The 47,071-nt window shown below is 32.2% G+C and carries 41 protein-coding genes and 1 pseudogene; 22 read left to right on the top strand and 20 right to left on the bottom strand.

The window, feature by feature from the left end:
- The 5 genes from K1X44_02755 to K1X44_02735 form a co-directional block, all read left to right on the top strand.
- The coding region (locus K1X44_02755) for a hypothetical protein (protein ID MBX7146211.1) at positions 1-612 on the top strand (612 nt) is incomplete at its 5' end.
- Between the two features lie 355 nt (positions 613-967).
- Positions 968-1,435 carry a hypothetical protein gene (locus tag K1X44_02750; protein MBX7146210.1) on the top strand — a complete coding sequence of 156 codons (468 nt, stop codon included), beginning with the start codon at positions 968-970 and terminating at the stop codon, positions 1,433-1,435.
- Positions 1,436-1,608: 173 nt separating this feature from the next.
- Positions 1,609-2,337: a hypothetical protein gene (locus K1X44_02745; protein ID MBX7146209.1), complete on the top strand. Its 729-nt coding sequence runs from the start codon at positions 1,609-1,611 to the stop codon at positions 2,335-2,337.
- 172 nt (positions 2,338-2,509) lie between these two features.
- Positions 2,510-2,788, top strand: a complete 279-nt coding sequence (locus K1X44_02740) for a hypothetical protein (protein MBX7146208.1) — start codon at positions 2,510-2,512, stop codon at positions 2,786-2,788.
- Positions 2,789-3,375: 587 nt separating this feature from the next.
- Positions 3,376-4,674 (top strand): hypothetical protein, encoded by a 1,299-nt coding sequence (locus K1X44_02735; GenBank protein ID MBX7146207.1) that lies wholly within the window; start codon positions 3,376-3,378, stop codon positions 4,672-4,674.
- Positions 4,675-4,744: 70 nt separating this feature from the next.
- On the opposite strand, the gene K1X44_02730 is transcribed toward K1X44_02735, so the two are convergent.
- The 3 genes from K1X44_02730 to def all read right to left on the bottom strand — a co-directional run bounded on the left by K1X44_02730 (position 4,745) and on the right by def (position 7,740).
- Positions 4,745-6,388 carry a 5'-nucleotidase/apyrase family protein gene (locus K1X44_02730; protein MBX7146206.1) on the bottom strand — a complete coding sequence of 548 codons (1,644 nt, stop codon included), beginning with the start codon at positions 6,386-6,388 and terminating at the stop codon, positions 4,745-4,747.
- 172 nt (positions 6,389-6,560) lie between these two features.
- Positions 6,561-7,208 (bottom strand): COQ9 family protein, encoded by a 648-nt coding sequence (locus tag K1X44_02725; GenBank protein ID MBX7146205.1) that lies wholly within the window; start codon positions 7,206-7,208, stop codon positions 6,561-6,563.
- Positions 7,201-7,740: a peptide deformylase gene (def, locus tag K1X44_02720; GenBank protein MBX7146204.1), complete on the bottom strand. Its 540-nt coding sequence runs from the start codon at positions 7,738-7,740 to the stop codon at positions 7,201-7,203. The genes K1X44_02725 and def overlap by 8 nt, the downstream gene beginning before the upstream one ends.
- A gap of 170 nt (positions 7,741-7,910) precedes the next feature.
- On the opposite strand from def, the gene rpsU reads away from it, so the two are divergent.
- On the top strand, positions 7,911-8,114 hold the full coding sequence (rpsU, locus tag K1X44_02715) for a 30S ribosomal protein S21 (protein ID MBX7146203.1): 204 nt from the start codon (positions 7,911-7,913) through the stop codon (positions 8,112-8,114).
- A 41-nt stretch (positions 8,115-8,155) separates the two neighbouring features.
- On the opposite strand, the gene K1X44_02710 is transcribed toward rpsU, so the two are convergent.
- The gene (locus K1X44_02710) at positions 8,156-8,392 is read right to left on the bottom strand and encodes a hypothetical protein (GenBank protein MBX7146202.1); all 237 of its coding nucleotides are present in this window, start codon (positions 8,390-8,392) and stop codon (positions 8,156-8,158) included.
- Positions 8,393-8,555: 163 nt separating this feature from the next.
- Here K1X44_02710 and K1X44_02705 point away from each other — a divergent pair, with 163 nt between their 5' ends.
- Positions 8,556-9,695 carry a type III PLP-dependent enzyme gene (locus K1X44_02705; protein ID MBX7146201.1) on the top strand — a complete coding sequence of 380 codons (1,140 nt, stop codon included), beginning with the start codon at positions 8,556-8,558 and terminating at the stop codon, positions 9,693-9,695.
- Between the two features lie 3 nt (positions 9,696-9,698).
- On the opposite strand, the gene hemB is transcribed toward K1X44_02705, so the two are convergent.
- Positions 9,699-10,709, bottom strand: coding sequence for a porphobilinogen synthase (gene hemB / locus K1X44_02700; protein ID MBX7146200.1), 1,011 nt, complete (start codon positions 10,707-10,709; stop codon positions 9,699-9,701).
- Between the two features lie 108 nt (positions 10,710-10,817).
- Here hemB and cobA point away from each other — a divergent pair, with 108 nt between their 5' ends.
- Positions 10,818-11,660: a uroporphyrinogen-III C-methyltransferase gene (cobA, locus tag K1X44_02695; GenBank protein ID MBX7146199.1), complete on the top strand. Its 843-nt coding sequence runs from the start codon at positions 10,818-10,820 to the stop codon at positions 11,658-11,660.
- Positions 11,653-12,981 carry a cobyrinate a,c-diamide synthase gene (locus tag K1X44_02690; GenBank protein ID MBX7146198.1) on the top strand — a complete coding sequence of 443 codons (1,329 nt, stop codon included), beginning with the start codon at positions 11,653-11,655 and terminating at the stop codon, positions 12,979-12,981. Before cobA ends, K1X44_02690 begins: the two co-directional genes overlap by 8 nt.
- A 26-nt stretch (positions 12,982-13,007) precedes the next feature.
- On the opposite strand, the gene K1X44_02685 is transcribed toward K1X44_02690, so the two are convergent.
- From K1X44_02685 to pabB, 3 genes are read right to left on the bottom strand one after another with little or no spacing between them, the layout of a single operon-like run.
- Positions 13,008-13,841, bottom strand: coding sequence for an aminotransferase class IV (locus K1X44_02685; GenBank protein ID MBX7146197.1), 834 nt, complete (start codon positions 13,839-13,841; stop codon positions 13,008-13,010).
- A gap of 6 nt (positions 13,842-13,847) precedes the next feature.
- On the bottom strand, positions 13,848-14,411 hold the full coding sequence (locus K1X44_02680; protein ID MBX7146196.1) for an aminodeoxychorismate/anthranilate synthase component II: 564 nt from the start codon (positions 14,409-14,411) through the stop codon (positions 13,848-13,850).
- Positions 14,412-14,419: 8 nt separating this feature from the next.
- Positions 14,420-15,805, bottom strand: coding sequence for an aminodeoxychorismate synthase component I (gene pabB, locus K1X44_02675; protein ID MBX7146195.1), 1,386 nt, complete (start codon positions 15,803-15,805; stop codon positions 14,420-14,422).
- 95 nt (positions 15,806-15,900) lie between these two features.
- Here pabB and recJ point away from each other — a divergent pair, with 95 nt between their 5' ends.
- The 4 genes and pseudogenes from recJ (at position 15,901) to K1X44_02655 (ending at position 20,256) form a co-directional block, all read left to right on the top strand.
- On the top strand, positions 15,901-17,700 hold the full coding sequence (gene recJ, locus K1X44_02670; protein MBX7146194.1) for a single-stranded-DNA-specific exonuclease RecJ: 1,800 nt from the start codon (positions 15,901-15,903) through the stop codon (positions 17,698-17,700).
- A 120-nt stretch (positions 17,701-17,820) separates the two neighbouring features.
- Positions 17,821-18,084, top strand: a complete 264-nt coding sequence (locus K1X44_02665) for an AbrB/MazE/SpoVT family DNA-binding domain-containing protein (GenBank protein ID MBX7146193.1) — start codon at positions 17,821-17,823, stop codon at positions 18,082-18,084.
- Positions 18,078-18,412, top strand: a pseudogene (locus tag K1X44_02660) (type II toxin-antitoxin system PemK/MazF family toxin). The gene K1X44_02665 and the pseudogene K1X44_02660 overlap by 7 nt, the downstream one beginning before the upstream one ends.
- Before the next feature lie 1,052 nt (positions 18,413-19,464).
- Entirely contained in the window at positions 19,465-20,256 is a 792-nt protein-coding gene (locus K1X44_02655; GenBank protein MBX7146192.1) for a hypothetical protein, read from the top strand.
- 63 nt (positions 20,257-20,319) lie between these two features.
- Here K1X44_02655 and K1X44_02650 read toward each other — a convergent pair whose 3' ends face one another.
- Entirely contained in the window at positions 20,320-20,919 is a 600-nt protein-coding gene (locus K1X44_02650; protein MBX7146191.1) for a glutathione S-transferase family protein, read from the bottom strand.
- A gap of 250 nt (positions 20,920-21,169) precedes the next feature.
- Between K1X44_02650 and ykgO the strand changes: the two genes are divergently transcribed.
- The 3 genes from ykgO (at position 21,170) to K1X44_02635 (ending at position 22,919) form a co-directional block, all read left to right on the top strand.
- On the top strand, positions 21,170-21,295 hold the full coding sequence (gene ykgO / locus K1X44_02645; GenBank protein ID MBX7146190.1) for a type B 50S ribosomal protein L36: 126 nt from the start codon (positions 21,170-21,172) through the stop codon (positions 21,293-21,295).
- A 91-nt stretch (positions 21,296-21,386) separates the two neighbouring features.
- Positions 21,387-22,340: a hypothetical protein gene (locus tag K1X44_02640; GenBank protein MBX7146189.1), complete on the top strand. Its 954-nt coding sequence runs from the start codon at positions 21,387-21,389 to the stop codon at positions 22,338-22,340.
- Between the two features lie 36 nt (positions 22,341-22,376).
- On the top strand, positions 22,377-22,919 hold the full coding sequence (locus tag K1X44_02635) for a tetratricopeptide repeat protein (protein MBX7146188.1): 543 nt from the start codon (positions 22,377-22,379) through the stop codon (positions 22,917-22,919).
- Here K1X44_02635 and neuC read toward each other — a convergent pair whose 3' ends face one another.
- The 4 genes from neuC to K1X44_02615 are packed head-to-tail and all read right to left on the bottom strand — an operon-like array spanning position 22,920 to position 26,480.
- Complete coding sequence (gene neuC / locus K1X44_02630; protein ID MBX7146187.1) at positions 22,920-24,077, bottom strand: UDP-N-acetylglucosamine 2-epimerase (hydrolyzing); 1,158 nt, start codon at positions 24,075-24,077, stop codon at positions 22,920-22,922.
- The gene (locus tag K1X44_02625; protein MBX7146186.1) at positions 24,074-25,120 is read right to left on the bottom strand and encodes an N-acetylneuraminate synthase family protein; all 1,047 of its coding nucleotides are present in this window, start codon (positions 25,118-25,120) and stop codon (positions 24,074-24,076) included. The genes neuC and K1X44_02625 overlap by 4 nt, the downstream gene beginning before the upstream one ends.
- The gene (locus K1X44_02620; protein MBX7146185.1) at positions 25,117-25,839 is read right to left on the bottom strand and encodes an acylneuraminate cytidylyltransferase family protein; all 723 of its coding nucleotides are present in this window, start codon (positions 25,837-25,839) and stop codon (positions 25,117-25,119) included. The genes K1X44_02625 and K1X44_02620 overlap by 4 nt, the downstream gene beginning before the upstream one ends.
- Positions 25,836-26,480 carry an FMN-binding negative transcriptional regulator gene (locus tag K1X44_02615; protein MBX7146184.1) on the bottom strand — a complete coding sequence of 215 codons (645 nt, stop codon included), beginning with the start codon at positions 26,478-26,480 and terminating at the stop codon, positions 25,836-25,838. Before K1X44_02615 ends, K1X44_02620 begins: the two co-directional genes overlap by 4 nt.
- Positions 26,481-26,665: 185 nt before the next feature.
- On the opposite strand from K1X44_02615, the gene K1X44_02610 reads away from it, so the two are divergent.
- The 3 genes from K1X44_02610 to K1X44_02600 all read left to right on the top strand — a co-directional run bounded on the left by K1X44_02610 (position 26,666) and on the right by K1X44_02600 (position 36,168).
- On the top strand, positions 26,666-31,927 hold the full coding sequence (locus tag K1X44_02610) for an alpha-2-macroglobulin family protein (GenBank protein ID MBX7146183.1): 5,262 nt from the start codon (positions 26,666-26,668) through the stop codon (positions 31,925-31,927).
- A gap of 56 nt (positions 31,928-31,983) precedes the next feature.
- A complete protein-coding gene (gene pbpC / locus K1X44_02605) occupies positions 31,984-34,041 on the top strand; it encodes a penicillin-binding protein 1C (GenBank protein ID MBX7146182.1) in 2,058 nt (685 codons plus the stop codon).
- A gap of 66 nt (positions 34,042-34,107) precedes the next feature.
- Positions 34,108-36,168 (top strand): FAD-dependent oxidoreductase, encoded by a 2,061-nt coding sequence (locus tag K1X44_02600; protein MBX7146181.1) that lies wholly within the window; start codon positions 34,108-34,110, stop codon positions 36,166-36,168.
- On the opposite strand, the gene K1X44_02595 is transcribed toward K1X44_02600, so the two are convergent.
- Positions 36,158-37,327 carry an MFS transporter gene (locus tag K1X44_02595; GenBank protein MBX7146180.1) on the bottom strand — a complete coding sequence of 390 codons (1,170 nt, stop codon included), beginning with the start codon at positions 37,325-37,327 and terminating at the stop codon, positions 36,158-36,160. The two genes, K1X44_02600 and K1X44_02595, sit on opposite strands and share 11 nt — an antisense overlap.
- A 109-nt stretch (positions 37,328-37,436) precedes the next feature.
- On the opposite strand from K1X44_02595, the gene K1X44_02590 reads away from it, so the two are divergent.
- A complete protein-coding gene (locus K1X44_02590; protein ID MBX7146179.1) occupies positions 37,437-37,991 on the top strand; it encodes a DJ-1/PfpI family protein in 555 nt (184 codons plus the stop codon).
- Between the two features lie 54 nt (positions 37,992-38,045).
- Positions 38,046-39,338: a 4-aminobutyrate--2-oxoglutarate transaminase gene (gabT, locus tag K1X44_02585; GenBank protein ID MBX7146178.1), complete on the top strand. Its 1,293-nt coding sequence runs from the start codon at positions 38,046-38,048 to the stop codon at positions 39,336-39,338.
- A 1-nt stretch (position 39,339) separates the two neighbouring features.
- On the opposite strand, the gene K1X44_02580 is transcribed toward gabT, so the two are convergent.
- Positions 39,340-39,912 (bottom strand): hypothetical protein, encoded by a 573-nt coding sequence (locus tag K1X44_02580; protein ID MBX7146177.1) that lies wholly within the window; start codon positions 39,910-39,912, stop codon positions 39,340-39,342.
- Between the two features lie 198 nt (positions 39,913-40,110).
- Between K1X44_02580 and K1X44_02575 the strand changes: the two genes are divergently transcribed.
- Positions 40,111-40,821 (top strand): class I SAM-dependent methyltransferase, encoded by a 711-nt coding sequence (locus K1X44_02575; protein MBX7146176.1) that lies wholly within the window; start codon positions 40,111-40,113, stop codon positions 40,819-40,821.
- Here the strand turns inward: K1X44_02575 and K1X44_02570 are convergent.
- The 5 genes from K1X44_02570 to K1X44_02550 form a co-directional block, all read right to left on the bottom strand.
- On the bottom strand, positions 40,818-42,815 hold the full coding sequence (locus K1X44_02570) for a VacB/RNase II family 3'-5' exoribonuclease (protein MBX7146175.1): 1,998 nt from the start codon (positions 42,813-42,815) through the stop codon (positions 40,818-40,820). The genes K1X44_02575 and K1X44_02570 overlap by 4 nt on opposite strands.
- A gap of 17 nt (positions 42,816-42,832) precedes the next feature.
- The gene (locus K1X44_02565; protein MBX7146174.1) at positions 42,833-44,005 is read right to left on the bottom strand and encodes a PLP-dependent aspartate aminotransferase family protein; all 1,173 of its coding nucleotides are present in this window, start codon (positions 44,003-44,005) and stop codon (positions 42,833-42,835) included.
- 25 nt (positions 44,006-44,030) lie between these two features.
- Positions 44,031-45,401: a pyridoxal-phosphate dependent enzyme gene (locus K1X44_02560; GenBank protein ID MBX7146173.1), complete on the bottom strand. Its 1,371-nt coding sequence runs from the start codon at positions 45,399-45,401 to the stop codon at positions 44,031-44,033.
- An 18-nt stretch (positions 45,402-45,419) separates the two neighbouring features.
- On the bottom strand, positions 45,420-46,652 hold the full coding sequence (locus K1X44_02555; GenBank protein MBX7146172.1) for a threonine ammonia-lyase: 1,233 nt from the start codon (positions 46,650-46,652) through the stop codon (positions 45,420-45,422).
- Between the two features lie 29 nt (positions 46,653-46,681).
- Positions 46,682-47,071, bottom strand: a 390-nt coding sequence (locus K1X44_02550) for a penicillin acylase family protein (GenBank protein ID MBX7146171.1), incomplete at its 5' end; no start/stop codon positions are given.

Below are 47,071 nucleotides of genomic sequence, written 5' to 3'. Positions count from 1 at the left end.
AATCTTTATGGTAATGAAGGTGAAGATAAAATTTATGGAGGGGATGGAGATGATTATATTGAAGGTGGTAATAATTTTGATCTAATATTTGGTGGAGCAGGAAATGATCTTATAGTTGGTGGTAAGGGAAATGATTTTTTAGCAGGTGGTGAAGGGAAAGATACTTTTGATGTATCATTGGATAATAATGATGGTTTGGATGATACAGTGCATGGAAATAATGGAACGGAATGGGATTATAATCATGAAGATAACTTTGATGATACCATTGATTTTGGATCATTAGACCTTTCTAATTTTGTGTTTAAAGCTGCGACTCTTTTCAAATCCCCTTATAATTTTACTTGTTACAATAAGACGACACGTGAAAGAGATAGTTATTTTAATATTGAATATGTAAAATCAGATAAAACAGGTATTTTATCTATTAAAGATGTTTTATCACGCTATAGTCTTGTCGCAGATGATGTAGATTCAACGTCATCACTTCTTTCGCAAGCTATGGGTGGATTTGGGGTGGATGGATCTGGTACGGTTGAGGGGTTAGATTCATATGACCAATCCAGCCAATCATATTTAACAGCGGTTGTTGATCCAAGACATACAGTTTAATAGATTAATTTAATTGCTGTGATAAAAGCCATCAGGTTTCTGGTGGCTTTTATTTTAGAAAATTATAGATAAAATGCTTAATATAATAAAGAACCATAAAGCTTTAAGATAAAAATGTACGATTTTTCTTGACAAGGTAATAGAAATCTGTTAAATATTGTCATACTTAAATACGTGTATCCAAAGCCCTTTTGATTTCAAAAGGGCTTTTTTATTTGGGCGAACGGAAAGGAAAAACCATGTTGTGACATAATCTAGAATTGTTGTTTTAAACCCATAATTATTACTAACACATAGTCATGTATCAGATGATTATGTTTTTTTTGTTATTACCTATTTAAAGGAGGATACCCCCATGTCTCAATCACTGTCTCAATCATTTACCTATGATCCAGCTTTAGCTAAAAAAATATGTATCCAAATTGCCCAGGGATATGAATTGGAAAAATTGTGTGAGGATGATCAAACCCTGCCCCCTGCTGATCAAATTATGGTTTGGCTGTTAGAGGAACCGGAATTCTATACTCTTTATATGAAGGCCAGACGTATTCAATCCGATATGATGGTGGATAAGGTGGTACAAATTGTTAAACGTACCCAAAGTTTTTTAGTTGATCACGAGAAATCATTAAGCATCAGCCAGCGATTTACCTATACCCGTATGGTAATCAGCACGATGAAATGGATTGCTTGTAAATTAAACCCTGAAAAATATGGATCAACCAAACGTAATCCTAATATCGATAAATTAAAGCAGATAGAAATTCAGGCGATAAAACGTTCCGTAGCCAAAAATCAAGATCATAATTCTTCAATTGCTTAAAAATTTTATAAAAGTAACATACTTATGTATTGAGAATTGCTATGAATAATTTTTTTACATTTAAAGGAATATTTTATGTCTTTATCATCTAAAAAAGTAGTTTTGTAAGAAATCCAAAAACTGATTTTGGATCAACAACGGCTCGTACAGAAACGGGTACTTATGGCAATGATGTGCTAATCGGCAATCTTGATGAAGAAAATGAGCTTTATGGCGGCAGAGGAAATGATTTATTAATTGGTGGTAATTTAAATGACTATCTTGGTGGTGGTCGCGGTAATGATAATCTATGGGGTGGCAATGGTGATGATGAGTTATGGGGTGATCAAGGTGATGATACATTAGATGGTCAAAATGGCGATGATATGTTGAATGGTGGTGATGGTAGAGACGTTTTGTTTGGTGGTGCTGGTGATGATAAATTGTATGGAAAAAATGATGATGACTTTCTTGATGGTGGTGATGGGAATGACATTTTGTTTGGTGGTGATGTTGGGTATGATGCCGATGATTTTGTTGCGGGTAAAGGTAATGATTATATTTATGGTGGAAATGGTCGTGATAGCTTATATTTTGCTGGTAATGCGGACGATTATTTTCTTGATATTACAACTAAATATCCAGGAAGCTCTGATGAAACATTTACCTTCACAGACTCCGTAGCAGGACGTGATGGTGTAGATAAAGTCGTATCTGTTGAAGATTTCTTCTTTAAAGACCAATGGATTGATAGTGATGATATTCCACGTGAAGGTTTTATTACAATTACAGCCGAACAATTAAAAGAGGCAGTTGCGTCATTTGGTGCCAGTCATGCTTCCTTAAGTGATGTAAAAGATTATTTGAAATCCCAAGGCGAATGGACTTTATCCTTAACGGCCCCATCGAGTTTAGTAAAATAATTCTGAATATATAATCAATAATCGCAAAAAGCCGTATTGAAAATAATGCGGCTTTTTTTATTAAAAAATAAATTGTATAATTAAAATTAATTTATAATTTTTATTCTAATAGAGTCATTTTATGCGATATATTTATTTTATATTATTTCTACCATTTTTTTTAACTTCATGTATGACAACCGAAAAATATGAAGGTAAACTAGACGCCTTTATCGGGCGTCATGTTGATGAATTAGTATATGCATGGGGCCCACCCGATAAATCTTACACTTTTCAAAATGGCACAAGCATTATGGAATATGCTTATGATGATATCGATCAGGTTGGTGATGATACACCTGGATCGCCAAGACAAATTGTCCATTATAAATGTAAAACAAAATTTGAAATTGACCAAAATGGTATTATTCGTACCTGGTCATGGCTGGGTAATGATTGCCAAAGCTATTGATAATTATTGAATAGTTACTATTTATATAAAAATATTTTTGAATAAATAATATTTTATTAAATAAATTCATAAAATTAACCATATATTAGTTTGTATCATCTTATATATGATAATTACCTTATGGATAATTTTTTTAGATTTTTATTATTTTAAAGAATTTTATTTATAACGTTTTTAGTGCCATCTGTTCTTGCATCTGTAAGAAACAAAAAATCTAAAAATCAATTTTATACAACTTCTCTTTCTCCTTTTTTTGATCAATTTGATTGTCTTTATTAACTGAAACGATAGCAGGATTTGGTGGTAATAATGGATCTGATATGTATGAAGGATTAGGTATATATGATCAATTCAACTAACTTCATTTAACAGCTGTGTTTGATTCTAAATTTGTTATCTAATCAAACTAATCATAAATATTTTTAATAAAACTGTTGGATATTTTTCTAGATATTCTGTCAGCTTTATTAACTATTATAAATATTTATTCGATTATTATATTGAGTTTATGAGTTTATTAATTATAGTACAAATTTTATTAATTTAAAATTAAACAATATTTTTTAATTAATTGAGGAAATAATATTATGAAATCACTAAAAGAAAATAACAAAAAGCAATTTAATTTACTACCCTCTAACCATGTTGAATCTGATCATTTAGAATTTGACTTCCCCTTTTATAACCTTGTTGTTAATGGAACATCCGGTAATGATATAATAAGCCGGGATGGTCCTACGGATAATGACCAATATCAAATATATGGATTTGATGGGAATGATATTCTAACCGGCGGGTATAAAGATGATGAAATATATGGGGGGAATGGTAATGATCAATTATGGGGTGGCAATGGATATGATACCCTTGAAGGCAATAATGGTGCAGATAATATATATGGTGACGCTGGTGATGATAAAATTGATGGTGGAGACAATAATGATGTTTTATTTGGGGGTGATGGTAATGATGAAATTAATGGTGGTGCTGGAAATGATATAATAAGTGGGGATTTTAAAAGATCTGGTGCAAGTGATTTTAATGATTCTATTCATGGTGGTACAGGTGATGATCAGATTAATTCTAGTTTGGGTGATGATTTCGTTTGGGGTGATGATGGCATTGATATAATAGATACTGGTGATGGGAATGATACCGTAGATGGCGGTAATGGTACCGATCTTGTAGAAGCTGGATCAGGAAACGATACAGTAACAGGTGGCAATGATAATGCACAAGATTTTTTGTTTGGCGAAGCAGGGAATGATAACCTTTCCGGTGGAGCAGGGGATGATGCATTAGATGGTGGAGATGATGATGATACGCTTGATGGTGGTGCTGGATCTGATCAATTATTTGGCGGTTATGGAGATGATATTGTAAATGGGGGAAATGATGATGATTTTGTATTCGGCCATAGAGGAAGTGATCATGTAAATGGTGGAGATGGAGATGATTTAATCAATTTTACTGATTGGACAAATCCAGAAGATTTTGATTTTGCAAACTTGGATATAGGTGATGGTTCTGATGATGTATTTGATGGTGGGAATGGTGACGATTTGTTTTTCTTTGATAAACGTACAAGATTTGATGATTATACTTTCACCAAAGTCAGTTCTACTGAATTTAAGTCAGTTCATAAAAGAACTGGTGAAACAGACCGTTTCCTTAATATTGAAGGTGTTGTGTTTAGAGGAATTGTTTATTCAGTAGAAACGTTTTTACAAAAACGTGGCGCCTCTTTCGCAGCAGATGATACAGATCCAACATCATTACTCTCCCAAGCGATGGGTGGATTTGGTGCTGGTGTATCAGATGGTACAGTAACCAGTTGGGAAGATTATAAAAGCCAACACAGTCTTTTTACTGTCAGCAATAGTTAAGTATAACTATCTATTCTAAAAAAAGGCCACATGGTAACCATGTGGCCTTTTGTTCTTGTGATTAGTTAAATTATTTTTTCGTGATACGGCCTTCAACCTTAGGCTCAACACCTTTAGATTTTTTGCTAATTTCTTGGATATAGGCAGCTAAAGCATCTTCTTGGTTGATGCCATTATCATAGGGATTAATGGCTTTTTCTTTTAACATAGAGTAACCATCACCACCCATACGCATAAAATCATTAGCTGCAATTTGATAAACCTGATCTGCTTGAAGAGGTACATATTGATTATGATCATCACGAACCTGTACATCCACAATTCTGCTGCCCACAGGTTTGCTTACATCCCATGTATAGCGAAGACCAGAAACCTGTAAAAAGCGTCCTGTACCCTCATTGCCATGATTTTCAGCTTTGCTGACACCATTTTCAAGCGCCAGTTGCAAATCACTGCCCTTTAACCCAAAAACAGAAATATTATTTGAAAAGGGAAGAACCTCTAACACCTGACCATAATTAACTGGACCTTTTGGTATACTGGTGCGAATACCCCCACCATTTTGTAGGGCAATTTGGGTTTTATATTTTTTCGTGGCGGATAATAAAGCATCGGCCATTAAATTGCCCAAATTACATTCTTCAAATCTGCAAATGTCACGGTCTCCAACCAAATCAACGGTGGCTACACCTACCTTCTTTTTCCGGAATTCTTCTAAGGGTTTGGCAAGTTTGTTCACCATATCCTGAATTTTTTGATCTTGGGCAACAGCATTATCCAAAAGGATAGGATCACCTTTCCAGCTGACTGGTACGCCGTTTGGGTTAAAGGTTACATCTAAATCCCCTAAATAAATACCGGCATAATAATCTTGTACAATTAAGGCTGGATCACCCGATGGTCTTTTTACCACAACAGGATATGAAGCTTCTGCGGCTTTATTATTATTGTGGAGCAATGTGTGACTGTGGCCACCAACATAAATATCAACGCCTTCGACACTTTCGGCCAGTTTCATATCTTCGACCAAACCTATATGGGTTAAGGCAATAATTTTATTAATGCCTTGGGATTCTAAATTTTTAACCTCTCGTTCAAGGGAAGTTTTTAAATTTTCGAACACTATTTTTTTACCTGGGTTGGATAAAATAGGGGTAGCTTCGGTTGTTAACCCTACAATGCCAATTTTTTGACCATGGGACGTAATAACCAAAGATTTAGTTAAATATTTTTTTAAATTTGGCTCTTTATCGGCATTAATATTGCTGGATACAAATTTTACATCTTTACTGTCTTTTAAAAATTTGGCGAGTTCTGGAACTCCGTCATCAAATTCATGATTACCAATGGTTACAGCATCATATTTAACAGCATTAAGAAAAGGGGATAAAGATTTGCTTTTATACTTTGTGTAAAATAAACTTCCTTGAAAGAAATCACCCCCATTCAAAACCAAAACAGCTTGATCTGGTTTTTCGTCTTTAATTTTATTGATGGCTGTCATCATGCGGGCAAACCCACCAAAGCATTTTTTTGCCTCGGCATCTTTTGGTGTGCATGCAGAACCCGTCATTGTAACTTGATCAACGCGACCATGAACATCGTTATTGTGTAAAATGGTTAGATTAAAATCAGATCCGTTGGGTGAAGTTTGAGCCAACGCTATAGAAGAAGATAAAAAAAGGATACTGATTAAGGAAAGTTTATGAAACATAAAATACCCCATAAGGCTAAATATTGATGGAAATCTAGAGATATTAGGATTAGATAAGTGATGAAACGGTATCTACCATATCGTTTGAGAGAACGCAATAAACAAAAGCTTTTTTGGCTTTTTGAAGGGAATAAAACCTAAAAACCAGAGACAATATTAATTCATATCGTAATTAATTCATATCGTATTTTCTCCATAATCTTATGAAACGTCTGGGACTTGGGACCCAAGCAGGTAACATTTTAACATTATGGATTATTTTGGGAATAGATAATACTTCTTGAATGCGTCGTTCTAAAAAAACCCAACTTTCATGCTGACCTTGGGATTGATCATTAAGCCAATAGAATAAAGTACTGATATAAACAAGACCAAGCAACCCACGCTTTGTGTAAAAATTATAATCGGTTGATTTATCTTTTAACGCGTACCATATTTTGTTGGTTGTATGGTAAACGCAACGCATCGATGCCATAAGATTTTGTGGCTGCATCATAATAAAAACAGCACGACGAATAGATTCTTGATATTGGATGTTTTGCTGTAATCTAATTTTAATGGCAAGGGCCACTTTATTTCTAATTGACATGGTTGATAGATCATGGGTTATGAATTCGTCAATCATTCTGATATCAGCTTGATGGCTAAAAAAAATGATCATATTTTTATCAATTGGATCATCAAATAATCTTAAAGCTTTTGGGTCATCTATATGAAGATCTTTGGCAGCGTGCTTAAGTGATTGCTGTGTCCATCCTTGAAAAGGAACATAACGTAAAGCTTTATAAAGAAGATCTTTTTTTAAATTATCATCATTCATCAACTTCTTCACCTGAATCAAGATATTGTGTCATTTCTTCTCTGAACCCCAAGAGGGTTAAATCCGTCATACGCATAGGATAGAGTATACCATCCAAATGATCATATTCATGCTGAAAAACACGCGCATGATAATCTTTAGCCTCTTGTTCTATCCATTCACCTTTGGGTGTTTGACCCCGATATTTAATATGGGTATATCGGGGAACTTTGCCCATAAAACCTGGGACCGAAAGACATCCTTCCCAACCAAGCTCTTTTTCTTCGGATAAAGGTGTAAATTCTGGATTAATTAAAATAGTAAGTGGCACATCAGTATTATTGTCCATTCTTTCTTTGGGAACCATAAACATCATTAATCTTAAAGAGCAATAAACCTGGGGAGCCGCTAGACCAATTCCCCGAGAATCAGCCAAAGTTTCAAGCATATCATGAATAAGTCGCGTTATTTCTGGCGCAGAAATATTATCGATTGGTTTCGCTTTTTCCTTTAAAATTGGGTGTCCCATACGTGCGATTTTTAAAATAGCCATAATTTATATTCCATTTTAATTTTTATGCTAAACACTACTTCACAAAAGATTTATTATGTGTTAAACCTTTCCAGGGTTTTAGCTATTAAATTCATTTATTAACTAGTGTAGCTCTTATTTAATGAAAGAGCTAATTTCTTTTTTAGGGTAATATTAAGGAGAAAAATTAAGTGGAAGTTCAAGTTCGTGATAATAATATTGACCAAGCCTTACGAGCATTAAAGAAAAAAATGCAAAGAGAAGGCGTTTTTCGCGAAATGAAATTGCGCCGAAATTATGAAAAACCATCAGAGCGTAAAGTACGCGAACGTTCTGAAGCTGCACGTCGTCATCGCAAATTATTACGTAAAAGATTTGAACGCGAAGGTTATTAGATGGTAAGGGGTATTATTTAACCCTTAATCTAAAATTAAAATTAGCTAGTTTTATTTAAAAGTATATAGTTTTCCGTGTTTTCTAATGCGCTTTTGGCAAGCGTTTTGCGCATTGTTGCATCATCTGTGCGGAAAACACTTACATATGCTATTCCATCTGTTCCAGTAAAAATAGATGAAACTTCCCAAACAACTAACGGCACATCACGTCTGCGGTATTTTTGACCAATAGCTATTTCATTAGCATTTCTGCGATTGCGCCATAAGAAGTTAAACATTAGTACAAATAAAAGTTAGAGGTTAATAATTAATAATATGGTAATTTATTCTTTTATTCTTTTTATATTTATTGTATGAGTTAAGTCAAATTGTATATATAAAACATAATTTATGTATCTATATAATTTATCTGTCAATAATCTATCATTATAAATACCAAAAATGGAAGATGTTTTTTCTAGCGCGCAAGCTGTTGTCGATAATTTAAAACCAACAAATCCCGTATATTGTTTGCGTCCACATATTTTGCATCAATCGGCCCAAAAGTTTCTGGATCATTTTCCTGGGCGTATTCTTTATGCGGTTAAATGTAATCCCCATTTACGGGTATTAAAGGAACTTTATCATGCAGGTATCCATCATTTTGATACTGCATCTATTGCTGAAATTGCTTTGGTTAAAGATCATTTGGCACGAGCTGAGGCATATTTTATGCATCCTGTTAAGGGACGTGATGTTATTAAAGAGGCTGCCCAACATTATCAAATTACAACTTATGTGATTGATCATGAGGATGAATTAAATAAAGTTATTGAAGAATATGGAGATGTTAAAACATTAAATATTCTTGTGCGTTTTAAAACGCCCCCGGTTAAAGGAATGATTTTATATCTTTCTGGGAAATTTGGTGCAGACAAAGAAGAAGCAGGTAGGCTTTTAAAACTTGCCTATGATAAAGGTTGTAATGTGGGATTAAAATTTCACGTGGGATCACAATGTGTGCATTTGGATGCCTATGCAAAAGCCTTGGAAATGGTGGGGGATATCCTTGATACTACAAAGATACCAATTAAATTTCTTGATGTTGGGGGTGGTTTTGGGGCGACCTATTTAAACCAAAAAGCCCCCACAATTGAAGAATTTTTAAATGTTATCAAAGCAGGTCTTGCTAAACTTCCCTTATCCAAAGATTGTATTTTAATGTGTGAACCAGGTCGAGTTATGGTTAATGATGCGATGTCGCTAATTGTACAGGTCCAATTACGTAAGGATGATTTGCTTTATATAAATGATGGAATTTATGGGGCATTACCAGAAATGGGATTAGCAGATGTACAGTGGCCAGCAAAATTGCTGCGTCCCAATAATCAATATTCAGAAAATTTAAAACCCTTTACTTTATATGGTCCAACATGCGATTCAGCTGATGTGCTTAAATATCCTTTCGAATTGCCTGAAGATATTAAAGAGGGTGATTGGATCGAAATCGATAAGGTTGGTGCATATTCTTTGGCTATGGCGACCCATTTTAATGGATTATATTCAGATAAATTGGTTATTATTGACTCAAAAAAGAATTAAGGTTTAAATCTTTTCTTTTAACCATTGAGCAATCGATAAAGCAGCATAGGTAAAAATCCCATCGGCGCCAGCTCTTTTAAAAGCCATCATTGATTCAAGCATTGTTGATTTTTCATCTAACCAACCTTTTTCATGGGCGGCTTTGATCATAGCATATTCACCACTAACTTGATACACAAAGGTTGGTATATGAAATGTACTTTTAACCCTGGATACAATATCTAAATAGGGCATACCTGGTTTAATTAAAACCATATCGGCGCCTTCATTAATATCAAGATTAATCTCACGTAATGCTTCATGACTATTTGCAGGATCCATTTGATATGTACGTTTATCTGCTTTGCCTAAGGCTGATTTAGATCCTAATGCATCACGAAAGGGGCCATAAAAATTGGACGCATATTTTGCTCCATATGACATAATGAGACAGTTTTCATAACCTGCTTCATCTAAAATTTTTCTTATATATCCAACCCTGCCATCCATCATATCAGAAGGGGCAACAATATCTGCCCCTGCTTCAGCTTGATAAAGAGCTTGTTTTCCTAGAATTTCTAATGTTTCATCATTTAAAATAATATTATTTTCTAATAATCCATCATGCCCATGACTGGTATAGGGATCAAGGGCAACATCGCATATCACCCCCATTTCTGGTATAGTTTTTTTTAAAATTTTAATTGCACGATTACACAAATTATTGGGATTTAAGGCTTCTTTCCCATGATGATCTTTCTTATCAGTTTCAATAACAGGAAAAAGAGCTAAAGCTAAAATGCCAAGGTTAGCTGCTTTTGTCGCTTCTTCAACCAAAGCATCAAGGGATAGTCTGTAAATACCAGGCATAGATTCTATAGGTACGTGTTTTGTAGATCCATCATGAATAAAAACTGGCCAAATAAGGTCATGAATAGTTAAATTATTTTCTGCAACCAATTTTCTTATCCATGATTGTGATCGATTTCGTCTTAATCGTGTTTGGGGATATGATGGTTGGTTGTTAAAATTCATAGTGTTTATAAATTTGTTTTTCATGACTTTATACTTTTACTTATAAGAGAATTCTGCAAAAATAGATTTCAATTGATGATTTTATTTATAGAACAATTACTATAGTTTATGAAGAGTAGCATTAAAAATCTTTACCCAGACTTTTTACCAGGCTCCGTATGGTTGGTGGGGGCAGGTCCAGGGGACCCAGGTTTGCTTACAATGCTTGCATGGTATGCATTAAAAGAAGCAGATGTTATCATTTATGATGCTCTGGTAAGTACAGAAATATTAGCCTTAATTGATTCTCATAAAACTATTGAATTTGCCGGTAAAAGGGGTGGAAAACCATCAATTAAACAACCTGATATTACGTTACGTCTTATAGAATTGGCTAAAGAGCGAAAAAAGGTATTACGTCTTAAAGGTGGTGATCCTTTAATCTTTGGACGTGGTGTCGAAGAAGCGCTTAGTCTAGTTGCAGCTTCAATACCTTTTCGTTTTATTCCAGGAATTAGTGCAGGGGTTGGCGGGCTATCCTATGCCGGAATTCCACTAACATGCCGGGATACAAATTCATCGATTATTTTGATTACAGGTCATGATTTAACCGGGCAAATTCCTCAATCAATTGATTGGCAATTATTGGGTAAAACAACATCACCTCTAATATTCTATATGGCTTTAAAACATCTTGATATTATTATAAATAATTTACTTAACCATGGACGTAATTTTAATGAGCCTGTTGCAATTGTCAGCTGTGCTACATTAAATAATCAACTGGTTTTTGAAAGTACACTTGGGCATATGATTCAGCATATATCAACGGAGACCATTGATCCACCGGCACTTTTTGTGGTGGGTGATATTGTTAAATTACGGGCTGGACTTGATTGGTTAGGTGCCCAAAATGGACGGAAATTAATAAGTGACCCTTTGAATAAACAAGAAAATACTGGACATGGATAATTCTTGCCCTATAGCCCCAGGTTTTATTGTTGCTGCCCCATCATCAGGATCTGGCAAAACAACAATTACCATGATTTTGATCCAAGGATTAAAAGAAAAAGGGTTATCACTTGGCACATTTAAGGTTGGACCTGATTATATCGATCCAGAATTTCATAAACAAATTATTGGACATGATTGTTATAATCTTGATTTATGGGCTATGACCAAACATCAAATAGATAAAATTTTATATAATTTATCTTGTGAGAATGATTTAATTATAGGCGAAGGTGTCATGGGTTTATTTGATAATATGTCAATTACCCAAAATTCAACCGCCGATGTTTCTTTGTATACGGGATTGCCCATTTTACTGGTGATTGATGGCAAGGGTATGGGGCAATCCATAGCAGCTTTAATCCAGGGGTTTTTAACTTATAAAAAAGATCTTAAAATTTTAGGTGTTATTATCAATAATGCAAAAAGCGATAAACATATTACAATAATAAAACAAGCAATTGACCCATTAAATATACCTATTGTTGGATTTATTCCGTATGATGAAGGAATAAAAATTCCATCGCGCCATTTAGGATTACATTATGATAAGAAAATTGATGAAGATTTCTTAGAAACTTTATCAAAACTTGGACAAAACTATATTGATTTTAATCTTTTGCAGCAATTGATTAGTAATAATAGTCAAACAAAAAAGGTGCAAAAAAAATCAAATGTATTTTTTAATCCGTGGGGGCAAAGTGTGGCGCTAGCTTATGATCAGGCTTTTTCATTTGTTTACCCATCGATGATACATATGTGGCAAGACAAAGGAATAGAAATTAAAAAATTTTCACCCCTTAACAATGAGCCACCTCCTAATGCGGATACGATTTATTTGCCAGGCGGATATCCAGAATTATATTTAAAAGAATTAAGCAATAATTATACCTTTTCAGAAGGTTTAAGAAAAGCTGCCTATAAGGGATTAAAAATATATGGGGAATGTGGTGGTTACATGGTAATGGGACGAGCTATTATTGACCAGCATAATAATCATTATTCTATGACAGGGTTATTTGATAATGAATTTTCCTTTGTTGAACATAAATTACATTTGGGATATCGCACGGTTGAAATCTGTACAGATACAATTTTTGGTAAAAAGGGAACAAGATTTCGTGGTCATGAATTTCATTATGCAAATTATGTAACTTATCCTCAATCTAATTTTTTATTTCAATCCTATGATAGTTATAACAAAGATTTAGGTCTTTATGGACAATGTAGGGGCAATATTTTGGGTTCATTTATTCATATTATTGATAGGATAGATGATTAATTTTGGTTTATAATCAATAGTGCGTTTTATAAATTATTTTCAATATAATTTTTATATAAAGTTTTTAATTTTTGACTATAAAAATTATTGTTTAGTAATTTTGTATCTAATTGGGTTATTGGTTGAATTTCTATAACACTGTTCGTCATAAATATTTCGTCAGCTTCAATTAATTGTTGATAGGATAAACTTTGTTCATACAAGGGCCATTTTTGATCTTGAATTAACTCTATGATGGTATTTCTAGTAATGCCGTTTAATATACCATCTGATGAAGATGGGGTATAAATTGAATGATTATGCACAATAAAAATATTACCTTTTGTACTGCAAACAGGTTGATCATAAATATTTAAAAATAGGGCATCATCAAACCCTTTTTCTTGGGCCTGGATTAAAGCTATAACATTATCCATATAAGAAAGTGTTTTCATGTTGGCTATCGGTGATGTTGGATTGCGTTTAATTGAACTAATTGTACATTTATATGATGCCATTTTTATTTCTTGATAGGGATGGCAGGTAATAATTAATACTGGCTCTTGGCATTGTTGAATTGAAAGACCACGTTGACTAGCACCTCTCGTTAAAGTGATACGAATAATGGCATCCTTAAAATTATTTAGATCTATAAGTTTATTGATCGTGGTATCAAAATTAATTTTAGGAAAGGGTATTGATAAAATTTTTGCTGATTTTTCTAGACGTTCTAAATGATTAACCAAAAGAAATGGTTTTTGATTATAAACACGTAAGGTTTCAAAAATGCCATCAGCTAATAATAATCCTCGGTTATTGATATGAATAAAAGATGTTTCAATTGGTTCAAAAGTATTATTAATAAAACTATATATTGTCATAATAATTTAGTTTTTTAAAAAATTATTTAAAATTTGGTATCCATATTCTGTTAATAAAGCTTCTGGATGAAATTGAACACCAACTAATGAATCTTTGTTGTGAGCAATAGCCATAATTTCTTTATCTTCCGTTTCTGCAGTAATAGTAAAGCATGCTGGTAACGTGTTTGGATCAATAACTAGAGAATGATAACGTGTTACTAAAATATTATTAGGGACATTTTTGAATAACCCTGTTTGTGTATGTGTAATGATGGACGTTTTTCCATGTTGGGGTTTGATTGATTGTATAATTGAGGCTCCATAAATGTATGCCATGCATTGATGACCAAGGCACACGCCTAATATGGGAATAATATTGGTATATTTTTTTATCATCTGTAACGAAATTTTTGCATCTTGGGGATGGCCAGGACCAGGTGAAATAATAAGATGTGTTGGGTTAATTATATCAATATTTTCATCAACCTCATCACATCGTTTAACTGTCACAAATGATCCAAGTTCGCGTACATAACGCGCAAGATTATGTGTAAAAGAATCATAATTATCAATTAACAAAACATGCATGATAATTATTACCTTTGAAAAGCTTCTATTAATAATTTGGCTTTGGCTAGACATTCTTCATATTCAGAATGTGGGTTTGAATCAATAACAATACCGGAACCCACATGAAAAGAGCCAAGATTTTTTGTTAAAACAATTGTTCTAATTGCAATATTTGTATCCATCGATTGATCAAATCCAATATAGCCAATAGATCCGCAATAAGAGCCACGGGGATAATGCTCTAATTTATCAATAATAGTCATGGCACTTATTTTAGGTGCTCCAGTAATAGATCCACCTGGAAAACAAGCAATGAAAAGATCTATAGCATCTTTATCTTCTTTTAATTTTCCTGTTATAGTTGAAACCAGATGAAATATACTAGGATAAGTTTCTAATTTAAAAAGTTGGGGTACAGTTACACTATGATCTTCGCACACTTTAGATAAATCATTTCGTAGCAAATCAACAATCATTAAATTTTCACTTTGATCTTTGGGGTTGTTTTGCAATAAAGATGCATTTTTATTGTCTAGATTTTTATTTTTGTGCCTTGGAATTGTACCCTTGATTGGTGATGTTGTAACATTACCATGATCCAGTTTTAAAAAACGTTCAGGTGAAGATGAAATAATTTTTATATCATCGAAATTTAAATAAGCCGAAAAGGGGGCAGGATTAATAGTTTTAAGAATATAATATAATCGTTGGGCATTATAATATTCTGGTAATTTAACGAAAAACGGAAAAGTGAAGTTTGTTTGGTATATTTGTCCCTGATATAAATAGGATATTATTTTATCTATTTTTTCTGTATATTCTTTTTCTGTTAAGAAGGCTTTTGGTATAGAAGGTTTTTTTGAATGATAGTCAAAAATTTTAATTGGTTGGTCGAATCTTTTTTTTATAGCTTCTATTTGTAATTTTGCCTTATTACCTCGTGTAAAAAGATAAACGGATTTTTTATGATGATCAAAAGCAAGTACTTGATCATAAAATCCTAAAACTATGTCAGGTGTCTTTTGAAATAGCTCTTTGGTTTCTATCGTAAATCCAAGGAAACGCGCTGATTCATATCCCCAAAATCCAGCTATTCCTGTTTGAAAAGGGGGTAAATTTGGCAATGGCTTAAAAGAAAATTTTTGAATTATTTTTTTAAGAAAAGAATATGGATTTTCTTTAATAATTATATCATTTAATGTATGATAATGATTATGGCTTTTAAAAACCATAAAAGGATTGAAAACAATAAAACTGTAATGATTGTAAATGGGTTCTTGCCCGTTACTTTCGAATAAAATAAATCCTGGCATTTGATCGAAACATGGTAAAAGATCGCCTGGATTACGCCAAGGTAATAAAGTAACTTTAACTTCGGATTGATATATATCTTGGTAAAAATTTAAATCCATAGAATGATTCATATAATTTATTTGGCTTTACTATAGTTCATATTGTTTTTAACATTGGCGTTATTGGTAATAAATAGTTTTTTTTAATTTCGGTTATGCAAGAAAACCAACATCAATTCGATTTTAATAATGTGCGTTCCTTGGCTGGAAAGTTATGGAAATTTTGTTCTTATGATGAACGAGCAGCCTTGGGTTTCCAACGATTTCTTAATATTGATGAACTATTCGCTCGTTTGCTTACTATACGAAAAGTTGATTTAAAGCAGGCACAATTTTATTTATCGCCTAATTTAAAATATTTTATGCCTGATCCATTATTATTGAATGATATGGATAAAGCTATTGGACGTCTTTATCAAGCAATTATTACAGGGGAAAATATTGCAGTATTTGGTGATTATGATGTTGATGGGGCAACATCAGCAGCTTTATTAAAATTATTTTTTAAAACACTTGGAATTCCACTTACTCTTTATATCCCAGATCGTTTTAAAGAAGGATATGGGCCAAACATTGCGGCTTTAAAAAAATTAAAAGAGCAAAATATTCAAGTGGTCATAACAGTTGATTGTGGAATTACATCTTTTGATCCATTAGCTGAAGCCGCAGAGCTGGGTTTGGATATCATTGTTATTGATCATCATGCCGCATCTTTTGAATTACCTAAAGCGGTGGCTGTTATTAACCCTAATCGTTTGGATACAGAACCTACTCTTCACCAAAGCACAAAACATTTAGCCGCCGTGGGTGTAACATTTTTATTAATTGTAGCACTTAATCGCCATTTACGTTTAGCATCATTTTATTCAGAAAATCGTCCAGAGCCAGATTTACGACAATGGTTAGATTTAGTGGCTTTGGGAACTGTATGTGATGTTGTTCCTTTATCTGGGCTTAATCGGGCTTTTGTTAAATTGGGATTAGCCGCATTAGCAAAAAGAAAAAATATAGGCCTTACAGCTTTATGTGATATTGCTGGTATTAATGATAGCCCAACTTCGTATCATTTAGGTTTTATGTTAGGGCCCAGGATCAACGCAGGTGGGCGAATTGGAACATCAGATTTAGGGGTCAAATTATTATCATCTGATAGTATTATTGATGCGAAACAATTGGCATTAGAACTTGATTATTTGAATAAAGAACGCGGTAATCTTGAAAAAGATGCAATTAATCAAGCAATTTCATCTGTATATTCTAAGGGATATCAGCAAGATAAACCATTTGTTTTAGCTTCATCATCTGAATGGCATCCTGGAATTATTGGGATTATAGCTGCACGATTAAAAGATCATTTTAATGTACCAGCTTTTGTTATTTCTTGGCAGGATAAAATCGGTAAAGGATCTGCAAGATCAATTCCAGATTTTGATTTGGGCAGTGCCGTAATTGCCGCACGCCAAGAAGGTATATTAATTGAGGGTGGGGGGCATGCCATGGCAGCAGGTTTGACCATTGACCAAGACAAAATTTTGGAATTTGAAAAATTTTTATCATCCCATTTGTTGCGGCAAACAAATAATGTTATTCCTGTACCTGAAATTCATATTGATGGTATTTTATCGACGCAATCATTTGATGACTATTTATATGATCAATTAACTTATCTTGCCCCATTTGGTAGCGGAAATCCTGAACCCAAATTTTTAATGCCTTTTATGAAAATTATTAAAGCTGATATTGTGGGACAAAATCATGTAAGATGTATGATTATAGGGAAAAGTGGCCGGGCGGTTAAAGCTATTGCCTTTCGCTGCGTAGAAAATACTTTGGGTTCTTTTTTATTAAAAAAACAATCAAAGCTTCATTTGATTGGGCAAATAAAATCCCAAAAATGGCAAAATCAAACCACACTTCAATTTATTATTGAAGATGCAATGCCAGTAGTTGAATGATATATAATTTTTCTGCTTATTTGATCTATTTTATTTTTATAAAAATTAAATTTGCCTAAGAAACTTCATTTATACTTTAAAAAAGTATATACTTTGTAATAACATTTAAGGATCTTAATTATAAAAATTAATCTGATTAAAATTGGTAATTCTCAAGGGATACGTCTTCCGAAATCTTTGATTAAAGAATGTAATTTTGAAGATGAAATTGAAATAACTGTACAAAATAAAAAGATTATTCTTTCTCCTGTTGTCCATTCTATAAAAAAAATACCAAGAAAGAGGTGGGGCAATTCTTTTAAACTTATGGCTGAAAGAGAGGATGATAAACAGTTGAATCCAGACATTTCAAACCAGTGGGATCAAGATAATTGGAAATGGTAAATAAAAGGATTAAACGTTTTGATGTGTATCAGACGGTACTTGATCCCACTAAAAAAGGTGTAGAAATAAAGAAAACCAGGCCATGTTTAATTATTTCTCCTGATGAAATGAATTTTTATATTCAAACAGTAATTATTGCCCCATGACAAGTGTTTTACGTCCTTATCCAACAAGGATATCTTGTACTTTTATGAATAAAGAAGAACAAATTATTTTAGATCAAATCCAAACTATTGATAAAAATCGGCTACTTAAAAAAATGGGATCTATTAATCAAAAAATAGCACGTGAAATTTGCCAAATTTTATCTGAAATGTTTGCTTATTAGTTTTAGTATTTTTTTATTAATATAAAATAAGTTTGGTTGATAAAAAAAGACCCCCGAAATATTTTCGAAGGGTCTAAGTTAGGATATAATGCAAAAGTGAAAAATAATCAGAATAGTGATTATAAACTAATCAATTTTCCTATACTTGAAAAGTATTTTTTATAAAAAACTAAAGTCCATTTTTATTTAATAACGGTTTCCGTTCTTTTACATTAAAATAACTCATTGTTTAAATAGATTTAATAATAGCTTTATATTTGAATACATATTAAATATTATAATGAATATGTATAGAATAGTTAATAGTAAATTTTTATATATAAGTTTAGTATAATAAATCAAAAAAAAATGGCTTTTTATATTAATATTAAACAATAAATAATACATTTTATTATTTATTGAATAAATCGTTATATTATGTTTATTACTATATTATTTGAATTAAAATAATTGAAGATTTAATGTCACAATGATGTACATATCTTTATATACTTGTTTTTCCAGAATTTTATTGGATTAAATTTTTATTTGTAATTCTCTCCAAGAGAATAATGATTCTAAATTAATGTAAGTTAATTTTTATGTATTCGATAAAAAATTTAAACATAATAAAATTAAACTGTCTCCTAATTTTAATACTGAAAAATCATATTTTGCTAACTATATAAATTAAACTAATTTATAGATGAATATTATGTATTTGAAATGAATAGCGATTTGTGTGTATAAAATAAGGGCTAGCATGATTAAAAACTTTATAAAATATACGTGTCAGTAATTATAAAGATAATCATTAAAACGTTTTGCTATAAAGGGGGAAAGAACAATGGCTTGATTCCGAAATGAATCAAGCCTAGTTCTTTTCTAAGATTATAATTCTAAGAGATATAAAAGATAATTGATGGTCTTAAAATATATTTGGATTATAATTATATAAACTTAATAATATTTTATGTTATTATGGTGATAATTATGATAACAAATAGGCTTATGCAAGTAACATAGATTATTTATTACATTAATTATAGTTTATTGAGGAAAGTGAAATAAATATGAAAATTAATATTGGTTTTTCAAATAATAAAAATTTATTCAATTATCCATTTGACAAAAAATATTCATTGAAAACTTGTTTTGGTATTAATACACCAATTTTAATGGCTGATGGGACAACTAAGATGATTGAAGATATAAAAATTGGTGATTGGGTTATGAGTTTTGAAGGATTAGATCAACTAAAACCAGGTCGTGTTATTAGAACATTTTCCCATGAAATTAATGATCTGTATGATTTAGATGGGTTAAAAGTTACAGCAAACCACCCATTTTTAACTTTACCCTATAGTATTGCTTCTAATATAGGCGAAATGAATAATGAAAAAATAATTAATGATAATACAGATAAGCTTTATGAAAAAAAAACAACCCCAAAAAAACCTCATAAAGTATGGTTAGATTTTTTTCCAAATCGATCAAAGAAAAATTCTTCTCTTAGGAATTCAAACCATTCTTCTACGGTGTCAATGACAACAGGTTATCAGCAAGTTCGAGTAAATAGCCAAATACCTGCTTTTATGGATGTATCAAATGATGATATGCAACCTTTTCCGATGTCTCCTGGTATAGTTAATAATACATTACCAGTTCAAACAACTAATCAATTCCAGCTTTCTTATCAACCGTTAGGGATGATTGATAAAACTTATTGTTTGGTTAAAGCTAATGGGTTAATGGTTAAACCACCATCTTTAAAATTATTAACAGGTAACCATCTTGTTTATAATTTTACGGTTGAAGGTTGGCATACCTATATAGCAGGGGGCTATCGTGTGCATAATAAATAATTGGGTTTAATTAATTATAAACACTTAAATAAATAATATTTTTGAATAGTGATCTTGCTATATTTATTGTGTAATTAAAATATGATTTGGTTGGTTCTTAATACGATCAAACCAAGCACGAATTGCTGGATAAGATGTAAAGTCAAAGCCACCTTCATGGGCCACATGGGTATAAGCATAAAGGGCGATATCACTTATTGTATAACAATTTGCTACAAAAAAATCATTTGTACTTAAATGTTTTTCCATAACATCTAGGGCAGCATATCCTTTTTTATGTAAATTTGGAAGTTCAGCTAATCTTGGGCTATCGGGCTGTAAATGCTTTACAAAACGTGCTACTGCAACATAAGGTTCATGACTATATTGTTCAAAGAACATCCATTGAAGAATGCGGGCACGATTTAATTTTCCTTCAGGTAAAAAAGGTGTGTTTTCGGCAAAATACCATATAATAGCATTAGATTCTGCCAGTATATTTCCATCTTCTAATTCAACAGCCGGGACTTTTCCATTAACATTTTTAGAAAGAAATTCAGTAGTTCTTGTCCCACCTTTAAAAATATCCATTTCAATGCGTTTAAACTTTTTGGCTAATTGGGTAAGTAGAAGTCTAATTTTATAGCAATTACCAGAGATAGCACTGTCATAAAGTGTAATCATCAAAATGTTCCTTCAATTTTTTGTTAATTTAAATTATATAAGTTCATTATAGCTAGCCTTTTTTAAAAAAATAAAGAAGATAAAGAAAATTAAGCTTTAAATGATGATTGTTAGTCAATTTTAAATTAATTTCACAAAAACAGCTATTTATTGGTAATAGAACAATATAGAACTAGGTTGACAATTAGTAAGTAATTTTTTTATAGTATGAAAAATTTACGTAATTTTAATATAGGATAGTTGTAAGGCTATGAAAATTGTTAATTCTCTAAAATCTGCCAAAGCCAGACACAAAGATTGTAGAATTGTTCGCCGCAAAGGCAAGGTTTATATTATTAATAAAACAAATCCACGTTTTAAAGCTCGTCAAGGTTAATTAAATTTATCAATAATTTGTTAGATTTAATATCTAACAGTATTAATATTGATCAGCCTAATGGCATAACTTTCTTTTTGTGTTCGTCATAATGAATAATGCTGATCTTCGTTTAATTCTCAGTTTAGCGTTAGCTGGTACATTAGGTGGGATTCTAAGTGGTATACAAAGTAAACGTGGCTTTGTCCTTCCCTCAATCACATTAGTTAATCAAAAGAGATCCTATCATCTAGGTTTCATAGGAGATGCTTTATCTGGGTTAGTTGGTACCTTAGCTATTTTCCTTTTAATGCCAGTTAATCCTACCCCTGAAGGAGTTATAAATTTTATTCGTTTTATAGCTTTATCCTTGTTAAGCGGATATTGTTTTAATGCTTTGGTAGAATGGGTTTTTGTTCGTACCACAAAAGGGATAGAAGAACGGGCAAAAACAATTGAAGAAAGAATTCGTTTCCAAATTGAACAAAGTAAAAGAGACGGGGAAATATTAATTTTAATTAATGAGCTTTTACGTGGTATCGATGGCCCCGATATGAGCCAAGACGATTTTAATAAAATTGTTACAAGTGCATCTTCAAAAACGAGGGCACAAATTTATATCCAAGCAAATGATCATCGTATATTGCATACACCAAAAAGGCCAGAAGTAATGGAAAGGGTTTTACCTATTTTTACGGCCTTAGCTGTGGTAGAACCTATGGAAAGTGCGCATCGATGTTATGCGCAATTAGGAATGGTTTTAAAAGATAAATCTGATCCTGATTTTTTAGCAGCTAGAGAGGCATTCGATTTTGCTATAAGTTTAAGAAATCAATCTGGTCATCAAGGTGCTCCATATTATGAATATCAAAGAGCTGTATGTAATATAGTGCTTGATAGTGAAAATGAAGATACAGATAAAGATCGAATTAATAATATTATTCTGACGGATTTACGTTTTGCAACACGTTATCCGCGTACAGCTCAAGCTATTTCTCAAGATGAAATAGTGAATGATTGGCTTTATAAAAATGGGTATTCATCAACAATTTTAGAACAAGAATAAGTTTGGTAGTACAGTATAATAAAGGTCATATTGAATATGTATAGATTACTTTTTTTTATTGCTTTGTTTAGTGCGTCCTATGCCGTGGCTGATCAACGTGATCCCCGATTATCAGATCTTTTTGATAATTTACAAAAAACTAAAAATGTGTTTGAAGCTGAAACAACAGAACGTTTGATTTGGGATATATGGTTACAAGCGCCGGATTTAAAATCAGATCAATTAATGAAGACCGGAATTGAAGCTATGGCTGTTAGAAATTATGCAGTAGCATTAAAAAATTTTGATGAATTGATTAACCTTTATCCAGATTTTGCAGAAGGTTGGTATAAAAGAGCAAATTTGTATTATTTAATGGAAGATTATGATCAAGCAATTCAAAATTTAAATCAAACTCTTATGCTTGAACCAAGACATTTTGGTGCATTATCTTTGTTAGGTCTTATAAAAGTAAAACAAAATTTAGAGAGTGACGCGTTAGGGAATTACGAAAAAGTATTAGCGATCCACCCTAATATGAATGGAATGAAAGATAGGGTTGAAGAATTACGCAATCTTATTAGAGAGCGTTCTTTATAATTAATAGGTTAATCTCTTTTCAATAGTTAAAGGTATTTTCGCAAGATAATCTGCGATGCGTTCGCCTGCCTTTCCATCTCCATACATGGTATCGGATTTGGTAAAACCATTTTGAAGATGTTTTTTAATAGCTGACATAATTTCTGTCCGATTATAATCTACATCAATTACATTTTTGCCACGATCGCGTCCTGCTTGTCTGGTACCAATATTGACGGCAGGTACACCTAAATAAGAACATTCTCGGATTGCAACACTTGAATTACCTATAATACATTTGCTTTTCATCAAAAGCTGAATGAAATGTTCAGGCGGTATATTTTTAAAGAAATGAGCGTTTGTTAAAAGATTCCTTTCACGAAAATTTCTAATACCTTTTGACGTACCATCTGATCCTGCATCAACATTTGGCCAAAACCAAAGGGTAGGTATCTTCATTTCTGAAATAGCGTAAAGTGTTTCTTCAATATGACGACGGGCATCACTATATTCTGTTGTAACAGGATGCTGCATAACAACAAGATACCCATGTGTTAGATCCAGGGTAGGACCAACCCCATTATACACATCAAAAATACTTTTGTTAAAAAATATGGGATCTAAACTAGCTTTTTTTGCAATATCAATAGATGGACATCCGGTGATATAAACCTGATCAGGATTTTCCCCCATTTTAATAACCCGCTCTGCTGCATGTGATGATGCAACAAAATGTATATCAGCTAGTTTAGTAATAGCATGGCGGACTTTTTCATCAATTGATCCTGTCACTTCACCCCCTTGAACATGGGCAAGGGGAATATTCATATAAGCGGCGGCGACAGCTGTTGCCATCGTTTCAAATCGGTCCGCGATACTAATGACAACATCTGGTTTTAAATCATCAAAAGCTGTTGCCAATTCTGCCATACCAAATCCTGTTGATTTGGCAGAAGTAATAAGATTTTCACCTTCTAAAATCATATAAACATGTCGATCGATTTTAAAACCTTCTTTTTCAATAACACTAATTGCATTACCATAACGGTCCAATAAGGCTGATGCTGCAATAACAAGTTGTAATTCTAAAGAAGGGTGATTTCTAATTGCTTCTAATGCTGTACGAATTCTGGCATAACTAGGACGCGCAGTTATAACGACACAAATTTTTCTTTTCATAATTTTTCAATATCTTCCATTTTAAGAAATGTATTTTGGATTACATTATGGACAAGTCGTTTGCCAATAAATTCATTAATTTTATTACCTGGTATCCCAGTCCCTGGTTTTTTTAAAGTTAAATGATGTGGTTCAAGAATAGTACCAGCAGGTAGATCTTGTTTTACAACAATACTTTTCATAAAGATACTGCGTAAAGATTGGATATCTTCAGGTAAAGTTGATTTATCTACAGGATTGCTTTTCATCTTTTCAATATATCTTATACCTTGAACAAGTTGTTTAAATTGATCACACGTTAAAGATGCAATAACATCTGGTCCAAACATAAATGGACTTAATGTAATATGAACTTCTAAAACCTCGATACCCAATGTAGCTGCTGCTAACCCTGGAAAAATAGAGGCAGAATGGTCACTTAAACCAACAGCCAGATCAGGGTATTTTTGACGAAATGTTTCAATAACATTTAAACCCACATATTCAGGTGGACATGGGTAACTTGATGCAGCTTGCATCACCGCAAGAGGTGCAGAACTTTTTTTTAGTTTTTTAATAATTGTATCGATTTCATCATAGGTGCTCATCCCAGTTGACATCATGATAGGTAGTTTTGTTTTCACTATCGCATCAAGCATTAAATCGTTGCTAAGTTCGCCTGACGCAATTTTCCAGCCAGCAAGTCCACCAATACGTAGCAAAAGATCGGCAGCCTCTAACGAAAAAGGTGAACTTAAAAATAAAAGGTCTCGTTGGTGGGCATGATCCCGAAGCCCTGACCACTGTTCTTCGGTAAATTCCATTCTTTTCCAATATTCATATCGTGTTTTATCTTGTTTGCTAAAAATTTTACGCCATGGTTCACCTGGTGTGCTTTCTGCATCGGCAATATGCGTTTGAAATTTAACAGCATCCGCACCACAATCTGCTAAGGCATCAATAAAAGCATGTGCCATACCCAAACTTCCGTCATGTGATTGAGCAACTTCCCCTATAATGGTGCAGGGTTGGCCAAGTTTTGGATTATGAAGCCATGTTGTCATAAATAATCATTTCTTTCTTTATCATAAGCAAATCTGGCAAGTTCAAGATCATAAGGATCATCAATATTAATAATTGGTCGGTCAATAATAACAGCCGCACAATTTTTTTCAACAATATAGCCATGATTTATTAAAGTATCACGTTTTACGGCATAGCATAATCCATTTCGCGTGTAATAAGAAGGAATAGCTTGTCGGTTGGAATATTTATGACCATCTTCACAATAAAAGTGAAGAACATCAGATTGATCAAGTGTAAAAATTTTTTGGGGGGTATAATGTCCTGGCACTTTACTTACAGTTGTGGCAGCATCAAAATTTCCAGCAAGCATGGTTGTTAATGTTTTTTCAATTTCATCAGTTTTTCTTAACGGGGTGGTTGGTTGTAAAAGAATAGAAATATCAAATTGGCAGTCCCATAATTCTTCACATGTAAGCCACGCATGTTTCCAAGCATCTGCACCTGTTGCTGTATCGGATGCAAGATTAGCAGGACGCATAAAAGGAACCTCAATGCCATATTTTAACCCTTCATCAGCAATTTTTTGATCATCTGTACTTAAAACTATTCGATCGATCCATTTAAGTTTTTTAGCAACATTAGCACTGTGTCCGATAAGGGATATATTACCGATTTTTTGAAGATTTTTATAAGGAATACCTTTGCTTCCCCCACGTGCGGGGATAACAGCAAGAATTTTATAATTTTTCCATGTCATGGTTTAGAACCTAATTCCAATTGCTCCATAATATTTGCTACTTCTTGATCACGAAAATCCAATGAATTTTTTAAGCCATCTATGACACCTAACCGATTTTCTTTAGAATGATGTTGGTTCATTTTTAAAGAACATTCAACCTTTGTAACATTAAATTCAAGTCCAACAATAGCTTTGCTTAATCCTGTAATATAATCTTGGGGTGCATCAGAAATTTTCCAAGGTTCTTTTTGATTATGTTCATTACGAGAAACTAATTTTTCTAAGTGATCTATAATCCATTCGGGTTCGTTATGTTGTTGAACATGTCCATGTAAATGAAGAATTTGATAATTCCAAGTTGGGACAGCTTTACCCGTTTTTTTCTTTGTATCATACCAACCAGGATGAATATAGGTATGAGCACCCTGGAAAATAACCATAGCTGGATTTGTTGGAATAGCATGTTTCCATAATTCGTTAGCTTTTGAGATATGACCTTTTAAAATAATTTGTTCACCATTTTCTTCCCAAAGTAAGGGTAAGTGGCTGGAAATAAACCTTTGCTCTGAAAAAATGATTAAAACACCAAATTGAATAGTTTCAACTATTTTTTTCCATTCTTTTTTTTCTTCAATACGAAATTGCTTAGGAATAAACATATTTTCTATAATAATTATTTTAAATTAAAAATAGTTAACGATTAAAAATTTATGTCTATAGAGATATCTTATTTGCGCGATAAAGTATAGGGTAGTATTTAAGAGAATTGAATATTTTGATAAGCCAAGGTACATTATTTTTATTTCAATGAATTATTTATTTTTTGAATATGAGGCTAAGTTTTATGCGTAAGATTGTTTGTTGGGGAATTTTGTTTTTTTCTTTTTTTGTCCCATGGAATTTGGTATTTTCACAGCAATTACCAGAAAAATCAGATCTTATTTGGGCAGAACTTGCCCAACAAGCAGATAATCTTTCTTTTGATATACAAAAAAGTTTATCTGATAATAATAAAAATATACAAATTCCTGCATTACGTAAACAAATAGCTATTGATCAAGCTTCTGGCGATATCCAATCGGTTATCAAAAATTTAAAATTAATTCTGACGTTACCAAAACAAAATACAAGTGAAAATTGGGTTAATCTTGGTAAGGCATTAAAGCAAACTGGGTCTATGGATTTTATTGCGGCAGATTATCAAGCTTATAAAATTGAGCCATCAGCCCAAGGTCAAGTTAAAATTTTAAATGAAATTGCAGCATGGTATGAAGAAAATAACCAACCTTCTTATGCGTTAATTATTTATAGAAAAAGCCAAGAAATATTTTCAAACAATACAGCGCAAGGTAAAATAGAATTTTTTGAAAATAACATGAAATTTTCTATTCAATCTTCATCCCTAAACGATGAAGGTGATCAGCGTTTATTATGTATAACATTTACAGAAAAATTACCTACTAATTCAAATCAATTTTGGATGGATTATATTAAAATTGAACCAAAAATTGATCCGCTTATTTCGGTGAAAGATGAAAATTTATGTGTATCAGGTTTTAATTACGAACAAAAATATACAGTTAACATTTTAGCAGGTATTCCTAGTATTTTAGGAAATAAGCTTAATAAAAACGAACAAATTATTGTCAATCAAGCTTCAAGAACTCCAAGCCTAGGATTTCAGGGATCGTCCTATGTATTACCTAAAATAGGAACGCAAGGTATACCATTAATTTCAGTTAATTATAATCAAGCTTCTTTAAAACTTTTAAGAATTAATGATAGAAATATGATATCCCAAGCTTTACAAAAAGATGGAGATTTCTTTTATTCTTTTTTGGCATCTCTTGATTCATATAGTCAAGAACGAATTGCTAATAATTATGGTGAAAAGATATGGCAAGGTACCGTTGATATCAAAAACGTACCTAATCAAAAAATTATTACGTCTATTCCTATTACAGCTATAATTAAAGATATCAAACCAGGGGTTTATGTTTTAACAGCAGCACCAGTAAAAAAATATGATGATCATGGGTATCAAGTTTATGCAACGCAATGGGTAATCATTAGTGATCTGGGGTTAACAAGTTTTTGGGGACAAGATGGAATAACGGTTAATATCAGATCTTTGGCAACAACTAAACCAATTCAAGGTGCAAAAATAACATTATATGCCAAAAATAATGAAGAATTAATTTCTAAAGTTTCTGATGCAGATGGATTAGTTCATTTTGACCAAGGATTTGCGCGCGGTAGTGCAGGCAAAACACCACTTGCGGTTATGGCGAATTTGAATGATGATTTTTCTTTTTTAGATTTAGCTAAACCTGCTTTTGATTTAAGTGATCGTGGGGTAGGCGGGCGAGTATCACCTAATGCTTATGATCTCTATTTTTATACAGATCGTGGTGTGTATAGGCCAGGAGAAACGGTTCATTTGGTTGGTTTATTGCGTGATAAACAATCTAAGGCCGTGGAAAAATTACCATTGACACTTAAAACATATAGACCTGATGGAACAGAAGTTAATAAATTTATTCTTAATAACCAAGGTAGTGGTGGGTATATTTATGATCTTAATATTTCGGAAACAGCTAGAACAGGTCAATGGAAAATTATTGCGTATGCAGATCCAAATGATAAACCCATAGGGGAAATTACATATCTTGTTGAAGAAGTTGTACCAGCCAGAATTGAGGTCAAATTATCATCTGACGCTAAAAGAATTCTGCCTGCACAAGAAAATAATCTTAATATTCAAGCAAATTATTTATATGGGGCACCTGCTCAAAAATTGCTTATTAAATCTGAATTAAATATTTTGCAAAATCCAGAACCATTTCCTGGATATAAAGATTATCATTTTGGTCTTGTAGAAGAAGATTTTGTGCCAACACGTCAAGTATATGATGATGCATATACAGATGATAAAGGGCAATTTATATTGCCGATTAAAGCTATCAACGTTGAAACACTTACCCAACCACTTTTAGCTAAAATTAATGTTTCAGTTTTTGAGCCAAGCGGTAGACCAGTTATTGAAAATGCTGAATTACCTATTCAATCCCAAAATACTATGTTTGGAATTAAACCTTTGTTTGAAAATAGTACTGTATCGGAAAATAGCGAGGCTGCATTTTCTATCATTGCTGTAGATAGCGAAGGTAAAATACAAGATTATCCAAAATTATCTTGGCGTCTCATAGAAGAAAATTGGGATTATCAATGGTATTATAATGCTGGGTCTAATTTTTGGGATTATAAATTAATTGTTAGAGATAAAGTTATTAAACAAGGCGATTTAGCTTTAAGTAAAGACCAACCAGGAAAAATTGGTGAAAAATTAGCCTTTGGTCATTATCGATTTGAGGTTTCTGACCTAGAAACAGGGGTTGCATCCAGTATTCGATTTACATCAGGGTTTTCTGTTTTACCCACAGCTGGCGACACACCTGATACTTTAAAAATTGTTTCTGATAAAGAAACATATAAACCTGGTGATATGGCTCATATCATAATACATTCTCCATTTGATGGGGAAGCTTTATTGATGGTGGCAACTGATCGCATTTTATTTAAAAAGAACATTAAAATAACTAATAATCAAGATGTACCATTTGATTTAAAAGTTGATGAAAGTTGGGGGGCAGGTGCATATTTTATTGTAACAGCTTTTAGACCAGATTCTGGCAATAATATTTATGGCCCGAATAGAGCAATTGGTCTGAATTGGTTAGGTATTGATCAAACTATCCATAAATTTGATATAACGATGGATGTGCCAGAATACACAGCACCACGTCAGTCATTTAATGTTCCTATTCAAATTAATAATTTTCAAGGACAAGATAAAATATATCTAACACTTGCTGCCGTGGATGAAGGAATTTTGACATTAACAGATTATAAAGGTCCCGATCCTTTAACCTATTTTTTTGGAAAAAGACAATTGGGTGTCAATATTCGGGATCTTTATAGTCAATTAATAAAAGGTAAGTTAGGTGAAAGAGGCTTACTTAAAGAAGGTGGGGATAGTGTGACAAGACGCGGTACGCCATCAGAAATTAAACTTGTTTCATTATTTTCAGGGCTTGTTAATGTATCATCAGATGGTAAAGTAAATGTTCCTTTAAATATACCAGATTATAATGGTAAATTACGCTTAATGGCAGTAGCCTATAGTAAAGATAAAGTTGGATCATTAGAAAAAAATTTAATTGTACGGGATCCGTTGGTTGTGGAGGCACATTTACCAAGATTTTTAGCTTTAGCAGATACCAGTACCGCAACAATTATATTAAATAATTTGGAAGCACCAGAAGGTGATTATGAATTAGAGCTTGGTACAAAAAATAATTTAATTACTTTAAAACAAAACCAAGGAAAAATTCATTTAAAACCCCAACAAAATCAGCTTTATAAGGTTGGAATAATAGGAAAAGATATTGGTGTCGATACTTTAACAATGCGTCTGAAAGGACCAAATAATTTTGTATTGGAAAAGGAAGCATCTATTACTATTCGGTCTTCTCAATTCCCTGTTGTAAAAAATTCTTTAAAAAAGATTTTAGGACAAGAAAATTTAAAAATTGAAACAGAAGCTTTATCAAAATATATAAATTCTTCTGTAAAAATTGATTTGAACATTTCTTCTGGTTTGGATTTTGATTTTGTAAAAATTATCAAAGATTTAGATCTTTATCCTTATAGCGGATCTGAACAGATTATTAGCCGTTCTATACCTTTAATTTCTTTGGTAAAATTAAAAAAAGATCAGGTATTTCAACAAGAATTAGGATATAATGTAAAAGAACAGATTCAAAAATCTATTAATCTTATATTTGAAAAGCAAAGATGGGATGGTAGTTTTGGTCAATGGAATGCCTATGATAAAACGGATCCATGGCTTACATCTTATGCAATGGATTTTCTTATAGAAGCTCAACGAGCTGGTTTTACAATTTCTGAAAGCAATTTTAAAAAAGGGCTGGAATGGCTGGATCAATATATTAAAGCATATGATGATATGAAATCTTATGCTTTGGGTTCAAAAGCCTATGCGATATACATATTGGCCAAAGCTAATGCAGGTAATATATCAGATGCCCGTTATATGTTTGATAATTATATTGATCTGATGCCAACAGGATTAGCTACAGCACAAATTGGTGCAGCTTTAGCATTTTATGGGGATCAGTCACGTTCAACTAATGCGTTTAAAAAAGCGGTTACCAGAATTAAACGACGAGATGCAATGACCAATGATTATTATAATTATTATGATTACGGATCGGTTATAAGAGATCAAGCATTGCTTATCTATTTGCTTTTAGAAAGTAAAAATTCTGAAATTAATACAGGTGATTTAATCCAGGAGCTTTATGGTATGCTATTATCATCTAATACCTATGATAATTTAAGTACACAAGAAAAAGCATGGATTAGTTTGGTTGCACAATTAACTTATAAAGAAGTTGAAAATTTTGATCTATCAATTGATGGTATTGATGGAAAGAAAACAGGAAAAAATATTAAATTTCAATTTGATAAAAATACAATGCCAAAAAATGGTCTTAATATTCATAATTTAAATGATTTTCCTTTGTGGGTTAATTATACATTTTCAGCATTGCCCATTGCCGTTTTACCAGCAGAAGAAAAAGGTTTGGTTGTTAAAAAACAATTGTATAGTTTTGATGGTAAAAAAATTGATCCTTTAAAAATTAAACAAGGTGATATGTTTGTTGTTTTAATTGAAGGAAAAATGCAATCACCTGGTCAGCAAGACATACTGTTAACAGATTTATTGCCTGCAGGGTTAGAAATTGAAAATGCCCGATTAGCAAATAGTCGTTTAATTGAAGAATTAAGATGGTTGCCTCAATTAACGAATTTGACGTATAGCGAATTTTTAGATGATCGTTATAGGGCAGTTTTTAATCTTAATTCAAATGAAAAGCAGGGGCAATTTACAGTAGCTTATATTGTTCGTGCCGTTACATCAGGCTCATATATTTTGCCAGCATCTGTTGTAGAAGCAGCTTATGCGCCATCAATTAGAGGTAGAGGTATCCAATCATCTTTAACAATTTCTGATCGTTAGGTTATTTTGTGATTAGAGGTAAAAAGATATATAAATATTTATTTATATATTGTGGTATGGCATTATTATTTTTCACTTTTTTTTATGCGTGGAATTTATATAATCCATTATGGAATTTGCCTATTGCAAAACAATCAGTAAGTATTTTGGATACCAATAAAAAAATTATTCATAAATTCTTAACAGATGATGGATATTTAAGATTTATACCTGATTTGGATAACCTTGATCCGGGTTTTGTTCAAATGCTTCTTGCTTATGAGGACAAAAATTTTTTTAATCACTATGGGGTTGATTTTTTAAGTATTGGTAGAGCTTTAATTCAGAATATACAAAATAATAAAATAGTTTCTGGTGCTTCTACAATTACCATGCAAACGGTAAGACTCTTGGAACCTGGCCCAAGAACGGTATGGAAAAAATTAATTGAATGTATTAAAGCATTTAATCTTGAAATTGCTTATAATAAAAATACAATTCTGCAAACATATTTAACACTTACCCCCTATGGGGGGAATCTTCAGGGCATAAGGGCAGCATCACTTATATATTTTGGTAAAGAGCCAACCCATTTAAATTTAGCTGAAGCTGCGTTGCTAGTTGCTTTACCTCAATCACCTGAAACATTAAGACCTGATCGTTTTCCTAAGCAAGCTTTAAATGCACGTAATCATGTTTTAAAAATAATGGCAGATAAGGGTGTTATTAATCAAATCCAAGCACTTGAGGCTATGGATCAACCAGTGCCCGTTAAACAGCAATTAAATAATAATATTATTCCCCATCTTGCTTATCTATTAAGAAAAAAATATCCCAATCAATCTGTTATCGAAAGTTATATTGATCAAAATTTACAAAACAGTCTTTTAGATCTTGCTTATACAAAACAATCATTTCTTGAACCAGATACGACGATTGCTATGATCGTAGCTGAAAATAAGACGGGGAATATTAAAGCCTATATTGGGTCCAGTGATTATCAAAATAATAATTTTTTTGGGGCCAATGATATGGTCCAAGCCATCCGTTCACCTGGTTCAACCTTAAAACCATTTATTTATGCATTAGCATTTGATAATTTTTTAATTCATCCAGAAACGATAATGGATGATATTCCTATGCGTTTTGGTGGATATGCCCCAAAAAATTTTGATCATCAATTTTTTGGGGAAATTACGGCAAGACAAGCTTTACAATTTTCACGCAATATTCCTGCGGTTGCTTTACTTGCAAAACTTGGCTCTTCTCAATTAATAACACTTTTTAAAAAAGCAGGTGCAGATCTTATTTTACCCAAAGGTGAAATGTTGGCAGGATTGCCCATTGCGTTGGGTGGAATTGGTGCAAATTTGCAAAATCTTGTCCAACTTTATTTAACTTTAGCTCATCAAGGTTTATATATTCCTCTTGCTTATAGCACTCTTGATTCATCGCAATATTCAGAACGTCTTATAGGTGAAATGGCAAGTTGGTATACAACAAAAATTTTAGAAGAAACACCCTTGCCTTCAAATCAAATTGATCCTTTATATATTAACAACCCGAAATCCTTAGCTTTTAAAACAGGTACGTCATATGGATTTAGGGATGCATGGACAATTGGATATAACCAACATTATACTGTTGGGGTTTGGGTTGGAAGACCAAGCGGAAGTTTTTCACCAGAACGTCTTGGTTTAAAAGATGCGGCACCTCTATTTTTTGAAGTTTTTGACCGATTACCAAAAGATTATAAAAGTATTGAAATAAAAGATAATAAACCAGTACAAGCATTAGATATAAGTAATTCGGATCTTCCCAATAATTTACAGCATTTCTATTTAGATACTAAATCATCTTTGATCTCTACGGCTAAAAACGATATGTTAAAAATTATTTATCCAATTGATCAAACTGTTATTCAACTTAAAAAGGATAAAGAAATTATGGAAAATTTAGTTTTACAAACTACAGGTGGAAAGTTACCATTAATGTGGTTTGCAAATGGTCATTTAATAACAACATCATTTCGCCGTCAAATTGAATGGAAACCAGATAGTGCAGGGGCATTATCAGTTACTGTTATGGACCAAGCAGGGCAAAGCAATTCAATTAATATATGGTTACAACCCTAATAATAAATTCTTTATTGATTTTAATAGTAAATCTATACTCTTCAAAAATTAATTAAGGGATTAAGCATGAGGGATTCTAGATACGATATTTTATTTGAGCCAATAAAAATTGGTCCAAAAACTGCTAAAAACAGATTTTTTCAAGTACCTCATTGTAATGGTATGGGACATCCCATGCCATCTTCAGTTGCAGCAATGCGTGAAATGAAAGCAGAGGGGGGATGGGCCGTTATTTCAACAGAGGAATGTGAAATTCATCCATCCAGTGATGTTGCACCTTATCCAGAGGCAAGATTATGGGATGATCATGATATACCTGCTTTGGCCAAAATGTGTGATGCTGTGCATAAATATGATGCACTTGCCGCGGTTGAACTTGTACATAACGGACCTGCTTGTGCAAATCTTTATAGTCGCGAAGTTCCACTTGCGCCATCCCATCAACCAGTTAATTGGTATGCCCCATACCAAGCAAAAGAAATGGATAAAGAAGATATAAAGCTTTTTAGAAAATGGCATAAAGATGCAGCTCTACGTGCAAAAAAAGCGGGATTTGATATTATTTATGTTTATGCTGGTCATGATTTATCATTGCCTATGCATTTTATTCAAAAACGACGTAACCATAGATTAGATGAATATGGGGGTAGTTTAGAAAATAGAATACGTCTTTTAAAAGAAGTAATTGTTGATACAAAAGAAGCAATTGGGGATAGTTGTGCTGTTGCAGTACGTTTTGCGGTAGACGAACTTTTAGGAAATAATGGTATTGTAAGCAACGTTGAAGGCAGAGAAATTATTGAAATGCTCGCCGAATTTCCAGATTTATGGGATGTAAACATCAGTAACTGGAGCAATGATTCTGCGACCTCGCGTTTTTCCTCTGAATCTTTTCAAGAAGAATATATTTCTTTTGTTAAAAAAATAACCACAAAACCAGTTGTTGGTGTTGGAAGGTTTACATCACCTGATACTATGGTATCACAATTAAAGCGTGGTATTCTTGATATGATAGGGGCTGCTCGTCCATCAATTGCTGACCCATTTTTACCAAAAAAAATTGAACAAGGAAGGTTGGAAGATATACGTGAATGTATTGGGTGTAATATATGTGTATCTGGTGATATGACATCGACACCTATCCGGTGTACCCAAAACCCAACTATAGGTGAAGAATGGCGTAGAGGGTGGCATCCAGAAATTATTTCAGACAAGAAATCAGATAAAGAAATTTTAATTATTGGTGCTGGCCCCGCCGGTCTTGAATGTGCAAGGGCCTTGGGACAACGTGGTTACCGGGTTCATCTTGCTGAGGCAAAAAAAGAATTAGGAGGAAGATTAATTTATGAATGCAGATTACCAGGCTTAGCTGAATGGATAAGGGTTAGAGAATATCGTATGCAGCAAATTAATAAAATGCCAAATGTGTCTATTTATTATGACAGTCATTTATCTTATCAAGACGTTATAGAATTTGCCGTACCCCATGTTATTATAGCAACTGGGTCATTTTGGCGTAATGATGGTGTTGGAAGAAAACATGGATTTCCTATTAATGGGTTTAATACAATAAATATTTATACACCTGATGACATTATGAATGAAAAGGATATATTTGGTCCTGTAGCAATTTTTGATGATGATCATTATTATATGGGTGGTGTTTTAGCAGAAAAATTAGCTAAACAAGGTAAAGAGGTTTGCATAATTACACCTGCAACATCTGTATCTGCTTGGACTATTCATACGTTGGAACATGATAGAATTCAAAAAAGATTATTAGAGTTAGGTGTAAAATTATATACAGCTAGTGATATTATATCTGTAGATAAAAATCACATAGAAATCGGCTGTATTTATACAGGTAAAAAGCAGAAACTGAATTGTAAATCTTTGGTTTCTGTAACATCCCGCCTACCTAATAATAAATTATATAATGAATTAAAGTTAGAAATGAACAATAAATATAAAGAATATACATTAACAGCTATTGGTGATTGTTATGCACCTGCCACTATTGCAGCTGCGGTTTATAGTGGTCATAAAACAGCCCGTGAGTTTGATAATGATATTTTATCCAATGTCGGCTTTTATCGTGAACTTCCATCTTATTCGACTAAGAGTTGATAGATAGAGAATAAATATATTTCTTTAAAAAGGATAAAATTATAATTGATAAGAGAGTAATTTGACATCCAATGATAAAATAAAATAAACCTTTTTGTCCAATATATTCAAATAAATAGCCAGCCATTGCTGGCCCAATTATAGCCCCACTAGCCCAGCTAAAAAGTAAGGCAGAATTGATAAAGACTAAATTATTTTTTTTAAATAAGTCTATTGTATAGCTTGTACCTAGTGTATAAAGAGGTGCTGTGCTTATTATTTCAATAAGTACTAAAATTAATAGTGAATAAAAAGATAAATTATTATTTAAAATAATTATGCTACTTGCACCTATACCTATTAATATAATTATGATTGTAATTTTAATTCGGCCATATTTGTCAGAGATCCAGCCAATAGGAAACTCAATAAAAAAAGGGATAATTTGGCTAATACTTAAAATAAGTGAAAGTTGATAAATTGTTAATTCAATCTTATTGCTGTATAAGGGAAATAAATTGAAAAATGATGAACTGATTAAACCTGTAAAAAAACATATTAATATACCCATATTCATAATTTGAGATAATTTATTGGAAGAAGTATAATTTGATGATGTAATAGCAAAATCTTCTTTTTGCTTTATTAAAAATATAGGAATTATAGAAACAAAAAAACCTATACTAACTAATATAAAAAATATATTTCCATTTAAACTATTAATATTTAAAGCTAAACGTCCTATACCTGCTGCTAACCAATATGTAGCCCCATAAATTGATAAAATACGCCCACGATTTCCTTGATCAGATAAATGATTAAGCCAATTTTCAATTATAACAAATAAGCCTGCTATTATATAGCCTATAATAATGTAAAATATTGCCCATAATAATGGATGTTTAATTGGAATATATAATAACGTAATAGTTCCTCCTATAATACAAAAACTATAAAATGTTTTGAAGTGTCCTAAATATTTAAAGGAAATGGAGCTACTTAATGTACCTAAAAGAAACCCAATATAAAAACATGATCCAATTATACCAATAATATTTGAAGATAAATTATTGGCAGCTAATTGCAAAATTATAACAGGTTGTAAGATAGCAAAGGATGCTTCAAAAAATGCTAACGATAATAAAATAGGAATAATTTTATATATTGTTTTGTAAATCATTTTACCGATAAAAATTATTATTGTTACATTATGAAACAAAATTTTATTTGATTGTAACAATAAACTATTATTATGCTAATAGTTTATAATATTAACTAAAAAAAATAACATGCATATAGGTATTATTGTATTTGATGATTTCACGGATATTGACGTTTTTATTCCCTGGGATATTTTAAATAGGGTTGAAAATCAAAATTGGACGGTCCATTTTCTTGGAAGTAAAAAAAGCCATACCTCTATGACAGGTATTACAATTAATACACATAATTCTATTAATAATTGTAAAGATTATGATGCATTATTTGTAACAAGTGGACCTGGTGCACGTCAATTATATCAAGATAAAACATGGTTATCAAATCTAAAACTTGATCCACAAAGGCAAATTATTGCAGCTATTGATTCTGGCGCTTTAATTTTAGCAGCCCTAGGTTTATTAAATGGGTTAACTGCAACAACTTATCCAACTGCTAAAATTCTTTTGGAAAATATGGGTATTTCTTACATTGAACAAAGTTTTGTTGAACATAATAATATTGCAACAGCAGCAGCTTGTCTTGCTTCAGCTGATTTAAGTTACTGGATAATAAAAAAGTTACTTGATCAAAAAATTGCTGATGAAATTATGCTGACGGTTAAACCTTTGGGCTATGCTTCTTAAAAAGAATGCGATACTATTCAATATGCATTTGAATTTTTTTGATGAGGAAGGCTTATGTTAAATCAAGATTTATTAAAACGGCGCACTCAATCTGTTCCGCGTGGTGTTGCAACTATAGCCCCTGTTTTTGTAGCAAAAGCAAAGAATTCAGAAATTTGGGATGTTGAAGGAAAACGATATATTGATTTTGCTGGCGGTATTGCAGTTTTAAATACAGGTCATTCTCATCCAAAAATTATTGATGCTGTCTCAAAACAGCTTCAAAATTATAATCATACAGCTTTTCAAGTCATTGGATATGAATCTTATATTACTTTGGCAGAAAAACTTAATCAATTAGCTCCTACTGGTGAAAATAATAAAACAATTTTTTTTTCAACAGGTGCCGAAGCTTTAGAAAATTCTATAAAAATTGCAAGAGCTGCAACTAAACGCAGTGCAATTATAGCATTCACAGGTGGATTTCATGGTCGTACTATGATGACTTTGGCCATGACGGGTAAGATTGTGCCTTATAAATCTGGATTTGGTCCTTTTCCTGCTGAGGTATATCACATACCTTTTCCTAATAAATTGCATAATGTGGCTGAGGAAGATAGCTTTAAAGCATTGGAATCTCTTTTTAAAACAGATGTTGAACCATCACGCGTGGCAGCTATAGTTATTGAACCTATACAAGGGGAAGGGGGATTTTATATTGCTCCTTTTAATTTTTTAAAACAATTACGTGATCTTTGTACACACTATGGTATTTTATTAATTGCTGATGAGGTGCAATCAGGTATTGCCAGAACTGGTAAGATGTTTGCTATTGAACATTCCAAAGTAAAACCTGATTTAATTACAGTGGCAAAAAGTCTAGCTGGTGGGTTTCCTTTGTCAGCAGTGGTGGGTAAAAGTAAGATTATGGATCAAGTTGAACCCGGGGGATTGGGTGGTACTTATGCTGGTAATCCTTTGGCTTGTGTTGCTGGACTTACTGTTCTTGATATAATTCAAGAGGAAAAACTTCTTGAACGTGCACAAATTATTGGTAAAAAAATGACTGATTTTTTAAATAATATGGCACAATCAAATCAATTTAATTGTATTGGGGAGGTACGTGGTTTAGGGGCAATGGTTGCGTTTGAATTGGTTAAAGATCGCATGCATAATGAACCAGATTCTGATTTAACTAAAGCCCTTGTTAGTCAAGCATTAAAAAATAATTTGATTATTCTATCATGCGGGACATATGGCAATGTTATAAGACTTTTAATGCCTTTAACCATTCAAGATGAGCTGTTAGTTGAAGGGTTAGAAACTATCAAAAGTTCTCTAGAACAAGTTTTTAATGTTAAAAATTAAATTATTCAAGATGAGCAAAAAATTCTGCAGGGATAATTTTTTGTTCAGTTGAATTTGGCTCAACCCATGAAAATTGTAAAGCTGATGTACCTTTTTTCTGAAAATAAAAAGTTTTAAGGTCGTACCATCCTGGTTCATCAATTTTTAAGGTAATTGGGTTAGATTTTTCATCTGCATGAACATAGGGATTTTCATAAACCAGTTTATCACCAACAGTTAATTTGATCCCATCATTTGATAAAATGGTTAAAAGATAATTACCTTTTTTATCAAATTTAATGAACCCAGTAATATGTGCCCCGACACCCATATTTTTATCAGAGGTTAAAACATTACCTGATGGAGTTGGAGAATCAATATTTCCAATAGGCTTACCTTTGCTTCCACCTTGTTCTTGTTCTAATGTCTCAATATCATTAAACATTTGATAATAATAGGTAACATTTAGGCCATTTTTTAATTGTGTTTCATTAATTGGCGCAGGTTTTAAATTTTCAATTGATTGTGCTATTGCATATTCTTGATAAGCAAGAGCAGATAAAAAAACTAATAAAAAAAGCCTGAAATTTTTCATAATTTCCTCTTTAAGATGGTTTTATTAATTAATGTTTTTATTGTACCTTAATTATTCAAATAAACCAAATTATACTTTATTTTATAACATAAAATATAAGTTCTTGATAATTTATGATTTAATAAGCATTATAGGCTTTATTTTAAGAAAACGGTATTTGATAGTAGATCATTATAAGATTTGGATTGTATGGGGATAATGATATCAAAGAATGATAAAGAAAAAGCAGAAACCTACTTAAAAGAGCAAGGTGTTATCGATATCCTTTTTTCTGGGGATGAAAGCGAACTACCACCTAATACTTTTATGTTAGCTTTACTTCATCGTTTGATAAGAAAACGTCGTCCACGTCGTATTATCGAATTTGGTGTTGGGTTTAGTACATTGGTTATAGCACATGCTTTATATCAGAATCTTCAAGATGAAAATTGGGGTGCTGAAGGTGTTGATCCTGCTTTTTATGGTAAATTATGGTCTGTTGAAACAAATCCTTTTTGGATAGAAAATTTAGAACAGAAAATACCAGAATATTTATCTTATTTTATTGATATTAGACAAACCACGACAGAAGCAGAAATTATTGAAGGTGAATTGTGTCATTTATCTAGAGATTTGCCAAATATTACGCCAGATTTTGTCTATATTGATGGTCCTCATGTTCATGATGTATCAAGTATGATTAATGGGCTGGGTTTTATTCAAGAGGATGGACGGTTACGTTCCCAAATTACAGCTGATATTCTTTTATATGAAAGTACCTTAAAAGAAGGTTTTTATATGTTATTGGCTGGTCAAACAAATAATATGCATTTTTTATGCCGTCATTTAAAAAGAAAATATCGGGTCATTTGGAATAAATCAAAAAATTATTCTACTTTTGAATTATTAGAAAGAACCGAAGACTTTTAATTTTTTTTCTTTTTTTGTTTTTCATCAACAATAGAAAAAATTATACTACCTTTAAGATAATTTGTTTTTTCAAGACAGGTTGTAATATCCTGACCTAATTGATATTTTTTCTTTTTTCTTCTTCCTCTTAAACTATAAGTGGACGGCGAGTAATCATAAATATCATCAGATAAAGTTGAAATAGGGATAAGACCTTCGGCACCAATATTATTAATTCTAACAAAAATTCCTGATTTATTAATGCCAGAAATTTTACTTTTGAATTTCTGTCCAATTTTATTTTCTAAAAATTTAGCCATATATCTTGCTATGGCATTTCTTTCTATTTGTGCTGCTTGCCTTTCTGTTTTTGATATATGCGATGCAATAAGAGAAAGATTGTTAAAGCTTCTATCATAAATTTCATTATCATTAGATTCTATATATTGAATTAAAGCCCGATGAACTATAACGTCAGCATATCGTCTAATGGGCGACGTAAAATGACAATAATATTTTAATCCTAATCCAAAATGACCAGTATTTTGATCATGATATACAGCTTGTGCTTGGCTTCTCAAAACTAAATTGTGAATTATATTATGATAAGGTGTATTATGAATTGATTTTAATAATTTATTTAAATCTAAATTTTTATTATCAAATTTGATGGATGTTAATGAGTGTATAAATTTTTTTAGTTCTTCAATTTTTATTGGGTCAGGTTTGTCGTGCACCCTATAAAGAGTTGGGATGTGATTTTTATATAATGTTATAGCTGCAACTTGATTTGCGGCAACCATAAATTCTTCTATTAATTGATGACTATCATAATGGGGACGAAAAGTAATATCTTGAATTTTTTTTTCTTTATCAAAAATTATCAAGGGTTCTTGAAGATCAAGATTTAAACTATTTCTTTTTTCTCGTGCCCTTAAAAAACATGCATATGCTTGATATAAAAAAACTATTCTTTTACGATCAATGGGACAGGGAGCATTTTTATGTTCATATATATGCTGAACTTCTTGGTAGGTAAGACGTGCAGCCGATTTCATAATACCGCGCTCAAAACGATGATTGATAATATTGCCATTATGATTAATCCAAATATGTGCTGCAAGGCATGCGCGTTCTTCCCCAGGTTTTAACGAACATAAACCATTAGATAATTCTGGGGGAAGCATAGGGACAACATAATTAGGTAAATAAATAGAATTACCACGCAGATATGCATCATGATCTAAAGCATCTCCAGTTTTTACATAATGTGTTACATCAGCAATAGCAACAATTATATGCCAGCCATCTTTGTTGTCAGTGTTTGCATCTGGCTCAGCCCAAACTGCATCATCAAAATCTTTAGCATCTTTATCATCAATTGTAATTAATTTATATGAGCGTAAATCAGCCCTACCTTTTAATGAAGGAATTTTAATATTTTGAACATTATCAAGTGATTTATCTGAAAAATTTATGTTAATATTTTGTTCGTATAATGAAATAAGGTTGATGGCATCTTTATCATTTTGATGGCAGAGACGTTTCAAAATATTGAGTGTATAATCATAATTTTTACCCCAAATTATTTCAAAATAAATTATATCACCATCTTTTAAATCAAATTTATAAAAATCATCGGATAACGGATATATTTCTTTTTTATTATAACTTAAAACTTCGACATAATGTTTATGTGACGATTGATGATATAAGCCAACTTTTTTCTCTGGAAGTGAAGATAATTTTTGTATAATCTTTACTTTGATATGATGACGCGTTGAAGCAAGTATTTTTACCGTAATGACATCGCCCTGTTTTAAAGAAATTTTTGTAAGCTCAGCTTTTGTTAAAGATAAAAGTATTGGCTTTTTCTTGCTTTTGTAAAGTCGTGCTAATATCTTTTGTTTAGTAGGTAAAAAATCTACTATTTCATATTTTACAGGATCTCGATTATATGAAATTTTATTTTTTTGTTTGTTAAACTTGCTCTTTGGATGGAATTTTTTTTTCACAATTTTTATATAAAAAATTAAAGTAACGCACTTGCCAAATCTTTGATAAGGTCTGCCTCATCTTCGATACCAACAGATAATCTAACTAAATTATCTGTAATACCAATTTTACGACGTATATTTTCTGGTACTGATGCGTGGGTCATAATTGCTGGATGTTCAATTAAACTTTCTACTCCACCTAAACTTTCTGCAAGTGCAAATATCTCACAACGTTCTAAAAAGCGTTTAGCATCTGTCAATCCACCCTTAATCAAAATAGTAATCATCCCACCAAATGCAGACATTTGTTTAGATGCTAATTGATGTTGAGGATGAGAAGGTAATCCTGGATATATTACTTTATCAATTCTTGAATGTTTTTCTAACCATTTGGCAATGTTTAAAGCATTTTGGCAATGACGTTCCATTCTTAATGCTAACGTTTTTAATCCTCTTAAGGCTAAAAAGCTATCAAAAGGACTGGCAATGGCACCAATTGAATTTTGCAAAAAGGCCATTTTTTCACAAAGCTCTCTATTATTGACCACAGCGATGCCACCCACCATATCAGAATGACCATTTAAATATTTAGTCGCAGAATGCATTACAATATCAAAACCTAATTCAAGTGGTCTTTGTATAATTGGACTTGCAAATGTATTATCCGCCACAGTAATAAGGTGATGTTGTTTTGCAAATGAGACAATAAATTCTAAATTAACAATTTTTAATAAAGGATTGGTTGGTGTTTCAACCCATATCATCCGCGTATTTGAATTTATAACTTCTTTTAATGTATCATGATCCGTAAGATCAACAAAGCTAAATTCTAATCCAGCAGATTGGCGCCTTACACGATCAAAAAGACGATATGTACCCCCATATAAATCATTCATAGCAATAATATGAGAACCACTAGGAAGACATTCTAAAATTGTTGCAGCTGTAGACATTCCTGACGCAAAAGCAAATGCTCTTTCACCGTTTTCAAGATCAGCAACACATCTTTCATAGGCAAATCTGGTTGGGTTGTGCGTCCGTGAATATTCATAACCTTTATGTAACCCAGGACTTTCTTGCACATAAGTTGATGTGGCATAAATAGGCATCATGATTGCACCCGTAGATGGATCAGGATATTGACCAGCATGAATACCGCGAGTTGAAAACCCAAGTCTGTTAGAAAGTTTTGAAGATGATTTTGTCATAATAAATATACTTAAAATAAATAATTTAAATTTTTGGTTGACGTAATAAATAGCTTAAAAAATCAATACGTGTTATAAGACCATAAAACGCATGATTATCATTTACAATAACAATTTCATTATCTAAAAGAAGTTGTTTCAGCACATCTAAGGGTGATTTAATGTCTATTTCAACGAATTCTTTAACCATTATTGATTCAACTTTATGATCAAATGCAGTTTGATTTTTTGCTATAGCAGAAAAAAGTATATTTTGATTAATAAGACCAATAGCTTGTTTATCATTGATTACCGGAAGTTGTGAAATATCATAGAGCTTCATTTTATTGTAAGCACTTAGTAATGTATCTTGAGGTGAAGCTGTAATAACCGATCGTTCAGATTTACATCTAATAATTAAATCACGTAAATCATTAAATTTATTTTTATTTAATAATCCACGATCAAATAACCAATGATCATTATACATCTTGGAAAGATATTTATTTCCACTATCACAGACAAAAGTTAAAACTTTTTGTGGTTTGGTTTGTGCACGGCAATAACGTAAAGCCGCCGCAATAAGCGTACCTGATGAAGACCCAGCAAGAATACCTTCATGTTTTAATAAAGAGTGTGCAGTTTCAAAACTTTCTTTATCATCAATTGTATAGGCATCGTTGGCATAAGATAGGTCAGTAATTGCGGGAATAAAATCTTCGCCAACGCCTTCAACTAACCATGATCCCGGTTCTGGTTTGTGACCAGTTTTTATAACATCAGCTAATATAGAACCTTTTGGGTCTGCTAAGATAAATTTTGTATTAGGAGATGTTTTTTGAAAAAAACGTCCTAATCCTGTAAGAGTACCACCTGATCCCACCCCACAAATGATAGCATCAACATGATGGTTCATTTGCTGCCATATTTCTGGTCCTGTACCTTTCTCATGGGCAAATATATTGGCTTCATTTTCAAATTGGTTAATATAATAAGAACCAGGAATTTCCTTACTTAATTTATATGCTAGATCTTGATAATAGTCTGGATGTCCTTTGGTAACATCAGAACGTGTTAGCACAATTTCTGCCCCTAAAGCTTTTAAATGAAATATTTTTTCTTGAGACATTTTATCAGGTATAACGAGAATAAGTTTATACCCTTTTTGTGCAGCAACTAAGGCTAATCCTAATCCTGTATTTCCAGCAGTTGCTTCGATAATTGTGCCCTTAGGTTTAAGAAGACCCTTTTTTTCCGCTTCTTCGATCATAGAAAGGGCAATTCGATCTTTAATTGATCCACCAGGATTTTGATTTTCTAATTTTAAAAAAAGTTGGCAGGGACCTGTGTCTATTTTTGTTACTTGTAAAAGAGGTGTATTCCCAATCATATCCAATGCTGAAGAATAGGCTGTCATATATTATTTCCTAATATGTTAAGATGTTTTATCATAAGATCTGCTACTTAATATTCGTGTGGCAAAACCAGCTTGCCTTAATGAATCTGCTATTTCGTTAATATGTGTTATATTACGTGTTTCTATGACAGCGTCAACATCCGCAAGTTTCACAGCTAAATCAGAAAACATACGTTGATGATGAATTTCAATAATATTGCCGCCTTGGGCGCCAATTAATCCTGAAACTTTTGCTAAAACACCGGGTTGATCATTAATTTCAATTCGCAACGTAACCATTCTTCCATCTTTTAACATACCACGCATTAAAACTTGGGATAAAACTCTGGGGTCAATATTTCCGCCAGATATAATTAATCCCACCCTCTTGTTTTTGAAGATATTGGGAAAAGCTAGGATAGCTGCCAATCCTGCAGCACCTGCTCCTTCCGTCACCATTTTTTGATTAAGAGCCATTATTTCAACAGCACGTTCAAGAATAGCTTCGTCAACCAATAAAATTTCTTCAACGTATTTTTTAACAATGGGAATTGTCCATTCCCCAGGTGATTTGACGGCAATACCTTCGGCAATTGTTTGTCCACCAGAACTAGGTGGCAAATTGTTTATCTTATGATGCATGGAAGGAAATAAAGTTGCTTCCACGCCAATTATTTTTATCTTGGGATTAATTGCTTTAACAACCGTGGCAACACCAGATATAAGCCCACCACCACCGATTGGAACAACTAAAATATCTAAATCAGAATAGCTTTTCATAAATTCTAATCCCAATGTTCCTTGTCCAATAATTATATCGGGATCATCATAAGGATGAATAAATACTAAATCTTCCTTTTGTGCTAGTTCATGGGCATAAGCTGCAGCTTGATCAATAGATTCACCTTTTAAAATAACTCGGGCGCCAAAAGTTTTAGTTCGTTCAACTTTGTTAAAAGGTGTGCCTTCTGGCATCACAATAGTTGCAGGAATGTTAAGTTTTTGCGCATAACAAGCAACACCTTGTGCATGGTTACCTGCAGACATTGCAATAACGCCTGTTATTTTACCTTTTTGGGTTAAACGTATAAGTTTATTTAAAGCACCTCTATCTTTAAAAGAACCTGTATATTGTTGGTTTTCTAGTTTTATAAAAATCTCAGCTGTACCTGTTAATTGGGATAAAATAGGGGAAGCAATAACAGGGGTTTTAACTATTTTATTCCCGATTAAAGCTTCGGCTTGTTCAATTGCACTAAATGTTATATCCATTCTATACTCCCAATTTATATATTTTTTTATTAATTAGGTACAAGTTCCAAGGTATATTTAGCTGGGTTATCTAAGGTTGTATAGTGGCCATTTGCCCACAGAAAAGAAAGATCATAATAATTTGGTGAAAAAAAATTGCCTGATTGTCCTGATGAAATCATAAAAAGAGAGTTTTTTAAATTACTTAAATCCATAATCGTTCGTAATCCAGACCCATGTATATGTTCAAAATTATCAATATCTACACTATAAGTAAACGTCCCACGTGAAATTGTTTCATTATCGCCATCTGTTGGTATATTTTTAGATATATATTGGTTTAAAAAAGGAATTTTATCTAAAATAAAATTGGTTGCTTTTAAATAATGTGTATGGCCCCACGATATATTATTGATTTCATAACCATATTGTTGATCTAT

The sequence above is a fragment of the Alphaproteobacteria bacterium genome, from assembly GCA_019695395.1.
GTDB lineage: Bacteria > Pseudomonadota > Alphaproteobacteria > JAEUKQ01 > JAIBAD01 > JAIBAD01.
Note: the sequence above shows the minus strand (reverse complement) of the source record. Positions and strands in the feature narration are given on the sequence as shown.

What these genes read in the sequence shown, in the direction of transcription:
- K1X44_02750 (MBX7146210.1), top strand. Translation starts at nt 968, where the DNA reads ATGTCTCAATCACTGTCTCAATCATTTACCTATGATCCAGCTTTAGCT.
- K1X44_02740 (MBX7146208.1), top strand. Translation starts at nt 2,510, where the DNA reads ATGACAACCGAAAAATATGAAGGTAAACTAGACGCCTTTATCGGGCGT.
- K1X44_02735 (MBX7146207.1), top strand. Translation starts at nt 3,376, where the DNA reads ATGAAATCACTAAAAGAAAATAACAAAAAGCAATTTAATTTACTACCC.
- K1X44_02730 (MBX7146206.1), bottom strand. Translation starts at nt 6,388, where the DNA reads ATGTTTCATAAACTTTCCTTAATCAGTATCCTTTTTTTATCTTCTTCT.
- K1X44_02725 (MBX7146205.1), bottom strand. Translation starts at nt 7,208, where the DNA reads ATGAATGATGATAATTTAAAAAAAGATCTTCTTTATAAAGCTTTACGT.
- def (MBX7146204.1), bottom strand. Translation starts at nt 7,740, where the DNA reads ATGGCTATTTTAAAAATCGCACGTATGGGACACCCAATTTTAAAGGAA.
- K1X44_02710 (MBX7146202.1), bottom strand. Translation starts at nt 8,392, where the DNA reads ATGTTTAACTTCTTATGGCGCAATCGCAGAAATGCTAATGAAATAGCT.
- K1X44_02705 (MBX7146201.1), top strand. Translation starts at nt 8,556, where the DNA reads ATGGAAGATGTTTTTTCTAGCGCGCAAGCTGTTGTCGATAATTTAAAA.
- hemB (MBX7146200.1), bottom strand. Translation starts at nt 10,709, where the DNA reads ATGAATTTTAACAACCAACCATCATATCCCCAAACACGATTAAGACGA.
- cobA (MBX7146199.1), top strand. Translation starts at nt 10,818, where the DNA reads ATGAAGAGTAGCATTAAAAATCTTTACCCAGACTTTTTACCAGGCTCC.
- K1X44_02690 (MBX7146198.1), top strand. Translation starts at nt 11,653, where the DNA reads ATGGATAATTCTTGCCCTATAGCCCCAGGTTTTATTGTTGCTGCCCCA.
- K1X44_02685 (MBX7146197.1), bottom strand. Translation starts at nt 13,841, where the DNA reads ATGACAATATATAGTTTTATTAATAATACTTTTGAACCAATTGAAACA.
- K1X44_02680 (MBX7146196.1), bottom strand. Translation starts at nt 14,411, where the DNA reads ATGCATGTTTTGTTAATTGATAATTATGATTCTTTTACACATAATCTT.
- pabB (MBX7146195.1), bottom strand. Translation starts at nt 15,805, where the DNA reads ATGGATTTAAATTTTTACCAAGATATATATCAATCCGAAGTTAAAGTT.
- recJ (MBX7146194.1), top strand. Translation starts at nt 15,901, where the DNA reads ATGCAAGAAAACCAACATCAATTCGATTTTAATAATGTGCGTTCCTTG.
- K1X44_02655 (MBX7146192.1), top strand. Translation starts at nt 19,465, where the DNA reads ATGAAAATTAATATTGGTTTTTCAAATAATAAAAATTTATTCAATTAT.
- K1X44_02650 (MBX7146191.1), bottom strand. Translation starts at nt 20,919, where the DNA reads ATGATTACACTTTATGACAGTGCTATCTCTGGTAATTGCTATAAAATT.
- ykgO (MBX7146190.1), top strand. Translation starts at nt 21,170, where the DNA reads ATGAAAATTGTTAATTCTCTAAAATCTGCCAAAGCCAGACACAAAGAT.
- K1X44_02640 (MBX7146189.1), top strand. Translation starts at nt 21,387, where the DNA reads ATGAATAATGCTGATCTTCGTTTAATTCTCAGTTTAGCGTTAGCTGGT.
- K1X44_02635 (MBX7146188.1), top strand. Translation starts at nt 22,377, where the DNA reads ATGTATAGATTACTTTTTTTTATTGCTTTGTTTAGTGCGTCCTATGCC.
- neuC (MBX7146187.1), bottom strand. Translation starts at nt 24,077, where the DNA reads ATGAAAAGAAAAATTTGTGTCGTTATAACTGCGCGTCCTAGTTATGCC.
- K1X44_02625 (MBX7146186.1), bottom strand. Translation starts at nt 25,120, where the DNA reads ATGACAACATGGCTTCATAATCCAAAACTTGGCCAACCCTGCACCATT.
- K1X44_02620 (MBX7146185.1), bottom strand. Translation starts at nt 25,839, where the DNA reads ATGACATGGAAAAATTATAAAATTCTTGCTGTTATCCCCGCACGTGGG.
- K1X44_02615 (MBX7146184.1), bottom strand. Translation starts at nt 26,480, where the DNA reads ATGTTTATTCCTAAGCAATTTCGTATTGAAGAAAAAAAAGAATGGAAA.
- K1X44_02610 (MBX7146183.1), top strand. Translation starts at nt 26,666, where the DNA reads ATGCGTAAGATTGTTTGTTGGGGAATTTTGTTTTTTTCTTTTTTTGTC.
- pbpC (MBX7146182.1), top strand. Translation starts at nt 31,984, where the DNA reads ATGGCATTATTATTTTTCACTTTTTTTTATGCGTGGAATTTATATAAT.
- K1X44_02600 (MBX7146181.1), top strand. Translation starts at nt 34,108, where the DNA reads ATGAGGGATTCTAGATACGATATTTTATTTGAGCCAATAAAAATTGGT.
- K1X44_02595 (MBX7146180.1), bottom strand. Translation starts at nt 37,327, where the DNA reads ATGATTTACAAAACAATATATAAAATTATTCCTATTTTATTATCGTTA.
- K1X44_02590 (MBX7146179.1), top strand. Translation starts at nt 37,437, where the DNA reads ATGCATATAGGTATTATTGTATTTGATGATTTCACGGATATTGACGTT.
- gabT (MBX7146178.1), top strand. Translation starts at nt 38,046, where the DNA reads ATGTTAAATCAAGATTTATTAAAACGGCGCACTCAATCTGTTCCGCGT.
- K1X44_02580 (MBX7146177.1), bottom strand. Translation starts at nt 39,912, where the DNA reads ATGAAAAATTTCAGGCTTTTTTTATTAGTTTTTTTATCTGCTCTTGCT.
- K1X44_02575 (MBX7146176.1), top strand. Translation starts at nt 40,111, where the DNA reads ATGATATCAAAGAATGATAAAGAAAAAGCAGAAACCTACTTAAAAGAG.
- K1X44_02565 (MBX7146174.1), bottom strand. Translation starts at nt 44,005, where the DNA reads ATGACAAAATCATCTTCAAAACTTTCTAACAGACTTGGGTTTTCAACT.
- K1X44_02560 (MBX7146173.1), bottom strand. Translation starts at nt 45,401, where the DNA reads ATGACAGCCTATTCTTCAGCATTGGATATGATTGGGAATACACCTCTT.
- K1X44_02555 (MBX7146172.1), bottom strand. Translation starts at nt 46,652, where the DNA reads ATGGATATAACATTTAGTGCAATTGAACAAGCCGAAGCTTTAATCGGG.